Genomic DNA, 57188 nt, shown 5'->3' with positions numbered 1-57188 from the left:
TTATTGCACCAAATTCGTACTTTTTAGCACCCATCGAGTGCAGCGAGATCTCATCTTGCGCATCGGCTTTATCCTTTCAGGAAACCGATACTCAGTTTTATCCTGAATAGCGTGATGCTTTCAGGCATTATCACCAAGCTGGCAAGCTAATTGCAGCATATCCAGGAGGGAAACGACTCCCCAACCCAGGAGATGAGCCATGCTTAGCTTACGTGCTGTTAATCAGTTTTACGGTGACCACCACATACTGTGGAACCTCGACCTCGAGCTGACCCCGGGAGAATGCACCTGCGTGCTTGGCGCGCCAGGGCAGGGCAAAACCACGCTCGTAAACTGCATTACCGGCTATTTGCCAGTACAAAGCGGCAGTATGCTGTGGCAACAGGCGGGACAGCCGCCTGAAGACCTGGTGAATAAACCCGTGGAGCGCAGAACTGCGCTTGGAATTGGCTACGTTCCCCAGGACAGGCGCATCTTCTCCCAGCTTAGCGTTGAGGAAAATCTTCAGATAGCGATGATGGCGGGACATCATCGACCCCGGGTCATTCCTGTGCTGATTGATGACCTTTTTCCCGAGCTCTATAGCCTTCGGCAGGTAAAAAGCGGCGAACTTAGCGGGGATATGCAGCAACAGTTAGCGCTTGCCCGGGCACTGGTTTTAGAGCCCAGACTGCTGATACTGGATGAACCCGCTCTCGGCGGAGGGCACCGCTTTATCACAGAAATGGGCAACCTCATCCGGCGCTTAAACCGCGACTTCGGCCTGACCATTTTACTGGTCGAACAGCGGCTGCCTTTTATACGCCGGGTTGCAGACAAGTTTTGCCTGTTGCATAAAGGCCGAAATGTCGCGCAAGGGAATGTCTCCCAGCTGGACGACAAGCTCGTGGCGGGCTGGTTAGATCCCTGAACGCAGTCTCTACTACAAATTTTTCAATTTTTCCTGAAAAACCGGGTTGAGCTCCGTCATCGCCCGATGCAGGTTGCACTGCCGCGTCACTTTCGCGATATCCAGCAAAGGCGAAGGTATGGACTTCACGCCAGAGCTGTTCATCCAGCGTAAAACCGCGTCGAGATTCCATAGTGCAGTTTTCCCGTCATGTACCGGCGCTGGAAACGCCTCCCGGGAAACCATAACTTTGCGAATATACTGCCGGGACACCCCTAGCAGTTCCGCTACGTCACTCAACCCCACTAAATCAGGGGCAGCTTCAACCAATAACGCGCCTTGAATAATGCCTGAAACGTCCTTCAGCGCGCTCAGTAAGGCTTCTTCTGCTGTGTCGGCCTCGCGGATGAAATTCAGAGCAATACGCCCCGTCACACCGATGCCAACGAGGGCATCATCACACCCTCCTGCGCCCAGAGCAGCAACCCACTTCTCCGGATCTTTTTTCCCTTCTGGTAGAGTAAAAACAAGCGTGAACGTGTATTCCGCCATGGAGCCTTCTCCTTGTTAATGCAGGACGCTACGTGATGCCCTATTGGCGCATCCATCCACAAGCCTGCGAATTTGTCTGGCATGGTTCTCTGCGTTGCGAGGCGTGCTCCAGACACAGCTGATACAAAACTCGCCGCACCGGCATGTTTTATCGTTCCAGGGGCAATACATTTTTCCCCAGCAATGCGAACCGCCCTCTTTGACCCGCCAACCCTGGCATTCTGCGTAGCTTAATGCCGCCTCTATCTCTTTTTGCGGGTGCCGTTTTCTGGCCATATCTCCTCCGGCTAAAAAAGCATCTCATAAAAGGTTGTCATATGACAACTAAAAGTATGAAATACTCTATAGACGTTGCTGCCTGGAATGAATCTTTGTCTGTGGGGAAAAGGTTAAAGCGGGAGCCAGCCCGAGGCTTTGCTGCGGGCCTGGCTTTTGTTGCAGTCGCCTTGCGGCTTAGATCGTAATAACGGAGAGATCGAGGTAGTGACCAAGCTCGGTTTGATCGCTGATACCCTTAAGCCAGGGAATTTCCCCCAGCAGCGGGGCCGGCAGCCGCTGTTTGAGCGTGGCAAGATATTCCGCATGCCTTTTTCCTGCGGGTTGAACACCGTTTGCTACCCAGCCCGCCAGCGGTAAACCGGCGGCCAGCACCGCCTGTACCGTGAGCATTGCATGATTAATACAGCCAAGTTTCACGCCCACCACTAAAATAACCGGCAGTTGCTCGCTGATGGCCCATTCGGCAAATGTCGTGGTGTCAGACAGCGGGGTAAACCAGCCTCCAGCCCCCTCAACCTGAACCCAGTCGGCTTTTCCGGTAAGATTCTTTAGACCTTCAGACATAGCAGAAAAAGTAATGGGGCGCTGCTCTTCAGCACTAATGATGTGCGGGGAGGTCGGCTCAAGAAAAGCCAACGGATTGATCTCCTCATACGGCAATTTAACCGAACTATTGCGCTGCAGCGCTAACGCATCACTGTTGCGAATGCCTTCAGGGGTCATTTCACTGCCAGAGGCCACAGGCTTATAGCCCACAGAGCGATACCCCGCAGTATTCGCCGCCTGAAGCAGCGCGCAGCTGGCGATGGTCTTCCCAACTTCAGTGTCGGTGCCGGTCACAAACCATTTTTTAATCACGTTCAATTACTCCAAAAATTATCTGCCAGCTAAGAGAGAACTGCCCGTCTTGCCGGGGCCACGCTTCGCTGAGCCGCTGCAGTTGCCCACGCGTCAGTAGAGTGTTTTTGCGGCCATCGTGCAGGTGTGTTGCCCCAACGCCTTTTAGCGAACGCATGGCGCTCATGACGTCAGGAAAACGCTGGCTGACGGTGCGGCTGGTTAATACGTAACGCCATGGGCGACACGCCTGGTCAATTTCGGCCAGGGATAAAAACTGGTTGGCATGCGCCCGTTCGTCTACCCCGCGCCAGGCCTCGCGCAGTTCAGGCAGTGAACCTGCCGCAAGCGTGCTGAACGCAATGCACCCACCCGGTTTCGTCACGCGATAAAGCTCGGATAAGCCTTGCTGCAGATCGCTGCACCACTGAACGGCAAGATTACTCCAGGCCAGATCCACCTGGTCATCCGCCAGCGGAATAGACTCGATATCCCCCTCAAGAAAGCGATGCGCCGACTGGGTTTGCTGGCACCGCTCAAGCATCGCTTTCGAGATGTCCAGCGCCAGCACTTCGCTTCCTTTGTCCCGCCAAATTCGGCTGTACCAGCCGGTACCGCAGCCTGCATCCAGCACGCTTACGGCACGGCGGTTTTCCAGCTCGGCCAGCAGGTTATCACCGCAGATACGCTGCAGCTCGGCGAAACGCTCGTAGCTGCCTGCCGCCCGGCTAAACGCTGCGGCGACGGCGGCTTTATCAACAAGCTGCGTCATAAAGCGCCTCCAGCAATGCGTCTATGTCGCCAGAAGTATGCGCGGCCGTAAGGGTGATGCGCAGGCGGGCGCTGCCGGGGGGAACGGTAGGCGGGCGAATGGCTGTTAACCAGAAGCCCCGCTCTTTCAGGCGGGAGGCGAGATCCAGCGTGCGCTGATTCTCCCCCACAATCAGAGGTTGTATCGCGCTACCTGAATCCGCCAGATTCAGCGAGAGTCGGGCAGCACCCTGCCGAAAACGCAGAATATTTTCAGCAAGCCTTGCTCTGTACTCATCGCCATGCTGAACCACCTTTAACGCGGCCTGAAGCGACACGGCCTGCGCCGGCGGCATCGCGGTGCTGTATATCAAGTGGCGGGCAAACTGCAGCAGGTAAGTTGCAACGTCTTCGTCGCACAATACCGCCGCACCGCTGCCGCCAAACGCTTTGCCAAAGGTGACGACAAGAATATCCGGTTTGATTTTTTGCCGATCGCAACTGCCACGCCCCTCTTTGCCGAGGACACCAATACCGTGCGCGTCGTCGACCATTAACCAACCGTCTGCTTGTCTTGTTGCCTGTGCTATTTCAGCCAGCGGCGCGCTGTCCCCGTCCATGCTGAATATGCCTTCGGTCAGGACAAGCCGTTCACCTTCATGCGGTTTACCGAGCTGCGTGGCAAGGGCCTGAACGTCGTTGTGATGAAATCTGCGTAGCTGAGCCGGACTTTGCATCGCCGCTTCCATCATTGAGGCATGGCAAAGTTTATCGGCGATAAGCGTGTCCGTTTTTTGCGCCAGCGCGGAGATCACCGCCTGGTTTGCGCTGTAGCCGGAGATAAACAACAGCGCTCGCTCAAAGCCGAGCCAATCCGCCAGCTGTTCCTCAAACACCTGATGTGCACGGCTATACCCCGTGACGTGACCAGACCCGCCGCTACCAACGCCGAACTGCGTCGCGCCTTTTTGCCAGGCCTCCGTAATCTGCGGGTGATGACTCAGTCCCAGATAATCGTTGCTGGAAAAATTCAAATATTCCCGACCGTTGGTCGAAAAAATACGCCCGTTACCGAGCGTATTGGCCTGTCGGGTGCGAAGGCTGGCGCTGGTCCGCCGTTCGCTTAAAGCCCCGGAGATTCGCTGTGGCCAGCTCATACCGCCGCCGCGTTGTAGTAATTGTCGGTATCGGCGTTCAGGATCTGCCCGGCGAGCTGCTCCTGCTGTTCGTTGTCACCCATTTCGGTGGTGGTTTGCTGCGGATTAAGCCCCAGCTTGCGGAACAGCTGCAGATCTTTGTCCTCTTCTGGGTTCGGCGTCGTCAGCAGTTTGCAGCCGTAGAAAATAGAGTTTGCACCGGCCATAAAACACATTGCCTGCGTCTGCTCGCTCATCTGCTCGCGGCCTGCGGAAAGGCGCACGTAGGAGGTTGGCATCATGATGCGGGCCACCGCGATGGTACGAATAAAATCAAAGGCATCCACGTCTTCGTTATCCGCCAGAGGCGTGCCTTTCACTTTCACCAGCATGTTGATAGGGACGCTTTCTGGTGGCGTTGGCAAATTCGCTAATTGCAGCAGCAGTCCGGCGCGGTCGGTGACGGTTTCGCCCAGGCCGACAATCCCACCGGAGCAAACTTTGATCCCTGCATCACGAACTTTATCCAGCGTGTCCAGACGTTCCTGATAGGTTCGGGTCGTGATGATGTTGCCGTAAAATTCCGGGGAGGTGTCCAGATTGTGGTTGTAATAGTCCAGCCCAGCGGAGGCCAGGCGCTGCGCCTGTTCATTGGTTAGCGTACCGAGCGTCATACAGGTTTCCAGCCCCATAGCGCGAACGCCCTGCACCATCTGCTCAAGGTAAGGCATATCGCGCTCATGCGGGTTCTTCCAGGCGGCCCCCATACAAAAACGTGTCGAACCTGCGTTTTTAGCTTTGCGGGCGGAGTCCAGCACCTGCTCAACTTCCATCAGGCGTTCAGACTCCAGGCCTGTTTTATATCTGGCGCTTTGTGGGCAATATTTACAGTCTTCCGGGCAAGCACCGGTTTTTATAGACAGCAAGGTGCTGACCTGTACCTGTCGGGGATCGAAATGCTGGCGATGCGTCTGCTGCGCTTCAAACAACAGATCCAACAAAGGTTTTTGAAATAAAGCAGTGACCTGCGACATTGTCCAGCGTGCGTGGTGAGCCATGGGGCCTCTCCAAAAGGGGTGTTATGGGAAATCGATTGACGTTATACTCGTAAACCTAAATGTTTTTCAAATGGTTTACAAGTCACCCTATGACCCCTGATGATTTAGCGTTCGACCAGCGACATATCTGGCACCCGTACACCTCGATGAGCCAGCCGCTCCCGGTTTATCCCGTTGTGGCCGCGGCGGGCTGTGAGCTGCAGTTGGCTGACGGACGCATGCTCGTCGACGGCATGTCCTCCTGGTGGGCGGCTATTCATGGCTACAACCACCCGCGACTGAATCAGGCCATGAAGCGACAGATCGATAGCATGTCACACGTGATGTTCGGCGGTATTACGCACCCACCTGCCGTTGAGCTGTGCCGCAAGCTGGTCGCGATGACACCTGACCCGCTGGAATGTGTGTTTCTGGCGGACTCCGGTTCCGTCGCCGTTGAGGTCGCCATGAAAATGGCGCTGCAGTACTGGCACGCCAGGGGACAGCCTCGCCAGCGTTTTCTGACCTTCCGCAATGGCTATCACGGCGATACGTTTGGTGCGATGTCAGTCTGCGATCCTGATAACTCGATGCACAGCCTGTGGCAGGGCTATTTGCCTGAGCATCTTTTTGCCCCTGCTCCGCAGTGCGGCTTTGGTGATGAATGGAACGAAATGGATATCGTGCCGTTTGCCCGCCTGATGGCTGCACATCGCGAAGAGATTGCCGCCGTTATTCTGGAGCCTGTCGTCCAGGGCGCGGGGGGCATGCGTTTTTACCACCCTGAATGGCTGCGCCGCCTCCGCCGCATGTGCGACCGGGAGGGGATTCTGCTGATCGCCGACGAGATCGCGACAGGTTTTGGCCGCACCGGGAAACTGTTTGCCTGCGACCACGCGGATATTTCACCGGATATTATGTGTCTCGGCAAAGCGCTAACCGGCGGCACAATGACGCTCTCCGCAACACTTGCCACCCGCCATGTCGCAGAAACCATCAGCGACGGTGAAGCCGGCTGCTTTATGCACGGCCCAACTTTTATGGGGAACCCGCTCGCCTGCGCGGTTGCCAGTGAAAGCCTGGCGCTCCTGGCGGAAGGAGACTGGCAGCAGCAGGTTCTGGCGATTGAGCAGCAGCTTCGGGAAGGTTTGCTGCCGCTGACGGCGAACGAAAACGTAGCCGACGTGCGCGTACTGGGCGCTATTGGCGTGGTGGAAACACGCCGGCCTGTAGATATGGCCGCTTTGCAGCGTTTCTTTGTCGAACAGGGCGTGTGGATCCGGCCGTTTGGCCGCCTGATCTACCTGATGCCGCCTTATATCATCGGCCCTGAACAGCTGGATAAATTAATTGTGGCCGTCGCGCAGGCGGTAAAAAATCCTGAGTTTTTCCACTAGTTTCTGTTTCAACCGGGTCGGTATCGCTTGCCGGCCTGGTCTGCCCTTCCGCTAATCGATTTCTGGAATGAATTTACTCAAATAAATCCAGTTAAGTTATTAATCCCTTCCCGTCTCGCTGCCGATTAACCTTTCACCAGATTCACATCACAGAGAGACAGAAATGAAGAGAACCGTTGTACTCAGCTTCTGCCTGATGGCAGGCAGCGCCCTGGCCGATACCGGCTCGCCCCAGCTAAAGGCGGAGACACAGTCAGTGATTCGCCAGGCGGGTTATCAGTGCGATACCGTGAACAGCGTGTACCCCGCCGCATTCGGAGGTTCACTTACCGTCTCTTGCGATGATGACCACAAATATATTATTCGCAAAAAAAACGGTCAGTACGAAGTAGAAAAAGAATAACAAATCGCTTTTTCATCGCCGAAAAATACCCTCTCCCCCCTTTCTGAAGCCGATTTGCACAAATCGGCTTCCCGTTTCGCTCAACTTAGTATAAAAAGCAGGTTTTGAAATAACCCTCTATTCCACCGTACAGCAAGGAGCAACCTTGAACACATTATCGGTTTCTCGTCGCGCCGCAGCCCTGGCTTTCGCCGTGGCGCTGAGTGCATGTAGCTCAACCCCACCCCAGGACAAACCGTCTACTCAGGTGGCGCCGGGAACCCAGTCCCGCCCGATCCTGGCGGCTGACGAAGCACAGAATTTTGTGGCAGCGCGCTACTTCACCGCGATGAACCCAAATGAAGCCCCGTGGACGCCGTCCTCGATTCGCACGCCTCAGCAGCCTGATTTCGTGGTTGGCCCTGCCGGTACGCCTGGCGTCACCCACACATCAGTCCAGGCCGCGGTGGACGCTGCTATTATCAAGCACAGCAGCTCTCGCCTGTATATCGCCATCATGCCGGGTCAATATGAAGGTACGGTGTATATTCCTGCGGCTTCCGGTAGCGTGACGCTGTACGGTACTTCCGGCAACGCAGATGATGTCAAAATCGGCCTGACGCTGGACTCTGAAATCGACCCGACAACCTGGCGTCGCACCGTTAACCCGGGCGGGAAATACATGCCAGGGAAACCCGCCTGGTACATGTTCGATAACTGCCAGAGCCGCCGCGGCGCGACCGTGGGCGTGATGTGTTCCGCTGCCGTTTGGTCACAGAATAATGGCTTGCAGCTCCAGAACCTGACCATCCAGAACACCCTGGGTGACAGCGTGGACGCCGGCAATCACCAGGCCGTGGCGCTGCGCAGCGATGGCGATAAAGTACAGCTGAATAACGTTCACCTGCTGGGCCGCCAGAACACCTTCTTCGTCACCAACAGCGATGTTCAGAACCGCATGTTGACCAATCGTCAGCCGCGTACGCTGGTAACCAACAGCTACATTGAAGGTGATGTGGATGTGGTCGCAGGCCGCGGTGCCGTGGTGTTTGATAACACTGATTTCCGCCTGGTGAACAGCCGCACCAAAGAAGGTTCCGTGTTCGCACCAGCCACGCTGCCAAACATCTACTACGGCTTCCTGGCAATCAACAGCCGCTTTACCGCAGCCGGTGACGCTCAGTTGGGTCGCTCATGGGATTTAGGCCAGGCCGCAAATGGCCAGGTTGTGATCCGCGACAGCGTGATCAACGAAGGTTTCAACACGGCTAAACCGTGGGGCGATGCGCTGGAGTCCAAGCGTCCGTTCGCGGGCAACATTGGCACCAAAGACGATAAAGGCGCGATCAAACGCGATCTGAATGACCCGAGCTTCAACCGCATGTGGGAGTTCAATAACCGTGGTGTAGGCAGCCCGGTCGTCGAAGAGAAGTAATTTTTAGTTCAGTAAGAAAAAACCTCGCCGCGGCGAGGTTTTTTTATGGCTGACAATCAGTGCGCGTTAATCACAACCCACATTGGGCCCTGCCCGACGGCGTAGCGGCCTTTTTCTTCCAGCAGCCCCTGCTCGCCGTTAATTTTGTACACGGCGGCATGATGGGATTTCTGCCCAACGGCAACCAGGTACTTACCGCTGTGGTCAACGTTGAAGCCGCGAGGCTGCTCTTCCGTAGGCTGGTAGCCTTCGATATTCAGCACGCTGCCATCTTCGGAAACGCTGAAGACGGTAATGATGCTGGCGGTGCGGTCACAGGCATAAAGATGGCGACCGTCCGGGGTGATGTGGATATCGGCAGCCCAGCGGGTACCGGTGAAACCTGGCGGCATAAAGTCCAGCGTCTGCACGCATTCAATTTTGCCGTGAGGGTCGCGCAGTTCCCAGACATCAACGGTGCTGTTCAGCTCGTTCACGCAATACACATACTGCTGGTTCGGGTGAAATGCCATGTGGCGCGGGCCTGCGCCCTCAACCGTCGTGACCTCAGCAGGCGTTTGCGCCACCAGCTTGCCGTCATCGGACAGCGTGAACAGGCAGATACGATCCTGCTTCAGCGCAGGCGTCCAGAGCGTGCGGTTATCCGGGGAAATATTCGCTGAGTGGCAGCCGTCCAGCCCTTCAACCACATCGACGGTTTCGCCCGGCAGGCCATCGTTTTCAAGGCTAATCACCGCCACGTTTGCCGCGTTGTATGACGCGCTGAACAGAAAGCGGCCTTTGCGATCGGTAGAAATGTGGGTTGGGCTGCCCGGCAGAGGTGCCACGCCAGCCTCTGTCAGAGAGCCATCATCCGGCGTAATGCGGTAAGCCACTACGCGAAACTCGGGGCGCACGCCAACGTAAAGGAAGCGTTTATCCGGGCTGATAACCATCGGCTGAACTTGCCCTGGGGCATCAACCACCTGCACAAGGGTCATTTCACCGCTGGCATGCAGCGTCCAGACGTGGATCTGCTGGCTTTCCGGGCTGGCGGTATAAACTGTCTGTTTCATGACTTTACTTTCCTCCTGACGTCGTAAGTAAGCATCATAAGGCCGGCTCACGGCGCGAGCTATTTTGCGCTATAGCGTGAGCGGTGTACCATCGGAACGAACCTTATGAATAATGACTGGAACCCTAAATGAGTTATCGCGTAATTGCTCTCGATCTCGATGGCACCCTACTGACCCCGCAAAAAACCATTCTCCCGGAGTCCATTACGGCCCTTCAGCAAGCTCGCGAAGCGGGCGTGAAAGTGGTTATCGTAACGGGTCGCCATCATGTCGCCATACATCCTTTTTATCAGGCACTGGCTTTGGATACACCTGCAATTTGCTGTAATGGCACTTATTTGTATGATTATCATGCAAAAAAGGTTCTGGCGTCCGATCCTCTTCGCCCGGAGCAGGCCGCACAAATGGTGGATTTACTGGCAGCTCACCGGGTACATGGCCTGATGTACGTCGACGATGCGATGCTTTATCTCGAAAGCTCAGAACACGTCAAGGCCCACGTCGCCCGCACCCAAACCTGGGCGCAATCATTACCTGAACAGCAGCGGCCGGTTTTCCGTAGCGTGCCTTCACTCAAAGAGGCGGCTCAGGATGTGGAGGCTATCTGGAAATTCGCCCTGACGGATTCAGATATTCCTAAGCTCAAGCAGTTTACCGTTGAGGTAGAGCGCGAACTGGATCTCTCCTGCGAGTGGTCGTGGCACGATCAGGTTGACGTCGCCCAGCGAGGCAACAGTAAAGGCGCCCGTCTGGCTCAGTGGGTAGCGTCTCAGGGTCTGGCCATGGATCAGGTGATTGCGTTCGGTGACAACTACAACGATCTGAGCATGCTGGAAAGCGCCGGGATGGGCGTGGCCATGGGCAATGCTGACGACGCAATTAAATCCCGCGCCGATATAACTATCGGCACGAATCTGGAAACCGGAATCGCCGAAACGCTTTATAAGTACGTGCTGTAATCAGGTTGCGATCGACACGCTTTTCACTTGCGCATACAGCCACTGGCCGGGTTTTACCGCCAGTTCGTCCCGGGCCCAGGGGCTGATGCGCGCCCACAGCGTGCGGGAGCCCACTTCGAGCTGAACCTCCACCTGCCCTTCGTCGTCAAAGCACTGGGCAACCCTTGCCCGCAGCACGTTACGAATACTACTGTTAACCGGCGGCTGAAGCACCAGCGAGACGTCAGAAGCCTGGATGCGAATGCGCAGTGGGGCCTGCACCGGTTTGTCGATTTTGTTCACCCACAGGTGCTGATCGCCAAGCGCCAGCGCCGTCATAGCGTAATGAGGATGATGCTCGAGCACGGTCACTTTCAGCACGCTGCTTTGCTGCTCTTTAGGCAGCCACGGATGCATCACGCTGCTGCCCCAAACCTCTTCAAGGTTACCAAACGCTTTAACATTTCCCGCATCCAGCACCAGCACTTTATCCGCCAGATGTAAGATTTCCTCCAGCGAGTGGCTCACGTACAGCATGGGAATATTGATCTCGCGGGCGAGCCGCTGGAGATAAGGTAACAATTCACGTTTACGGGGAATATCCAGAGAGGCTAGCGGCTCGTCCAGCAGCAGCAGTTCCGGCGCGGTCAGAAGTGCCCGTCCAATGGCAACACGCTGCTTTTCACCGCCGGAAAGGCTCCAGGGAAAACGCTCCAGCAACTCTTCGATGCCGAGCAATGCCACCAGCTTATCAAACTGGCCGGCCATGCTTTTCGCCATGCCGTATTTTAAATTGCCGCGAACTCGGTAGTGCGGGAACAGGCGCGCATCCTGGAAGACATAACCCACCCGGCGTTTTTCCGGCGGCAGATAAAGCTGTTTTTCGGCATCGCTCAGAACGCGATCGTTCAGCACGATACGCCCCTTCTCCGGCTTAGTCAGGCCGCTAATCACATTGATTAATGAGGTTTTCCCTGCCCCAGAAACGCCAAAAACAGCCGTGATGCCCTGGCCCGGCAGGGTTTCGTTGATTTCCAGCCGGTGCGTACCCAGCGTCTGAACGAAGTTAAGTTCCAGCATCAGTTTGCCCCCATACGCTTGCGGCTGACTCTCGCCAGCCATTCGGCCACCAGCAGAGAGGCCATCGCCAGCGCGATAGCGATCAGGCACAAACGTGCGGCGGCGCTTTCTCCGCCGGGGGTTTGAATCAGGGTATACATGGCCGAAGGCAGCGTTCGGGTTTCACCGGGAATGTTGGACACAAAAGTAATTGTCGCGCCAAACTCGCCCAGCGAGCGGGCAAAGGCCAGCACGGTACCCGCAATAATACCCGGCAACGTTAACGGCAAAGTAATGGTGCAAAAGACACGCCAGCGCCCTGCGCCCAGCGTTCTGGCGGCCTGCTCAAGACGGAGATCAACCCCTTCCAGCGCAAGGCGGATTGCCCTGACCATCAGCGGGAAAGACATAACCGCCGCCGCCAGCACCGCCCCTCGCCAGCTAAAGGCGAAGGTAATGCCAAACCAGTCATACAGCCAGGCACCAATAAAACCGCGGCGGCCAAAAGCCACCAAGAGCAAATAGCCCACCACCACCGGCGGCAGGACTAAGGGAAGATGAATCAGGCTATCGAGCAAGGCTTTGCCCGGGAAGCGGCAACGAACCAACACCCAGGCAAAGAAGATCCCGACAGGAAGGCTGAAGAGTACCGCAATAGATGAGACTTTTAGGCTTAGCAGTACCGCCTGCCACTCGGGATCGCTCAATATCATTGTTTCGTCGTAAATCCGTATTTTTGGAAGACTTTCGCCGCTTCCGGTCCTTTCAGATAGCTATAGAACGCGGTCACTGACGGGTTATCGTGGCCTTTCACAATCGCAATCGGGTATTCCACTTTCTTGTGGGAATCTTCCGGGAAGGTGCCCACGACTTTTACGCCTTTTCCAGCGACGGCGTCAGAACCGTAAACGATGCCCAGCGGCGCTTCGTCGCGCTCAACCAGCGCCAGCGCACCACGGACATCTTCCGCCGGAGCAAGTTTACTGGATAAACTGTCCCATGCGCCCAGCTTTTGCAGCGCCTCTTTGGCGTAAATCCCCGCAGGAACATGATCGGGATCGCCCACGGCCAGACGGCCACCTTTCAGCAGCGATGCCCAGTCGGTTTTCGCATCAATGGTGATGTCGCCCTGCTTGCTGGCGGTTGGCGCGACGACAACCAGGCTGTTACCCAGTAGCGTTTCGCGAGTGTCCGTTTTGATGGTGTCTTTCTCAACAGCATAATCCATCCATTTCTGATCGGCAGAAATAAAAAGATCGGCCGGCGCCCCCGCTTCAATCTGGCGAGCGAGCGTGGAAGAAGAGGCAAAAGAAGCAGCAATCTCAACTTTCTTCTCTTTCTGATATTGCGTGGCAATATCCTGCATCGCATTGGTTAACGACGCCGCCGCAAAGACGGTAATTTTACTACTTTCAGCCAGTGCCTGGCCTGCCAGAGAAACAGATAATGCCGCACCCAGGGCGAGGCGAACCCAACGTTGATTCATGTTTTCACTCCGTTTGTTTCGTTATGTAACGTGAAATATAACGATTGCAATGCGGAAGATACAGAATTTATCGGCAGAAAGAAGAAGGGCTTTAAAGTTCTTGACGGAGATCAACGGAAAGAGCGTATGTAGAGGGCGCTAAGGCGGCAGAAAGAGAAAACCCGGCAAATGCCGGGCCTTCAGGGAATCAGTGATGCTGTTTCGGCTGTTGGTCGCGATGACCGACTTTTGAAAAGACGTTAAACACTTCACCCAATCCGTAGATGAGACCGAGGATCACAGCCATCACAACCGGCACCATGACCACGGCAAACACCAGGCTTTTCAATAACTCGAACATAGTTGCCTCCGGCAAAAGCGAGAGTGATTATTCTAGCGTCAGTTGAGAAAAACGCACTCTCCTTTTGTGCCATTTGCCCGCCCGCTTCGGCTTATCCGGCTGACCAGGTATAAGGTGCCGCAATACCAAGCGGCATTTCAAGCCCCCACCATACCAGCAGGAAGAGGCTCCAGCTCACCAGGAAGGCGATAGAATAAGGCATCATCATCGACACCAGCGTGCCCACGCCAGCGCCTTTCACATAGCGCTGGCAGTAAATCACGATCAGCGGGAAGAACACCATCATCGGCGTGATAATGTTTGTGGAAGAATCACCGATGCGGAATGCCGCCTGCGTAAGCTCTGGCGATATCCCAACGGCCATAAGCATCGGTACCATAATAGGCGACAGCAGCGCCCATTTTGCCGAAGCCGAACCAATCAGCAGATTAACCAGCGCCGTCAGCAGCACCATACCGATGATTGTCGCCTCTCCCGGCAGCGCCATGGCTTTCAGGCCGTCCGCCCCCGCCAGCGCCACCAGCGTACCAATATTCGAATCGCTGAAGGCTTTGATAAACAGCGCACAGAAAAACGCCATCACCATATAAGAACCCATTTTGCTCATTGAGTCGTTCATCGCCCCAATGACGTCTTTCCCCGATTTAAAGGTACCTGCCGCAAAACCATAGACAATGCCCGGCAGGATAAAAATAAGGAAGATAAGCGGCACGATTGACTTCATGATAGGCGCGCCGAAGTCGGTTAACGCGCCTTCAGGGCTGCGCAGCGTTGAGCTTTCAGGCCAGGCGACAGCGGCAAGCCCCAGCAAACTAAGGAGCATCACCAGCCCCGCACGACGGAATGCCCGGCTCTCTTCTGGCGTGACGCTGGACATATCTTCATCATGCTTAAAGTCGCCATCAACCGCCATTTTACTGACCCGGGGCTCGACGATTCTCTCCGTCACCCACCAGCCAACGAGAGTAATCAATATTGTTGAGCCGATCCCGAAGAACAGATTACACAGCGTGTTCACGGTATACGTTGAGTCGAGCAGCTGAGCGGCGGCCTGGGTGAAACCTTGCAGCAGCGCGTCGTTCCCCGTTGGCACCATATTGGCCGCAAAGCCACCGGATACGCCGGAAAATGCCGCCGCGATCCCCACCAAAGGATGGCGCCCGGCAGACATAAAAATAATGGCACCGAGAGGGATCACCAGCACATATCCCGCATCCGCCGCGACGTGGCTAAACATAGCGACAAAAATCAGCATCGGCGTCAGCAGTTTTTTTGGCGTAACGCGCAGCATTTTTTCAGCGCAACGTTAATAAAGCCGGAGCTTTCGGCAACGCCGACGCCCAGCATCGCCACCAGAACAATGCCTAAAGGAGCAAAGCTGGTAAAAGTGGTCACCATCGTAGAAAGCGTAAGCGTTAACGCCTCGGCGGAAAGCAGGTTATTGACCTGCACGGCCTGCTGCGTTACCGGATTAACGATGTCAAACTCCAGCTGTGACAGCACGGCGGATAGCCCCATCACAACCAGTAAAAAATAGAAGAAAATCAGCGCGGGTTCCGGCAGTCGGTTACCAGCTTTTTCGATGGCGTTAAGAAAACCGTTCAGTAAGCGGTTATCTTTTGCCTCATTTCCTTTTGTTGTCGACGTACTCATAGTTGCCCCCAATCCCGACAAATGTCTGTGCTGTCATCCAATGTACGGCAGGGATAATAAAGGTAATGACACGATGAAACTATTCTTTTAATGAAATTAATCTCTGAATAATACCGGGTTAATAAAAATTAAAATCTAATAAACAGACAGAAACTGGTTATTAATTCGATATAATCGAACAGTAACCATGAAATTGCTGTGCTCAATCAGGAACGATTTGTCCCCTGGCGGCGAGCTGATATAATTTTCCCCATGATTACAAAGGGAAACGCTGAGCCGGTTTGCGGCGCGGAGAAACTATGCAGGCTGAAATTTTATTAACGCTGAAACTCCAGCAACGGCTGTTCGCCGACCCGCGACGCATTGCGCTGCTTAAACAAATTCGCCACACGGGCTCCATTAGCCAGGGTGCAAAACTGGCGGGTATCAGTTACAAAAGCGCCTGGGATGCCATTAACGAAATGAACCAGTTGGCAGAATCAAGCCTGGTTGATCGCGCCACCGGCGGCAAAGGCGGCGGCGGTGCCGTCCTGACACGGTACGGCGAGCGCCTTATTCAGCTTTACGATCTGCTCGCGCAAATTCAACAAAAGGCCTTTGATGTTCTGCAGGATGATGCCCTGCCTTTAGACAGTCTGCTCGCCGCCATTTCCCGCTTTTCGCTGCAAACAAGCGCCCGCAATCAGCTGTTTGGTACGGTACTTAAACGCGATGACGAACAGGTTCAGCAGCACGTCGATATTCTGCTGGCTGACGGTGAAACTCGTCTGAAAGCGGCGATTACCCGCCAAAGCGCAGAGCGGCTTGGGCTGGACGAAGGCAAAGAAGTATTGGTGCTTATCAAAGCGCCGTGGATAGACGTCACCACTGATGCTAATGCGGCGGGCAATGCCGATAACCAGTTGCCGGGCAAAATCAGCAGCATTGAGCAGGGCAAAGAACAAAGTGAAGTGCTGGTTCAGTTGGCGGATGGCCAGACGCTGTGCGCCACCCTGCCGAATATCCACGTAGAACAACAGGCGCTGGCAGAAGGTGCTAAGGTCACAGCATATTTCAATGCAGACAGGGTGATTGTCGCCACACTCTGCTAAAAGTCCGCTTCTCATTGACATCAGCGCAGACACGCCGTATTTCTGTAGCCTCATCGCTGCAAAAAATGGGATAAAACATGTCTGCGTTGCAAATTTCGCAAGGTACGTTTCACCTTAGCGACATAAAAACCCTTACCCTGAACGACCTTACCCTTCGCGCCGGAGAAAGCTGGGCCTTTGTTGGGGCGAACGGCAGCGGCAAATCCGCTCTTGCCCGTGCGCTGGCCGGTAGCCTGCCCATCATGAAGGGCGAACGCCACTGCGGCTTCACCCGCATTGCTCATCTCTCTTTTGAACAGTTGCAAAAGCTGGTCAGCGACGAATGGCAGCGTAATAACACCGATATGCTAAGCGCCGACGAAGACGACACCGGCCGCACCACCGCAGAAATTATACAGGAAGAGGTGGTCGATGAGGCTCGTTGCGGCGAACTGGCCGCGCTGTTTGGCATTGAACATTTGCTCACTCGCCGCTTTAAATACCTGTCGACGGGGGAAACGCGCAAAACGCTGCTTTGCCAGGCGTTGATGTCAGAGCCAGAACTGCTGATCCTGGATGAGCCGTTCGACGGGCTGGACGTGAAATCCCGCCAGCAGTTGGCAAGCCTTCTCGAGCAGCTTAGCGCCCAAGGCTACACCCTGGTTCTGGTCCTGAACCGATTCGATGAAATCCCGGATTTTGTGCAATTTGCCGGCGTGCTGGCGGACTGCACGCTGACAGAAAGTGGTAAAAAGCAGGCGCTACTTGAGCAGGCGCTCATCGCTCAGTTGGCCCACAGCGAGAAGCTGGCGGGCGTGGCGCTCCCGGAAGCTGACGATCCGTCCGCTCGCTATACGCTGCCGGAAAACCAGCCTCGTATTGTGCTTAACGATGGCGTGGTGGAATACAACGATCGCCCTATCCTGCACAAACTTAGCTGGTCAGTGAATCCCGGCGAGCACTGGCAAATTGTCGGCCCTAACGGCGCAGGAAAATCAACGCTACTCAGCCTGATCACTGGCGATCATCCGCAGGGCTACAGCAACGATCTGACGCTGTTTGGCCGCCGCCGGGGCAGCGGCGAGACAATCTGGGATATCAAAAAGCACATTGGGTACGTCAGCAGCAGCCTGCATCTGGATTACCGCGTGAGCACCACCGTGCGAAACGTTATTCTGTCGGGCTATTTTGACTCCATTGGGATCTACCAGGCCGTTTCGGATCGTCAACAGAAGCTGACCCGCGAATGGCTGCATATGTTAGGGATGGATAACGCCACCGCCGATGCGCCATTCCATAGTTTGTCCTGGGGGCAGCAGCGCCTGGCGTTAATCGCCCGCGCGCTGGTCAAGCACCCCACATTGCTGATCCTCGATGAGCCTCTGCAAGGGCTGGATCCGCTCAACCGGCAGCTGATACGCCGCTTTGTCGATATTTTGATTGGCGAGGGAGAAACGCAGCTGCTGTTTGTGTCCCACCACGCCGAAGATGCGCCGCAGTGCATTACCCATCGGCTGACGTTCATACCCGACGGCGACAAATACGGCTACCAGCTGGAAAAAATTCTTCCCGCATAATCTCGCAACACGCGGCGGCTATTCCTGACCTGACTTTCGGAATAGCCGTACGCTTTTATTCTACCAGTCTGTTTTACAATGCCTTGTATACTGCTTTAGCCATATTATTGATGCAGTGTAAACGATACCACTAATCTGGTGCATATCACATTTTTCAGCCATCTGTTATGCTATGGTTATCTTAACCCATAGGCTATATGGAGCGAAAAATGAGAGTTTTGGTCACAGGTGGTAGCGGTTACATTGGAAGTCATACCTGCGTACAATTGCTGCAAAACGGTCATGACGTGGTGATCCTCGATAACCTCTGCAACAGCAAACGCAGCGTACTGCCAGAAATTGAACGTCTGGGCGGCAAGCATCCGCTGTTTATCAACGGTGATATCCGCGACGAAGCCCTGCTGGCAGAAATTTTCCACGATCATCGTATTGACGCCGTAATCCATTTTGCCGGTCTGAAAGCCGTCGGCGAATCGGTGAATAAGCCGCTGGAGTATTACGACAACAACGTGACCGGCACCCTGAAGCTTATCGCCGCCATGCGCGCGGCAAATGTCACTAACTTTATCTTCAGCTCTTCCGCTACCGTTTACGGCGACCAGCCTCAAATCCCTTATGTAGAAAGTTTCCCTACTGGTAAACCCGCCAGCCCTTACGGCCAAAGCAAGCTGATGGTTGAGCAAATTCTTACCGACCTGCAAAAAGCCCAGCCAAACTGGAGCGTTGCGCTGCTGCGCTACTTCAACCCGGTTGGCGCCCATCCGTCGGGCGATATGGGCGAAGATCCTCAGGGCATCCCAAATAACCTGATGCCGTACATCGCGCAGGTTGCCGTAGGCCGCCGTGACTCGCTGGCTATCTTTGGTAACGATTACCCAACCGAAGATGGCACCGGCGTGCGTGATTACATCCACGTGATGGATCTCGCAGACGGCCACGTCGCCGCTATGCAGGCACTGAACGGTAAACCAGGCGTCCATATTTACAACCTGGGCGCAGGCGTCGGCAGCAGCGTGCTCGACGTGGTGAACGCCTTCAGCAAAGCCTGCGGTAAACCGGTGAACTATCACTTTGCCCCTCGTCGTGATGGCGATCTGCCGGCCTACTGGGCCGACGCCACCAAAGCCGACAAAGAACTCAACTGGCGTGTCAGCCGTTCGCTGCAGGAAATGGCAGACGATACCTGGCGCTGGCAGTCACGCCATCCCCAAGGTTATGAAGATTAAGGATATGTGATGGAGCAGTTTAACCCGGTCGATCACCCGCATCGCCGCTATAACCCGCTAACGGGTCAATGGATTTTAGTTTCGCCACATCGGGCGAAACGCCCCTGGCAGGGCGCGCAGGAAACCCCTGCGCAAGAAAAACTTCCGGCACACGATCCGGACTGTTTTCTTTGCCCAGGGAATACGCGCGTTACCGGGGATAAAAATCCCGAGTACACCGGCACTTTCGTTTTTACCAACGATTTTGCGGCGCTGATGACGAACACGCCCGATGCCCCAGCGAACCACGATCCCTTGATGCGTTGCGAAAGCGCGCGCGGTACCAGCCGGGTTATCTGCTTCTCTCCCGACCACAGTAAAACATTGCCAGAGCTTACGCTTCCCGCACTGGAAGAAGTCGTACAAACCTGGCAACAGCAGACCGCTGAGCTGGGGCAGACATACCCGTGGGTTCAGGTATTTGAAAACAAAGGCGCGGCCATGGGCTGCTCCAACCCACATCCTCACGGACAGGTTTGGGCAAACAGCTTTTTGCCTAATGAGGTCGCCCGTGAAGATGCCCTACAACGTGAATATTTCGCCCACCAGGGCACCCCAATGCTGCTGGACTACGTGCAGCGTGAACTGTCGGACGGTAGCCGCACCGTGGTTGAAACCGAACACTGGCTGGCCGTCGTCCCTTACTGGGCAGCCTGGCCGTTCGAAACGCTGCTGCTGCCCAAAACCCACGCCCTGCGTATCACCGACCTCAGTGCAGAACAAGGTGCTGACCTGGCGTTAGCGCTGAAAAAACTCACCAGCCGCTATGACAATCTCTTCCAGTGCTCCTTCCCCTACTCAATGGGCTGGCACGGCGCGCCGTTCAACGGTGAAAGCAATCAGCACTGGCAGCTTCACGCGCATTTCTACCCGCCGCTGCTGCGCAGCGCCACGGTACGTAAATTTATGGTCGGCTATGAAATGCTGGCCGAAACCCAACGCGATTTAACCGCAGAGCAAGCCGCAGAACGCTTGCGTGCCGTCAGTGATATCCATTTCCGCCAGTCAGGAGCGTCATTATGAGTCTGAAAGAGAAAACCCAGCGTCTGTTCGCTGAACAATTTGGCTACCCGGCCACCCACGCTATTCAGGCCCCTGGCCGTGTAAACCTGATTGGTGAACACACCGATTACAACGATGGTTTCGTGCTGCCCTGCGCCATTGATTACCAGACGGTTATCAGCTGTGCCAAACGAGACGACCGTATCGTGCGAGTTGTTGCCGCCGATTATGACAATCAACAGGACAGCTTCTCCCTTGATGCCCCTATCGTCTCGCATAACACGCAACAGTGGGCTAACTATGTTCGCGGCGTAGTGAAGCATCTGCAAATGCGAGATAAAAACTTTTCCGGCGTGGATATGGTGATCGGCGGGAATGTGCCGCAGGGCGCAGGGTTAAGCTCGTCAGCCTCGCTGGAAGTCGCGGTCGGCAAAGTCTTCCAGCATCTGTACCGCCTGCCTCTGGATGGCGCTCAGCTGGCCCTCAATGGCCAGGAAGCAGAGAACCAGTTTGTCGGCTGCAACTGCGGCATTATGGATCAGCTGATTTCCGCCCTTGGCAAGAAAGACCACGCCCTGCTGATTGATTGCCGCTCCCTCGGAACGAAAGCGGTATCCATGCCAAAAGGCGCTGCAGTAGTCATCATCAACAGTAACTTCAAGCGCACGCTGGTGGGTAGCGAATACAACACCCGCCGCGAACAGTGTGAAACCGGTGCCCGTTTCTTTAGCCAGAAAGCCCTGCGCGACGTTGAGCTGGCAAAATTCAATGCCGTAGCGCACGAGCTGGATCCAATTGTTGCCAAACGTGTTCGTCATGTGCTGACCGAAAATATCCGTACCGTGGAAGCCGCAGATGCACTTGCCAAAGGTGACCTGGTTCGCATGGGCCAGCTGATGGCCGAATCTCACGCCTCCATGCGCGATGATTTCGAAATCACCGTGCCACAAATCGATACTCTGGTAGAGATCGTCAAAGCGACGATTGGCGAGAAAGGTGGCGTACGTATGACCGGCGGTGGTTTTGGGGGCTGTATTGTCGCCCTGGTGCCCGATGATCTCGTTCCGGCCGTGAAACAGGCTGTGGAAGAACAGTACGAGAGCAAAACCGGGATTAAAGAAACCTTCTACGTTTGCAAAGCCTCCGAAGGAGCAGGTCAATGCTAAAAGAGACGCCGCAGCTGGCGCCGGACGGCCAGCCGTTTCGGCTTACCACCCTGCGCAATAGCGCGGGGATGGTTGTCACCCTGATGGACTGGGGCGCGACCTTGCTTTCCTGTCGGGTGCCGCTCAAAGACGGTAGCGTGCGGGAAACGCTGCTGGGCTGCGCTTCGCCTGAGCAGTATTTACAGCAAAGTGCCTTTATGGGGGCGACCGTCGGGCGCTACGCTAACCGTATTGCCGGAGGGAAGCTTACCGTTGGCAGTGAAATGCTCCAGCTTGAGATTAACCAGGGCGAAAATCAGCTTCACGGCGGGCCGGAAGGCTTCGACAAACGCCGCTGGCGCATTGCCGTGCAAAATGAGCAGGCTGTGACGTACGCGCTGGATTCCTGCGACGGCGATCAGGGTTTCCCCGGTAAATTACACACCACGGCGCGCTATGCCTTAACGGAAGATAACCGCATCAGCATCGAGCTTCGTGCCACCGTCGATAAGCCGTGCCCGGTCGGTCTCACCAATCACGCCTACTTCAATCTTGACCGCGTTCAAAGCGATGTGCGGCAGCATAAACTTCAATTGCTGGCCGACAGCTATTTACCGGTCAACGCCAGCGGCTTGCCTGCTGGAGACCTGAAAGAAGTAGTCGACACCAGCTTTGACTTTCGTGAACCTAAGACGCTTGCACAAGATTTTCTGGCCGACGCCGATCAGCAAATCACCAAAGGCTACGACCATGCTTTCCTGCTGCAGGCCAAAGGCGATCTCAGCCAACCCGTGGCACGACTCTGGTCCACCGACGGTGCGCTGGAAATGAACGTGTTTACGACGGCGCCCGCGCTACAGGTCTATAGCGGAAACTATCTAGCGGGCACCCCTGCACGCGATCAAGAAAGCTACAGCGACTGGAACGGTCTGGCGCTGGAGAGCGGCTTCCTGCCGGACAGCCCAAATAACCCGGAATGGCCGCAGCCGGACTGCTGGTTAAAACCGGATGAGACGTATCTCAGCATTACGGAATACCAGTTTCAGCCCCATTAAAACCCATTGCCCTTTTCATTAAGGGCAATTTCTCACCAAATCGCTGACTTTCCCGCCAGATCGAGCCAAAAATATAACAACCTTTTACAACCACCTTACACTCCACGCGCTTTTTCGCTATGTTAAACGTTTATCATTGCCGTGGCTTATGGCGCGGCAATATAATGATAATTGTTATCATTAATCCCAGGCTCATTAAGGAGTAAATCATGGCTGTTACTAAGCTGGTACTGGTTCGTCACGGCGAAAGCCAGTGGAACAACGAAAACCGCTTCACTGGTTGGTATGATGTTGATCTGTCTGATAAAGGTCGTACCGAAGCTAAGGCTGCCGGTAAGCTTCTGAAGGATGAAGGCTTCACTTTCGACTTCGCTTACACCTCTGTGCTGAAACGTGCCATCCACACTCTGTGGAACATCCTCGATGAACTGGACCAGGCCTGGCTGCCGGTCGAGAAATCCTGGAAACTGAACGAGCGTCACTACGGCGCCCTGCAGGGTCTGAACAAAGCGGAAACCGCTGAAAAATACGGTGACGAGCAGGTTAAACAGTGGCGTCGCGGCTTCGCGATCACCCCACCAGAGCTGTCTAAAGACGACGAGCGCTTCCCTGGCCACGATCCACGTTACGCTAAACTGACCGACAGCGAACTGCCAACTACCGAAAGCCTGGCGCTGACCATCGACCGCGTAACGCCTTTCTGGAATGAGTCTATTCTGCCACGCATGAAATCCGGCGAGCGCGTTATCGTTGCGGCTCACGGTAACTCCCTGCGCGCACTGGTTAAATACCTGGATAACCTGAGCGAAGATGAGATCCTCGAGCTGAACATCCCTACCGGCGTGCCGCTGGTTTATGAGTTCGATGAGAACTTCAAACCGCTGAAACGTTACTACCTGGGCAACGCTGACGAAATCGCAGCGAAAGCAGCCGCAGTAGCCAACCAGGGCAAAGCGAAGTAATTCTCCGCCCATGAAAAAAGGCGTGGTAAGCACCACGCCTTTTTTATTGCTCAAATCAGGCCATTAGCCGCGACGAGCTTTTACCGCAGCAGCAAGCTGACGCAGCGCCACTTCTGTATCATCCCAGCCAATGCAGGCGTCGGTAACGCTTTTGCCGTAGACCAGCGGCTCGCCGCTCTCCAGGCTTTGGTTGCCTTCTACCAGATGGCTTTCAATCATCACGCCGATGATAGCCTTTTCGCCGCCGGCAATTTGGCCGCAAACGTCGGCAGAAACATCCATCTGCTTTTTAAACTGTTTGCTGCTGTTGGCGTGGCTGAAATCGATCATCACCTGTGGCTCAAGCCCCGCTTTAACCAGACCAGCTTTGACCTCTTCCACATGCTTCGCGCTGTAGTTAGGCTCTTTGCCGCCACGCAGAATAATGTGGCAGTCACCGTTCCCGCTAGTGTTGACGATAGCGGAATGGCCCCACTTTGTTACGGACAGGAAGCAGTGCGGTGCTCCAGCGGCGTTGATGGCATCAATCGCAACTTTGATCGTGCCGTCGGTGCCGTTTTTAAAGCCAACCGGGCAAGAGAGGCCGGAAGCCAGTTCGCGGTGTACCTGTGATTCAGTGGTACGCGCGCCGATAGCGCCCCAGCTCATCAGATCCGCCAGATACTGAGGCGTGATCATATCGAGGAATTCCCCCGCCGCTGGCAGGCCGGAATCGTTGATATCCAGCAGCAGTTTACGCGCAATACGCAGACCGTCGTTAATCTGGTAGCTGCTGTCCATGTGCGGATCGTTAATCAGACCTTTCCAGCCCACGGTGGTGCGCGGCTTTTCGAAATATACGCGCATCACCACTTCCAGTTCGCCCTGAAGCTCTTCACGCAATGCCAGCAGGCGCGCGCCGTACTCTTTGGCGGCTTTGGTGTCGTGGATGGAGCAAGGCCCGATCACCACCAGCAGGCGATCGTCGCTGCCTTTAAGGATTTTATGGATCGCTTTACGCGCCTGAGAGACAGTGTGGGCGGCTTTTTCAGTGGCGGGGAATTTTTCCAACAGCGCTACAGGGGGGAGAAGCTCGTTGATCTCTTTAATTCTTAAGTCGTCGTTCTGATAATTCATGATATTTCCGGGGTCATCCTGATATTTTTCTTCGTTGCAATCCTTTCAATCTAACTCGCATAACCACAAGTGTAAACGGGCTTTTACACTTCTAATAAATTAATCCTGAAAACTCGAAAAAAACAGTGAAAACAGAATGAGAATCGATGGATTAACGCCATTTTTCAATGTTTACCACTGAAGGATGTTAAATTTTCAATATTGAATGCTATTTTGAAAATTAAGGTCCCATTCCCATTTTTGACTCGCAGGATTTTTCAGCCTCTTTCAACCAGTTGAAACCATGGAGCGGTTATAATTAGCCCACCGGGATTAATTTTTTGCGAGAGATCATGGCGCATTCACACCAAAATACCTCTGCTGATAGCAACGTAAAACGCCTGCTGTTTGCCTTTCTCATCACGGCAATTTTTATGGTTGCCGAAGTTATCGGCGGCCTGCTTTCCGGCTCGCTGGCTCTGCTGGCCGATGCCGGCCATATGCTCACCGACGCAGCAGCGCTGCTGTTTGCTTTGTTGGCCGTGCATTTTGCTCGTCGGCCGCCCAACGCCCGGCATACCTTTGGCTGGCTGCGCCTGACGACGCTTGCCGCTTTTGTAAACGCTATCGCTTTGGTGGTTATCACCATACTTATCGTCTGGGAAGCGATTCAGCGCTTCTCAAATCCTCAACCTATTGCAGGCTGGGCAATGCTGACTATTGCGATCGCCGGGCTGCTGGCGAACCTGGTCTCTTTCTGGATCCTGCACAGCGGCAGCGGAGAGAAAAACCTCAACGTCCGTGCGGCAGCGCTGCATGTTCTGGGTGATTTGCTGGGTTCAGTGGGGGCAATTGTGGCCGCGGTGGTGATCCTCTGGACCGGCTGGACGCCGATTGACCCAATCCTGTCGGTGCTGGTGTCCTGCCTGGTGCTACGCAGCGCCTGGAGTTTGTTGAAAGAGAGCGTCAATGAGCTATTAGAAGGTGCGCCGGGCGCCATCGACATTGCAGCCCTGAAGCGCAATCTTTCCCGCTCGATACCAGAAGTGCGTAACGTGCATCACGTCCATATCTGGCTGGTAGGTGAAAAACCGCTGATGACGCTGCATGTTCAGGTTGTACCGCCCCACGATCATGATGCTTTGCTGGCGCGCATACATCACTTCCTCGAGCACGAGTATCAGATAGAGCATGCCACGGTACAGATGGAGTATCAGGTTTGTCACGGCCCGGACTGCGACCTGAATGAGCATGACCACAGCGCTGGTCATGCCCATCATCACCATTGATCAGGAGAAGGCGCGCGAGCCGGACTGCCGCGCGCTGTTAATCCACATCCGGCTGCCATTCAGCGCAATGAACGTCAGAATGAGGTATTCCAGCGACATCGCGTAAACGCCCTGCAGGGCAAAGATAACCACGCTGATGACGTTAATGACCGTCCACAGCAGCCAGTTTTCCACGTATTTCCGGGTCATAAGAATCATCGCCACAATCGACAGCACCATCATGCACGAGTCCCAGAACGGATAGGCGTCTGGCTGTAGTTCCGGCAAGGTGACGTTCAGCCCCAGACTCTGCATCACAGACACCGCAACCCGGGTCAGGAAGGCAAAGACCGGATCGATAAACAGCGTCATCAACCCAATCGCTGCGACGATAATCACCAGCCATGCAATTGCCTTAGGCAAAGGTAGCCAGCGAATTTGCAGCAGGGATTGATGGTTACTGCTTTGCCGCGACCAGGCGTACCAGCCGTAAATGTTCGCCACAAAAAAGAACAGCTGCAAAAGAAGGCTGGCGTAGAGCTGAATCTGAAAGAAAATGATGGCAAACAGCGTGACGTTAATTAACCCGAAGGCATAGTTGCCTATCTTCTCCAGGCTGGCAAGCCAGATACATAGCAATCCCGCCAGCGTTCCCACGGCTTCAATCCATGATAAGTCATACCCGCCCCCCCCAATGGGGATGTGGACGAGAATGTTCTGCGTGCTAAAAAAATCCATGAACTCCCCAGAGCGTAATACTGTTACGCGTTGCCTTTAATCTTTCGACGCAATTCTGCCGCAAAGTCTAGCATGCGATTAAGTGGAACCAGCGCGCCTTCACGCAGCGCCGCATCCACTTCAATCGTGTGTGCGGCCCCGCCCTGCTCCAGCCCCTCAGCAATCGCTTTAAGCCCGTTCATTGCCATCCACGGGCAATGTGCACAGCTGCGGCAGGTTGCCCCTTCTCCTGCGGTTGGCGCCTCCAGTAGCTCTTTGTCCGGACACGCCTGCTGCATTTTATAAAATATCCCGCGATCTGTAGCCACAATAAGCTGCTGGTGAGGCAGAGTTTTAGCCGCATTGATCAGTTGGCTGGTCGAGCCTACAGCATCGGCCATATCCACCACGGCCTGCGGTGATTCAGGATGAACCAGCACCGCTGCATTCGGGTACAGCGCCTTCATCCGCGCCAGCGCCTGAGTTTTAAATTCATCGTGAACGATGCAGGCACCCTGCCAGCACAGCACATCGGCACCGGTCTGCTTTTGCACGTAGCTGCCAAGGTGGCGATCCGGTGCCCAAATGATTTTCTCACCCAGGCTGTCGAGATGTTCAATCAGTTCTACCGCAATACTGGACGTCACGACCCAGTCCGCCCGGGCTTTTACCGCCGCAGAGGTATTAGCATAGACGACCACCGTGCGATCCGGGTGCTGGTCGCAGAAAGCGTTGAACGCCTCGATCGGGCAGCCGAGATCCAGTGAGCACTCGGCATTGAGGGTAGGCATTAAAATGGTTTTTTCGGGGCTAAGGATTTTCGCCGTTTCGCCCATGAAACGAACCCCTGCGACCAGTAACGTGGACGCCGGGTGGGTAGCGCCGAAGCGAGCCATCTCGAGCGAGTCAGAAATACACCCGCCGGTCTCTTCCGCAAGAGACTGGATTTCCGGGTCGGTGTAGTAGTGTGCCACCATCACCGCATCCCGCTCTTTAAGCAGGCGCTTGATTTTTTCACGATAAAATTGTTTTTCATCCCTGCTCAAAGACGTGGGTTTCGGTGGGAAGGGATAAATCGCAGTTTCCGGGTCAAACATTACGCTCATCATGCAATCTCGTTTTACTGACTTAACATTACAGGCCAAATCAAGCGTAATTTACGCCATCTTTGGCAATCATTGTTTTATATGCTAAACAAGATAGCGAAATTTAGTAGAAATGTCGTGGGTTATTGCTCGATGCGCAGAGAGAAACAGAGCAGTGGGGAATGAGTGTCGGGAATAACAGGGTTTTCAAATCGCAGATAGCAGAAAGGCGCCTTTAGGGCGCCTTTCTACACTGGTGGGTCGTGCAGGATGATTTCACCCTGCGGGTCGTCGCAAGCGACGGGCAAAATCAAAAAGCGATTTTGTCGAACCTGCTGCAGGCTCGAACCCTGCCCGAATTCAGAATAGCAAAAAGGCGCCTTTAGGGCGCCTTTCTACACTGGTGGGTCGTGCAGGATTCGAACCTGCGACCAATTGATTAAAAGTCAACTGCTCTACCAACTGAGCTAACGACCCGCTGTATGCGGTTACTACTAACTTCTTTACTGTTTACTACTTTAAAGTGGTGGGTCGTGCAGGATTCGAACCTGCGACCAATTGATTAAAAGTCAACTGCTCTACCAACTGAGCTAACGACCCGCTGTGCGGCTTGCTGCAAACTTCTTTACTGCTTACTACTTTAAAGTGGTGGGTCGTGCAGGATGACTATCACCCTTCGGGCCGTTGTTATCACAACGTTGTTTCGCTTTCGCTCAACTCAAACCTGCTGCAGGTTCGAACCCTTCACGCCTTGCTACTGCTTACTACTTTAAAGTGGTGGGTCGTGCAGGATTCGAACCTGCGACCAATTGATTAAAAGTCAACTGCTCTACCAACTGAGCTAACGACCCACTTTTGCGTCACTTTGGGTTTGTTTAGTATCCCTTGGCAACGGCGGCATATATTACTGATTTAAGATTTTGACGCAACAATAATTTTGACGCAGATCGCTCAACTGCTTATGTTTCGCACGGCAAGACCAGAAAAGCGACGATATCTGGTCAGGCCGCACGCATTATTGCGCATTCAGACGTTTTTGAGCCTGCTTTGCACCGTCAGTATTGGGATACTGTTTAACGACCTGCTGGTAGACGGCTTTCGCTTTTGCAGCGTCGCCTTTGTCCTGCATGATCACGCCAACCTTAAACATGGCGTCCGGCGCTTTAGGGGATTTCGGGTAGTTTTTCACCACGGAGGCAAAATAAAACGCCGCATCGTCCTTTTTGCCTTTGTTGTAATTCAACTGACCCAGCCAGTAATTGGCGTTAGGCAGATAAGTTGAATCCGGATACTTCTTCACAAAGGACTGAAACGCATTGATAGCATCGTCCTGGCGCGATTTATCCTGCACCAGCGCGATAGCAGCGTTGTAATCGCTATTAGCATCACCGCCTTGCACTGGGGCAGCAGGCGCCGCGTTAGAGGCCCCTGCGTCCGGCGTGGCAGTCTGGGATGCACCGGCAGCAGGCTGTTGCCCTGCTCCCGCCGCAGCGCCGCTAAGGCTATCCATCTGCAGCAAAATTTGCTTTTGACGTTCCACAACCTGATTCAGCTGATACTGACTTTCCTGGATCTGACCACGCAGGGAATCAATATCATTCTGGTTATCGGAGAGTTGCTGCTGGAGTTGGGTCAAAAGCTGACTGTGAGCGTTAGAAATACGCTCGAGTTGAGTGACACGGTCTTCGACCGAGCCTGAGCCGACACTACTGATTGGCGCCTGAGCAGTAGCGGCCCAGGGGGCCGCTATGCCAACCAGTAACGACAGACTCAACAAGTGATGTCTGAAGTTACTGCTCATGCGATTCTCTTAGTAAACCAGTACGGCACGACGGTTTTTAGCGTAAGCCGCTTCGTCATGACCCAGTACTGCAGGTTTTTCTTTACCGTAAGAAACGATGGAGATCTGGTCTGCAGAAACGCCTTTACCTTGCAGGTACATTTTAACAGCGTTAGCACGACGTTCGCCCAGTGCGATGTTGTACTCTGGGGTACCGCGCTCATCCGCATGACCTTCTACGGTCACTTTGTAAGACGGGTTGCTACGCAGGAAGTTAGCGTGTGCATCCAGCATTGCAGCGAATTCAGAGCTAACATCGTATTTGTCCAGACCGAAGTAAACGATGTTGTTCTGCTGCAGCTGTTGCATCTGCAGACGAGCCTGCTCTTCAGAAGACATGTTGCCGTGGCCGTTAGCGTCCATACCAGTGCCGGCACCCAGCATACCTTCACCGCTCTGACCATTGTTGGCGCTCTTGTTAGAAGAACACGCCGCGATAGCCATAACCGGCAGAGCAATCATCAGCCCTTTCAGCACTTTGTTCAGTTGCATTTCTTTGATCCTTTAATAATCAATATTGTTATCACAGATACGGCGACCAGGCAGGGAATTTGACCTGTCCATCAGTTGCCGGAAGACGCGCTTTGAAACGCCCATCTGTTGAAACCAAATTCAGCACGGATCCCATCCCCTGAGAAGAGCTGTAGATTACCATAGTGCCGTTAGGTGCCAGACTTGGCGTTTCATCCAGGAACGTTGACGATAAAGTTGTTACGCCACCCGCTACCAGATCCTGTTTGGCAATGTGCTGCTGACCGCTTGCGGAGCTGACCATCACCATAATTTTACCGTCGGCACTGACATCGGCATCCTGGTTCTGAGAACCTTCCCAGGACAGACGCTGCGGAGCACCGCCACTAATACTGACTTTATAAATCTGTGGACGACCCGCCTGGTCAGAGGTATAGGCCAGGGTTTGGTTGTCCGGGAACCAGGTCGGTTCGGTGTTGTTGCTGCGACCTTCAGTTACCTGACGAATCTGGCCAGAGCCCAGGTCCATCACGTACAGCTGCAGGCTGCCGGTTTTAGACAGCGCGAACGCCAGCTTAGAACCGTCCGGAGAGAACGCCGGTGCACCGTTGTGCTGCGGGAACGAAGCAATCTGACGTACTGCACCGTTAGCCAGCGTCTGCACAACCAGCGCAGAACGGCCGCTTTCGAAGGTCACATAAGCCAGTTTACTGCCGTCCGGAGACCAGGCTGGAGACATCAGCGGCTGCGGAGAACGGTGTACCACAAACTGGTTGTAGCCATCGTAATCAGACACGCGAAGCTCATACGGGAACTGGCCGCCATTGGTCTGTACAACGTAAGCAATACGGGTACGGAATGCGCCTTTAATGCCGGTCAGCTTCTCAAACACTTCATCGCTGGCGGTATGGCCGGCATAGCGCAGCCACTGTTTGTTCACTTTATAGGAGTTCTGCGCCAGCACCGTGCCCGGTGCACCAGAGGTGTCAACCAGCTGGTAAGCCACGGTGTAACTGCCGTCGCCGTTTGGCGTAACCTGACCTACCACGACGGCGTCAATACCGAGCGCGGTCCAGGCAGCAGGCTGAACTTCCTGAGCAGAACCCGGCTGCTGTGGCAGGCGAGATCTGTCGAGCGGGTTGAATTTACCGCTGTTACGCAGGTCAGCGGCAACAATACCGCCGATATCTTCAGGCGCGGCGCCAGGGCCTGCCCAGGTGAACGGAACCACACCGATTGGACGAGCAGAATCCACGCCCTGGGTGATCTCGATACGAACTTCTGCGTGCAGCACTGCTGCCCACAGCATTAAGAAACTTAACGCTACACGAAATGCCTGCTTCATCATATCTCCCTTATCCGGGCGAAAAGCCCACGATAATTTAGCAGAATGTTAACAAACCCAAATACACAAAACTACCAAAACCCTGTAACTCAGCTTAGTGTGCTTTCCCCGTCGTGACGGGGAAAACCGCGTTAAGGCTTAAAGTCGATCGGTGCGTTCTTGAAGACTTCATAAACAGCTTCACTTGGCGGCTTCGGAATCTTCGCCAGACGCGCTGCCGCAACGGCAGCCTGACAAAGTGCTGGATCACCGCCTTCTGGCTTGATATCAAGCAGAAGGCCGTCTGGTGCCAACTTGATCCGCAGCGAACAGGTCTTACCAGCAAACGAAGGATCGTTATAGAACTTACTCTCGATCGCTGCCTTTATCTGACCAGCATAGCCGTTGATCTCCGCGCCACTAGCGCCGTTGTTCTTATTATTCCCTTTTCCAGCGGCAGCTGCGGCATTACCTTTCGCCCCACCGCCCGTTTTCGGTGCATTCTTACCTGAGCTTAAATCACCGAATAAATCGTCGACGCCCTGCGCTGCGGCCTTGTCAGAAGCAGCTTTCTCAGCAGCAGCCTTTTTCTTCGCGTCGGCGGCCGCTTTCTTATCTGCGGCGGCTTTCGCTGCGGCAGCCTTGTCAGCAGCGGCCTTCTCGGCAGCTTTTTCTGCCGCTGCCTTTTCTGCAGCAGCCTGTTTCGCAGCTTCAGCTTTTTCAGCAGCAGCCTGCTTAGCTGCTTCAGCGGCGGCTTTCTTCTCCGCATCCTGCGCAGCCTTCTTAGCGGCAGCATCTGCAGCTTTCTTCTCAGCATCCTGCTGAGCTTTTTTCGCTGCAGCAGCAGCGTCAGCGGCGGCTTTTTTCTCAGCGTCAGCTGCTTTCTTAGCAGCTTCTTCAGTGGCTTTCTTCTGAGCATCCGCAGCCGCTTTCTTCGCGGCTTCTTCCGCAGCTTTGGCCTGGGCATCAGCCTGAGCTTTTGCCTGCGCGTCAGCCTGCGCTTTCGCCTGAGCATCCGCTTTTGCCTTCGCCGCTGCGGCCGCAGCTTCGGCCTGTTTTTGCTGCTCTTGAGCCTGCTTCGCTGCCGCTTCAGCCTGTTTCTGCTGTTCGGCCTGCGCTTTTGCCTGCTCCTGGGCGGCTAAACGCTCCTTCTCCAGCTCTTTCAGGCGCTCTTGTTCCGCCGCCTGTTTTTGCTGAAGCTCTTCTGCCTGCTGCTGCGCCTGTTTTTCACGCTGTTCAGCGGCGCGCTTGCTGCTTGCCTGCTGCTGCTGTTGGCGATTGTAGTTTTCCACTACCGCACCCGGGTCAACCATCACCGCGTCAATAGAAGAACCACCGCCACCGCCAGCGGATGCATCAATGTGCTCATCAAACGAGCTCCAGATCAGGATGGCAATCAAAATGATATGCAGCACCACTGAAACGATGATCGCCCGTTTTAATTTAGCGTTCTCTTCGGTTGCCTTTGACACTCTCGGTTCCCAAACGGTTTAAGCGAAATGGATCAGATTGGCTGTGTCATCAAACCAACGGACTTCACGCCCGCCTGATGCAACAGATTCAGCGCCTTGATGATCTCGTCATACGGAACATCTTTTGCGCCGCCGATCAAAAAGACCGTTTTTGGATTCGCCTGCAGACGGCGCTGCGCTTCGGCAACAACCTGCTCTGACGGCAACTGATCCATGCGATCTTTTTCAACCACTACGCTGTACTGCCCTACCCCGGACACTTCAATAATGACCGGCGGTTCATCGTTACTGCTGACGGTCTGAGAATCTGTCGCATCCGGCAGATCCACCTCGACGCTCTGGGTGATGATCGGCGCTGTTGCCATAAAGATCAGCAGCAGCACCAGCAGCACGTCCAGCAATGGAACGATGTTAATTTCTGACTTCAGCTCACGACGACCACGTCCGCGTCTGGCCATGACTTACCCCTTGTTACTGCTTTTCGCTGCTGGTAAAAGCCTGACGGTGCAGGATAGCCGTGAACTCTTCCATGAAGTTGTCGTAATTCAATTCCAGTTTGTTCACGCGTTGGTTAAGGCGGTTGTACGCCATAACGGCCGGAATAGCAGCAAACAGACCAATCGCAGTCGCGATCAGCGCTTCGGCAATCCCTGGCGCAACCATCTGCAGCGTCGCCTGCTTCACCGCGCCCAGGGCGATAAACGCATGCATGATCCCCCACACCGTACCAAACAGGCCGATATACGGGCTGATGGAACCAACGGTGCCGAGGAAAGGAATATGGGTTTCCAGCGTTTCCAGCTCGCGGCTCATCGAGATACGCATCGCACGAGATGCCCCCTCAACCACAGCTTCTGGCGCATGGGTATTGGCGCGATGCAGTCGCGCGAACTCTTTAAAACCGGAATAGAAGATCTGCTCAGAACCGCTCAAGCTGTCGCGGCGGCCCTGGCTCTCCTGATACAGGCGAGACAGTTCGATACCGGACCAGAACTTGTCTTCAAACGCCTCAGCTTCACGGCTGGCGGCATTAAGGATACGCGTTCGCTGAATGATGATTGCCCATGATGCGATGGAAAAACCAATCAAAATCAACATGATAAATTTGACCAGAAGGCTTGCCTTCAGGAACAAATCAAGGATATTCATGTCAGTCACTGCTTGAACTCCGCGACAATAGACTTGGGAAGCGCACGAGGCTTCATTAGGTGTGGATCAACGCAAACAATCAGCACTTCAGCTTGGTTAAGCAACTGATTTTCAGCGTTGACTATTCGCTGCGTAAACACCATAGAAGTGCCGCGCATCGATGTAATTTCACTTTGGATTTCGAGTAAATCGTCGAGTCGGGCAGGCGCAAGATAATCAACCGTCATCCTGCGTACGACAAAGGCGACACGCTCCGCCAACAAGGAATGTTGATTAAAGTTGTGCTGGCGCAGCATCTCTGTGCGTGCTCTTTCATAAAAAGCAACATAACTGGCATGGTAAACCATACCACCGGCGTCTGTGTCTTCGTAGTAAACACGGACCGGCCATCGAAACAGCGTTGTACTCACTTTACATCCCGGTAATGCAATTAAACGCTGCTTACTATACGCAAGAGAATGAGGGTTTGGAATGGATTGTTTTAAACGTTAAGTAAATTTTTATGGGCTTGTTAAAGCCCATAATTTCTGCTTCAGGCGGGGGAATGTACGCAGACATTCAGAAGAAGAAAAACAGCAGGCCAGCGATGAGCACTAAATCGGCAACCAGCGGGCAGAAAATGCCCTGCCAGAGCACTTTGGTTGGGCGGAAACCAACGCCGTGAATGATCCCAGCACAAACGCCCCACATCAGCAGGAAGCCATGCCAAATCTCCAGCTCACTCGTTTTGGCGGCAAAACGAGACGGGTCCCAAAAAATACACCCAGCCAGCACCAGCGCCATCACTAAGGAAAGAGCCCGCAAGGGGCTCTTGTCCATTACCGCGTACAGTTTCGCGATAACGTATTCCATCAGTGCTCTTCTTTTCCGGCTTTGCTCGCCTCAACGTGCTCGAGGGCCAGCGCGGTAATAATCCCGAATGCACACGCCAGAAGCGTGCCCAGAATCCATGCAAAGTACCACATAATCAGCTCCTTATTAGTACAGAGAGGTGGAGTTGCTTTCGATGTGCTCTTTCGTGATACGACCGAACATTTTCCAGTAACACCAGGTGGTGTAGAGAAGAATGATTGGCACGAACACGATGGCAACATAGGTCATCACATTCAGCGTCAGCTGGCTGGATGTCGCATCCCACATGGTCAGGCTAGCGTTCATCATGGTGCTGGAAGGCATCACGAACGGGAACATCGCGATACCGGCCGTCAGGATCACACAGGCCAACGTCAGCGAAGAGAAGATAAACGCCAGAGCGCCTTTCTCCAGACGAGACATGAGGATGGTCAGCAGCGGCAGCACAACACCCAGAGCAGGAATCAACCACAGCGCTGGCGTATTGTTGAAGTTCACCAGCCAGGCACCCGCCTGACGCGCGACTTCTTTGGTCAGCGGGTTAGATGCAGCATGATGATCCAGAGCAGAAGTCACCACATAGCCATCAATGCCGTAGATCACCCAGACACCGGCCAGCGCGAAGCAAACCATCATCACCAGCGCAGCAATCTGAGCCGCCGCTTTAGCACGCAGATGTAACTCACCTACGGTACGCATCTGCAGGTAGGTTGCGCCCTGGGCCACGATCATCGACACGCTAACAACGCCTGCCAACAGGCCAAACGGATTTAGCAGTTGGAAGAAGTTACCGGTGTAGTAAAGGCGCAGGTAGTCATCAACGTGGAACGGAACGCCCTGCAGCAGGTTGCCGAAAGCGACACCTATCACCAGCGGTGGCACGAAGCTACCAATGAAAATGCCCCAGTCCCACATGTTGCGCCAGCGGGTATCTTCGATCTTCGAGCGGTAGTCGAACCCTACCGGACGGAAGAACAAAGAAGCCAGCACCAGAATCATCGCGACATAGAAGCCGGAGAAGGCAGCGGCATAAACCATTGGCCAGGCAGCAAACAAAGCCCCGCCCGCGGTGATCAGCCAAACCTGGTTCCCGTCCCAGTGCGGCGCGATGGAGTTAACCATGATGCGGCGTTCAACGTCAGTACGGCCAATCACGCGCGACAGCATGCCCACGCCCATATCGAAGCCGTCGGTGACGGCAAAGCCAATCAGCAGAACGCCGACCAGCAGCCACCAGATAAAACGCAATACTTCATAATCGATCATTTGACGACTCCTGTCTTAGCGTGCCGGCTGAGAAGCCACGTTGGACTGCTCAAAGTGATAGCGCCCTGTTTTCAGACTGCTCGGCCCAAGGCGAGCAAATTTGAACATCAGGAACAGTTCCGCCACCATAAACAGCGTGTAAAGGCCGCAAATCAGTATCATGGAGAACAGCAGGTCGCCCACGCTCAATGACGAGTTTGCCACTGCCGTCGGCAGAACCTCACCCACCGCCCAAGGCTGACGCCCGTATTCCGCGACAAACCAGCCGGATTCGATAGCGATCCAAGGCAGTGGAATACCGTACAGCGCGGCACGCAGCAGCCATTTTTTCGAACCAATGGCGTTACGGGTCACGGTCCAGAAGGACACAGCGATAATGAACAGCATCAGGAAGCCACAGGCCACCATAATGCGGAACGCGAAGTACAGCGGTGCTACGCGAGGAATAGAGTCTTTGGTTGCTTTCTGAATCTGCTCTTCGGTCGCGTCAGTGACGTTTTCCGTGTAGCGCTTCAGCAACAGACCATAGCCCAGGTCTTTTTTCACGTAGTTGAAGCTATCACGCACGCTTTGATCGGTTGAACCACTGCGCAGTTGCTCCAGCAGGCTGTAAGCCTTCATCCCGTTACGGATACGCTCTTCGTGCTGCACCATCAGCTCTTTCAGGCCCGTGACCGGCTTATCTACCGAGCGGGTAGCAATGATGCCCAACGCGTAAGGAATTTGAATGGCGAAACGGTTTTCTTGTTTATCCTGGTCAGGAATACCAAACAGGGTAAACGCCGCCGGCGCTGGCTGAGTTTCCCATTCGGCTTCAATCGCGGCCAGTTTGGTTTTCTGCACGTCACCCATTTCGTAGCCAGACTCATCGCCCAGTACGATAACGGAGAGAATAGCGGCCATACCGAAGCTCGCGGCAATCGCGAAGGAACGCTTCGCAAAAGCGACATCGCGGCCTTTCAGCAGGTAGTAGGAGCTGATACCGAGCACGAACATCGCGCCACAAACATAGCCGGACGCTACGGTGTGTACGAATTTAACCTGCGCAACCGGGTTCAGGACCAGCTCGGCAAAGCTGACCATTTCCATACGCATGGTTTCGAAGTTGAAATCGGAAGCGATAGGGTTTTGCATCCAGCCGTTAGCGACCAGAATCCACAGCGCGGAGAGGTTGGAGCCCAATGCCACCAGCCAGGTGACGGCCATATGTTGAACTTTGCCGAGGCGATCCCAGCCAAAGAAGAACAGACCAACAAAGGTAGATTCGAGGAAGAATGCCATCAGGCCTTCGATCGCCAGCGGCGCACCGAAGATATCCCCTACATAGTGAGAATAGTAAGACCAGTTAGTCCCGAACTGGAACTCCATGGTCAAACCGGTTGCCACCCCCAGCGCAAAGTTGATTGCAAACAACTTGCCCCAGAATTTGGTCATATCTTTATAAATCTGCTTACCTGACAGCACATAGACCGTTTCCATGATGGCCAGCAAGAACGCCATACCTAGCGTCAGCGGCACAAACAGGAAGTGGTACATCGCGGTCAAGGCAAACTGTAAGCGCGACAGTTCGACAATATCAAACATCTTGACTCCTTGCTCTTCGCATGAAGACTTCGACTGTGGTTCACCGGGAGGTTCACCACAAGCATGCCCTAATACAAATACATTCGCTTCCAGCCCCCTTTTTCTCGCCCACTTTATTCAAATGTGAAATCAAAAGGTGAAAGGTTACAAACACGTTAATTAAATCAAAAATAACCCGTAATTATATTACCCTGCAATTCCCTTACAATAAACAGGTCTTTGCTTAATGTTTTTTACGTTTTACGACGGCGATCAATTTATAGCTAAAACACCGTTATTCAGCCAGTTTGATCTGCAGCAATTTTGCCCCTTTATACCCCGCAACGCCAGCTTTAAACATTGATCCAAAACAATTTACATTGGCAATGTTAATTATTTTTCAATAGAGAATTAATCGTGAATTTGTTGTTAATGATATGTTCCAACGCTTCGTTTGAGGTTAATTTCATGACGCTTATTCTCAACATAAAGCCGATATTTAAAGCTGAAGCTTAAATTTCTCCCATGCACGCCAGGTCATCTTTACACTATTTATCGGGCATCTTTTTCCGTAGTTTTGGCTCCCTCCTTTTAATATTCACAAATAATTCACTTTTGATATAAATTAAATTAACAAATCATTATTTTTTATAAGGTTACATCGAGAAAATATTGCAGAGAGAAATTATTCAGGAAAAGAATAAGTGCGTGGGCATGCGCGATACAACGTAAGAAGAGGCAGGGTTATCAAAGCCGAAACATAAAAAAAGGCCACCCAGGGTGGCCAACCATGTCGAACACTTATTATTACTGTTTCCCCCGCTTGCGCAGGGGCATCTGCTTACTGCGGCAGAATAGCTTTCAGCGCATCGCCAATGTCGGCGAGGCTGCGAACGGTTTTCACGCCAGCGGCTTCCAGAGCAGCGAATTTCTCATCCGCCGTCCCTTTCCCGCCCGCGATGATGGCGCCCGCGTGGCCCATACGCTTGCCTTTTGGCGCGGTAACGCCGGCAATGTAGCCCACAACAGGTTTGGTCACGTGCTCTTTGATATAGGCCGCAGCTTCTTCTTCTGCGCTCCCGCCGATTTCACCGATCATCACAATGGCTTCGGTTTTCGGGTCTGCCTGGAACATCTTCAGGATATCAATGAAGTTGGAGCCAGGAATCGGGTCACCGCCGATACCAACGCAGGTTGACTGGCCGAGGCCGATGTCAGTTGTCTGCTTAACGGCTTCATAGGTCAGCGTCCCGGAACGGGAAACGATGCCTACTTTGCCCGGCAGGTGAATGTGGCCCGGCATGATGCCGATTTTGCATTCACCAGGGGTGATAACGCCCGGGCAGTTTGGCCCGATCATGCGCACGCCAGCTTCATCCAGCGCCACTTTCACGGTCAGCATATCCAGCGTAGGGATGCCTTCAGTGATGGTGATAATCAGCTTAATGCCCGCATCAATCGCTTCCAGGATGGAGTCTTTGCAGAACGGGGCTGGAACGTAAATCACGGAAGCAGTCGCGCCGGTAGCTTCAACGGCTTCACGCACGGTATTGAATACCGGCAGACCCAGATGTTCAGTACCGCCTTTGCCTGGCGTCACGCCGCCAACCATTTGCGTACCGTAGGCAATCGCCTGTTCGGAGTGGAAAGTCCCCTGGCTGCCGGTAAAGCCCTGGCAAATTACCTTGGTGTTTTTATCGATCAAAATGGACATTATTTCCCCTCCACGGCAGCAACAACCTGCTGTGCTGCGTCCGTCAGACTTTTCGCTGCAATGATGTTCAGGCCGCTATCTGCCAGTTTTTTCGCGCCCAGTTCGGCGTTGTTACCTTCCAGACGCACCACCACCGGCACGTTAACGCCCACTTCAGCTACCGCACCAATGATACCGTCGGCAATCAGGTCGCAGCGGACAATACCGCCGAAGATGTTCACCAGAACGGCTTTGACTTTGTCGTCGGACAGGATGATTTTGAACGCTTCGGTAACGCGCTCTTTGGTCGCACCGCCGCCCACGTCGAGGAAGTTAGCCGGCTCGCCGCCGTGCAGCTTAACGATGTCCATGGTGCCCATTGCCAGGCCCGCACCGTTAACCATACAGCCGATATTGCCGTCCAGCGCCACGTAGTTCAGTTCCCACTGTGCAGCCTGAGCTTCACGCGGGTCTTCCTGAGACTGGTCGCGCATTTCACGCAGATCCGGCTGGCGGAAAAGCGCGTTACCGTCAGCGCCCAGTTTGCCGTCGAGGCAGATCAGGTCGCCCTGCTTAGTGATCACCAGCGGGTTGATTTCGATCAGCGCCAGGTCGCGCTCGAGGAAGATAGTCGCCAGCCCCATAAAGATCTTGGTGAACTGCTGAACCTGTTTACCTTCCAGACCCAGTTTGAACGCCAGCTCACGACCCTGGTAAGGCATTGGGCCCGCCAGCGGATCCAGCGCAACTTTGTGGATCAGGTGCGGCGTTTCTTCCGCTACTTTTTCGATTTCCACGCCGCCTTCGGTGGAGGCCATGAAGACCACGCGGCGAGAGCTACGGTCAACTACCGCGCCCAGATACAGCTCTTTGTCGATGTCGGTTGCAGCTTCAACCAGAATCTGGTGTACAGGCTGGCCAGTAGCGTCCGTTTGGTAAGTCACCAGACGTTTGCCCAGCCAGTGCTCGGCAAAAGCACGAATGTCTTCTTTGCTGTTAACCACTTTCACACCGCCCGCTTTACCGCGGCCACCGGCATGAACCTGACATTTCACCACCCAAGGACCCGCGCCAATTTTAGAGGCGGCTTCTTCCGCTTCACGCGGTGTGGTGCAGGCGTAACCGACGGGTGCCGGCAAACCATACCGAGCAAACAACTGTTTCGCCTGATATTCGTGTAAGTTCATGAGTTCTATCCATCCAGATAAAGAGCATTAATGCTCGGGGTAAGGTTAGATTTGGTTGTAGGGGCGGGTGTCATAGCACCCGCCAGAGTCTTGTTCGACTACACGTCCAGCAGCAGACGAGTTGGATCTTCCAGCAGCTCTTTAATGGCTACCAGATAACCCACGGACTCGCGGCCATCGATCAGACGGTGATCGTAAGAGAGCGCCAGGTACATCATCGGCAGGATCTCAACTTTACCGTCCACCGCCATTGGGCGGTCTTTGATGGCGTGCATACCCAGGATCGCGCTCTGCGGTGGGTTGATGATTGGCGTAGACATCAGGGAGCCGAAGACGCCACCGTTGGTGATGGTGAAGTTACCGCCGGTCAGCTCTTCCACGGTCAGTTTGCCGTCACGGCCTTTCACCGCCAGCTCTTTGATGCGTTTTTCAATGTCGGCCATGCCCAGGGTATCAACGTCTTTCAGCACTGGGGTCACCAGGCCACGCGGGGTAGAAACCGCGATGCTGACATCGAAGTAGTTGTGGTAAACCACGTCTTCGCCGTCGATGGAAGCATTCACTTCCGGATAGCGTTTCAGCGCTTCAACAACCGCTTTAATGTAGAAGGACATGAAGCCCAGACGCACGCCGTGGCGTTTTTCAAACGCTTCACCGTACTGCTTACGCAGTTCCATGATTGGCTTCATGTTCACTTCGTTGAACGTAGTGAGCATGGCGGTAGAGTTTTTCGCTTCCAGCAGACGTTCGGCCACGCGCTTGCGCAGACGGGTCATCGGCACGCGTTTTTCGCTGCGGCCAGCCAGTGGCGCAACCGGCGCCTGAGTGGCTTCGGCGGCTTTCGCCTGCGCAGGTTGTTTCGCTTTCGCTTCGCTCAGGTGTTTTTCAACATCTTCACGAGTGAGACGGCCACCTACGCCGCTGCCTTTAATAGCGCTGGCGTCGAGGTCGTTCTCTGCGATCAGGCGGCGGATAGCCGGGCTGAGGGCATCATTGCTCTGCTCTTCCAGAGAAGCCTGCTGGCGCTGAGCCGGAGTAGACTCTTTGCTGTCAGCTTTTGCGGAGGTTTCTTTCCCGCCGCTGTTGCCTTCACGCAGACGGCCCAGAATCTGACGAGAGGTCACGGTCGTGCCTTCGTCTTCCAGTACCGCATCCAGAACGCCGTCCGCAGACGCGGGGACTTCCAGTACCACTTTGTCAGTTTCGATTTCAACCAGTACTTCGTCACGTTTGACGCTGTCGCCCGGTTTTTTATGCCAGGTTGCCACTGTCGCGTCGGCTACGGACTCAGGCAGGTCAGGAACTAGAATATCTACGCTACTCATTATTTATCCTTTAATTTATTCGACGTTCAGCGCGTCATTAACCAGATCTTGCTGTTGCTTCTGGTGAACGGACATATACCCTACCGCCGGAGAGGCGGAGGCCGGGCGACCTGCATAACGCAGAGCGGACCCAAACGGAATCACTTCGCGGAAGTGGTGCTGGCTGCAGTACCAGGCGCCCTGGTTCAGCGGCTCTTCCTGGCACCAGACGAAGTCGTGTACGTGTGCGAACGGCTTCAGCGCTTCCTGTACCGCCTGGTGCGGGAACGGATAGAGCTGCTCAACACGCACAATCGCCACATCCTTCTGCTCATTCTTACGGCGCTGCTCAAGCAGGTCGTAGTACACCTTACCGGAACACAGAACAACGCGCTTCACGCCTTTCGGATCCAGTTCGTCAATCTCACCAATTGCCGGCTGGAACGTGCCGTTGGCCAGTTCGTCGAGGCTGGATACCGCCAGCGGATGGCGCAGCAGAGACTTCGGTGACATGACGACCAGTGGACGGCGCATCCCGCGCAGCGCCTGACGACGCAGCATGTGATAAACCTGTGCCGGAGTCGACGGCACGCAAACCTGCATGTTCTGCTCGGCGCACAGCTGGAGGTAACGCTCCAGACGCGCGGAGGAGTGCTCTGGGCCCTGGCCTTCATAGCCGTGTGGCAGCAGCATGACCAGGCCACACATACGGCCCCATTTCTGCTCGCCGGAGCTGATGAACTGGTCAATCACAACCTGTGCCCCGTTGGCGAAGTCGCCGAACTGCGCTTCCCAAATGGTCAGGGTGCGAGGTTCTGCCGTGGCATAGCCGTACTCAAAGGCCAGAACCGCTTCTTCAGACAACACGGAATCCCAGACTTTGAAGATGCCCTGGCTGTTGTGGACGTGCGCCAGCGGCGTATAGGTAGAGCCGTTGGTTTGGTTGTGGATCACGGCGTGGCGGTGGAAGAAGGTCCCACGGCCAGCATCTTCACCGGACAGACGAACGGACACGCCTTCATCTACCAGCGTTGCATAAGCCAGGTTTTCCGCTGCACCCCAGTCGAACAGTTTGTTGCCGTTCGCCATGTCCTGACGGTCGCTGTAGATTTTCGCCACGCGGGACTGCATTTCTACGGCTTCCGGCACGGTGCTGATGCGCTTAGCCAGTTCCTGAACGCGCTTCATCTCAACCTTGTTCGGGTAGCTTTCGTCCCACTCGTGGTTGAGGTACGGCGACCAGGTAAAGGAGTGCATGTTCATCGGACGCCACTCTTGCACGACACATTCGCCGGCATCCAGCGCATCGCGGTACAGATTCACCATTTCGGTGGCATCTTCCAGCGTGGCCAGTTTGTCCTGCTCCAGCTTGTCAGCATAGATCTTACGCGGGGTCGGATGTTTTTTGATCTTCTGGTACATCACCGGCTGCGTTGCGCTTGGCTCGTCAGCTTCGTTATGGCCGTGGCGACGGTAGCAAACCAGGTCGATAAACACATCACGCTTGAAGGTATTACGGAAGTCCAGCGCCAGACGGGTAACGAAAGCTACGGCTTCCGGGTCATCCGCATTAACGTGGAAAATCGGCGCCATGACCATCTTACCGATGTCGGTACAGTATGGCGTGGAGCGCGCATCCAGCGGGTTAGAGGTGGTGAAACCAATCTGGTTGTTGATCACGATACGCACGGTACCGCCCACTTCGTAACCACGCGCTTTGGACATGTTCAGGGTTTCCTGAACCACGCCCTGCCCGGCTACCGCGGCATCACCATGAATGGTGATCGGCAGTACCTGGTTGCTGCCTGGCTTATCCAGACGATCCAGACGCGCACGCACGGAACCGATAACCACCGGGCTAACGATTTCCAGGTGAGACGGGTTAAACGCCAGCGCCAGGTGAACCAGGCCGCCTTCGGTTTCAACATCGGAAGAGAAGCCCATGTGGTACTTCACGTCGCCGGTGCCGAGATGTTCTTTATGTTTGCCCGCAAATTCGTCAAACAGATCCTGCGGTTTTTTACCCAGCACGTTGATCAGCACGTTAAGACGACCGCGGTGTGCCATACCCAGCACCACTTCGCGCGTGCCGCTCTTACCGGCGTGGCGAATCATCTCTTTGAGCATCGGTACCAGCGCGTCGCCGCCTTCCAGCGAGAAGCGTTTCGCCCCAGGGAATTTAGCCCCCAGGTAGCGCTCCAGCCCTTCCGCCGCAGTCAGCTCGCTCAGGAAACGTTTTTTCTCTTCCTGAGTAAAGCTTGAACGCCCGGCTACCGATTCGATGCGCTGCTGGATCCAGCGTTTTTCTTCGGTATTGGTGATGTGCATGTATTCCGCACCGATCGACCCACCGTAGGTTTGCTTCAGCGCAGCGATCAGGTCGGCAAGCTTCATGGTCTCTTTGCCGATGGCAAACGATCCCACGTTGAAACTCTGCTGCAAATCTTCTTCGGTCAGGTTATGGAACGCCGGATCCAGATCGGCAACCGTTTCCTGCTGCCAAAGCCCGAGCGGATCGAGATTAGCAGCCTGATGGCCGCGGAAACGCCAGGCGTTGATCAGCTGCAACACTTTTACCTGTTTGGCATCGGTGTCAGGATCGGTGACTGCGGTGGAGTAACGTGAGGCATCCTTCGCCAGACGACGGAAATAATCACGCGTTTTTGAATGGAATTGATCCGGTCTGGCTCCGGTGCCAGGTAACTGCTGGAACATCGTGCGCCAGTGCGCATCAACAGAGTCAGGATCGGTTAAGAAGTCTTCATAGAGCTGCTCTATGTAGGACTGGTTTGCGCCCGCCAGCCAGGAAGAGTCCAGCCAGGGCTTCATCGCGCCGTTCTGCATCGTGATCCCTTAAGCATTTTATGCTTATTTCGCCGTGGATAACTATAACGCACACCGTAGGGTATACAGGTATACGTTCCAGGGTTCACTTTCTTCGAGCCTGTTGCCGTGGAGGGCGGCCCGCGAAGGAACCTTTAGAAACTGTCTTAAGGGTTTCCCCTCACCCCTTCCCCTTATATAGAGAGGGAAGATCGTCGGCAGTTTTTAAAGATTTCCTGCAATTTGCACCCTCTCCCCTGCAAGGAGAGGGTACTTTTCTGACTTAAGCGCTTTTTTGCAACAGCATCGACTTAATATGGCCGATAGCTTTCGTCGGGTTCAGCCCCTTAGGACAAACGCTGACGCAGTTCATAATGCTGTGGCAGCGGAATACGCTGAAAGCATCGCTCAGGCCGTCCAGACGCGCGTCCGTTTCGGTGTCGCGGCTGTCGATCAGGAAGCGATACGCAGCCAGCAAACCGGCCGGGCCGATAAACTTGTCCGGGTTCCACCAGAACGACGGACAAGAAGTCGAGCAGCAAGCGCAAAGAATGCACTCGTACAGACCATCCAGCTTTTCACGCTGTTCAGGCGACTGCAAATGCTCACGAGCAGGTGGATTTTGCCCATTATTCAACAAGTAAGGCTTAATCTTCTCATATTGAGCATAGAATTGCCCCATGTCTACCACCAGATCGCGGATCACCGGCAGGCCAGGCAGAGGACGGATGATTATCTTCTGCTTACCGTTGCCGAGCGCCGAGATTGGCGTGATACAGGCCAGCCCGTTTTTGCCGTTCATGTTCAGGCCGTCGGAGCCACAAACGCCTTCACGGCAAGAGCGACGGAATGACAGACTAGGATCTTTTTCTTTCAGCTGCATTAAAGCGTCAAGCAGCATCATGTCGCGACCCTCTTCCGCTTCCAGGGTGTAATCCTGCATGCGCGGAGCGTCGTCTACATCCGGGTTATAACGATAAACTGAGAATTCGAGTTTCATTGTCCTGTCTCCGCATTAATAAGTACGAATCTTCGGCGGGAACGCCGGACGCAGTTTCGGTTCCATGTTCACGCTACGACGCGTCATGGATTCCGTCTCTGGCAGATACAGGGAATGGCACAGCCAGTTTTCGTCATCACGCTCCGGGAAGTCGAAGCGGCTATGCGCGCCTCGGCTCTCGGTACGGAAGTTTGCCGACACCGCAGTGGCGTAAGCGGTTTCCATCAGGTTATCCAGCTCCAGGCACTCAACGCGCTGGGTGTTGAACTCACTGGAAGTGTCGTCCAGACGGGCATTTTTCAGGCGCTCGCGGATTGCTTTCAGCTGCTCAAGCCCTTTGGCCATCGCGTCACCTTCGCGGAATACTGAGAAGTTGTGCTGCATACATTCCTGCAGCGCTTTGCGGATTTCCACCGGATCTTCACCGTTACGGTTGCCGTTCCAGCGGTTAAGGCGCTCAAGGGAGGCGTCGATTTCAGCGTCGGTTGCGTCAAGCAGATCGCCCTGCTCGGCAATGGATTCCTGCAGGTGCAGGCCAACAGCACGCCCGAACACCACCAGGTCAAGCAGGGAGTTGCCGCCCAGACGGTTCGCACCGTGTACGGAAACACAGGCAATTTCGCCCACGGCGAACAAACCAGGGATAACCACATCTTCGCCCTGCTCGTTCACGGTCAGCGCCTGGCCGGTCACTTTGGTCGGAATACCGCCCATCATATAGTGGCAGGTTGGGATAACCGGGATCGGCTCTTTCACCGGATCGACGTGGGCGAAGGTACGGGACAGTTCCAGAATGCCCGGCAGGCGGGATTCCAGCACTTCTTTACCCAGGTGGTCGAGTTTCAGTTTGGCGTGTGGCCCCCACGGACCATCACAGCCGCGGCCTTCACGGATTTCGATCATGATGGAGCGCGCCACCACGTCACGACCCGCCAGGTCTTTCGCGTTCGGGGCATAACGCTCCATGAAGCGTTCGCCGTGTTTGTTCAGCAGGTAACCACCTTCACCACGGCAGCCTTCTGTGACCAGAACCCCTGCCCCGGCAATGCCGGTTGGGTGGAACTGCCACATTTCCATATCCTGCACCGGCACGCCAGCGCGGATAGCCATACCAACGCCGTCACCGGTATTGATGTGGGCGTTGGTGGTGGATTGATAAATACGGCCTGCGCCGCCGGTTGCCAGCACAGTTGCGCGGGCTTTGAAGTAAACGACTTCACCGGTTTCGATGCACAGTGCGGTACAGCCAACCACTGCGCCATCGGCGTTTTTCACCAGATCCAGCGCATACCACTCGGAGAAGATGGTGGTGTGGTTTTTCAGGTTCTGCTGATACAGCGTGTGCAGTAAAGCGTGGCCGGTACGGTCAGCTGCTGCTGCAGTACGCGCCGCCTGCTCGCCGCCGAAGTCTTTCGACTGGCCGCCGAACGGACGTTGATAAATGGTGCCGTTTTCCAGACGGGAGAAAGGCAGGCCCATGTGGTCCAGTTCCAGAATCGCTTCCGGGCCGGTTTTACACATGTATTCGATGGCGTCCTGGTCACCGATATAATCGGAACCTTTTACCGTGTCATACATGTGCCATTCCCAGTTATCTTCATGGGTATTACCCAGCGCCACGGTGATACCACCCTGCGCAGATACGGTATGGGAACGAGTTGGGAACACTTTAGAAAGCAGCGCACAGGTCTGGCCGCTCTGGGAAATCTGCAGCGCCGCGCGCATACCTGCGCCGCCGGCACCAATCACTACAGCATCAAATTCTCTGACTGGCAGTTTCATTACACACCCCACACCACAACGAATCCATAAATGACGTAAACCAACAGCGCGACAACAATCAGCAGCTGTAAAGGAAGGCGAATCGCCAGTGGTTTAACGTAGTCGGTCAACACCTGCCACATGCCAATCCAGGCATGGATCAAAATAGAGAACAGTGCCAGCAGGGTGAAAACTTTGGTGAAGGCAGAGGCAAAGAAGCCGTGCCAGACGTCGTAGGTCAGCTCGCCGGTGACAGCGAAGAAGCCAATCATGTAGATGATGTACAGGGTGAGTACGATGGCGGTAGCGCGAACCAGCACATAATCGTGCACGCCATTGCGACCCAATGCGGAGGCATTGCTTACCATACGAGGACTCCTGCAAGAATTGAAAGCACGACAGTAATAACAAAGGCGATATGTGCGGATCGTTTGCCCGCTACAAAGGTCTCTTCCAGATAGCCAAAGTCCATCAGCAGATGGCGAATACCCACCACCACGTGATAGGCCAGAGCCGTCAGAATGCCCCACATTATAAATTTAACGATAAAGCTGCTCATCACGGCGGACGCGGTCAGAAAACCTTCCGGGGAGGAGAGTGACAGTCCCAGCAACCAAAGCAGAATGCCGACCGCCACAAATGTGATCACGCCGGAAACGCGGTGGAGGATGGAAGCGATTGCAGTGACGGGGAACCGGATCGTTTTCAGATCCAGATTGACAGGTCGTTGTTTTTTCACGTTTCTTATCATGAATAGCGCCCACATGCTCTTCTTATTGTTTCCTTCCTCCGGATCTGCATTCGGGGTCAGACAGCGCTAACTTTCTATAACTGTGCGTCATGCAAAAAACAGCTACATCCAGAGGCCAGGGATCTGGCTACAACGCTGGGTGGCTCCCGGTAGCAGGGTGTTCCGGAGACCTGGCGGCAGTATAGGCTCTTCACAAAATCATTACAATTAACCCACATAATGTTTGAAGGGTTTTGCTCGGAACAGTGAGCAGGATCACGATAACAACATTATTTTAAATTTTAATCATCTGATTTGACAAAAGTTAAACATTCTTGTTACAAACAGGGCCAGAAAAGCCGTATAATTCGTAAAAGTTATAGGGTCAGCCTTTCACCTGAGTAATAGTTATGTAACAGTGGATGGGTATTGACCCGAGAGATCAGGACAGTTATTAGTGATATACAGGTTTGAATGATACTGATTGCTAAGACGCTGATTTGCTGTAGTTTCGCCCCCAAAGCGAGTGTTACCTGCAAGCGCCCATCGCTCTGTACCCTGGTTGTACTCCTCTAAACAGAGCCGCGAGCCAATTAAAAAACTGGTAACCAACCATTGTGGGTTCGAATGCAAATCGGACGCCCGGCAGTCTTATGAAATAAGGCGCTAAGGAGACCGTAAATGGCTGATACTAAAGCAAACCTCACCCTTAATGGTGACGATGCTCTCGAACTTGATGTGCTAAAGGGCACGCTAGGTCAGGATGTAATTGATATCCGTAGTCTTGGTTCTAAAGGTGTATTTACTTTTGACCCAGGTTTCACCTCTACCGCATCCTGCGAATCCAAAATCACTTATATCGACGGTGACGAAGGCATTCTGTTGCACCGCGGTTTCCCGATTGACCAACTGGCCACCGAATCCAGCTACCTGGAAGTGTGCTACATCCTGCTGAACGGCGAAAAACCGACGCAGGAGCAGTTCGACGAATTCAAAACTACCGTTACCCGCCACACCATGATTCACGAGCAGATCACCCGTCTGTTCCACGGCTTCCGTCGCGACTCACATCCGATGGCCGTGCTGTGCGGCGTAACCGGCGCGCTGGCGGCCTTCTACCACGACTCCCTTGACGTGAATAACCCACGTCACCGTGAAATCGCGGCATTCCGTCTGCTCTCCAAAATGCCAACCGTAGCGGCAATGTGTTACAAGTATTCGATTGGCCAGCCGTTTGTTTACCCACGCAACGACCTCTCCTACTCGGCTAACTTCCTGAACATGATGTTCTCCACGCCGTGCGAAGAGTACAAAGTTAACCCAATTCTGGAGCGAGCAATGGATCGTATTCTGATCCTGCACGCTGACCACGAGCAGAACGCATCGACGTCGACCGTGCGTACCGCAGGTTCTTCCGGCGCTAACCCATTTGCGTGTATCGCGGCGGGGATCGCTTCCCTGTGGGGACCGGCTCACGGCGGCGCGAACGAAGCTGCGCTGAAGATGCTGGAAGAAATCAGCACCGTGGAGCACATTCCAGAATTTATCCGTCGTGCCAAAGACAAGAACGACTCGTTCCGCCTGATGGGCTTCGGCCACCGCGTGTACAAAAACTACGACCCGCGCGCCACCGTGATGCGTGAAACCTGTCACGAAGTGCTGAAAGAGCTGAACCTGAAGGATAACAACCTGCTGGAAGTGGCGATGGAGCTGGAACACATCGCGCTGAACGACCCGTACTTCATCGAGAAGAAACTCTACCCGAACGTAGACTTCTACTCCGGCATCATCCTGAAGGCGATGGGCATTCCTTCCTCCATGTTTACCGTTATCTTCGCGATGGCGCGTACCGTGGGCTGGATTGCACACTGGAACGAAATGCACGACGACGGCATTAAAATTGCCCGTCCACGTCAGCTGTACACCGGCTACGACAAACGTGATTTCAAATCCGATCTCAAAAAGTAATATTTCTTACTTGATGAGTAAAAAACGCGCCCTGTGGCGCGTTTTTTTATTTCTGGCAGCGAGGGCACCAGTAAAACGGTCTTGAAGAGAAGTTGGTTCTTTCAATAATCCCTCCACATCGTTCGCACGGTTCACCCGCCCGGTGAAACACCCTAAAGCTGAAAACAGCCCCGTGATGTTTGTTCTCATCTCCCTGGCCTCGCGTCTGATAAGAAAGCCGTGGAATCGCCAGCAAAGCAGTCGCTAACCGCTCAATCTGCTCTTCGCTTAAATCCTCCGCGCGGTGCTGCGGCGCAAGTTCCGCTTCCCAAAGGATTTCCACTCGCAGGTAATTCCCCAAACCGGCAAGAAAAGCCTGGTCGAGCAGTAACCCGCTGAACTGCCGACGGCGAAACTTTGGCGACAGCAAACGTGCTTTGACCAGATCCACCGTCAGCGTTTCATCCAGCACATCCGGCCCCACGCGCTGCAAGAAAGGCTGTTGTTCAAGCTGCCCCTGGTCGAGGATTTCGATGTCCGAGGCGCTGTAAAGAAGAATGGCTTTTTTAGCCGTTTGCAGCCTGACACGCAGCACACGGTTCGTTTCTGCTACTTTACCTACGTCAGCCACTCGCCATACGCCGTAAAGCTGATTATGACTGTACAAGGTTAAGCCGTTGGAAAAATGCGTCAGCATTGCTTTTCCCCGGGTTTCGATACGACCGATGGTTTTCCCCACCAGCATCGCTTCAAACGGCTTAAGCTCTTCAAAAGCAAACCAGGCTTCGGTTAACGGCTCCCCGCCCACGGCGGCTTCCAGCTTGTCCGCCGCGCGGCGAATCTCCGGTCCTTCCGGCATACTAAACTCCCTGAAACGTTATGCTTCCTGTGCCAGTTGCCAGGCAATCTGCTCGAGATAAATAGCCTGTTCGCGGCGCGCTTTGAGCGCCTCCGCCAGCGTACACGGCACAAAATGAATGGGTTCCCCCAGCCTGACCTGAGCCAGATGATAAAGATCGGCCTCAATCACGCAGGCAATGCGAGGATAGCCCCCGGTTGTCTGGGCATCGTTCATTAACACAATCGGCTGGCCGTTATGCGGTACCTGAATCACGCCCGGCAGCAGGCCATGGGACAGCATTTCTCGCTGGGTCGTCCGCTCCAGCTCTGGCCCCTGAAGCCTGTAGCCCATCCGGTTACTCTGCGGGCTAATTTGCCAGGCCAATCGCCAGAAACTCTCCTGAGATGCCAGGCTGAATTCCTGATACTCCGGCCCGGTCACGGCGCGAATGCGATTTCCCCAAAGCAGTTGTTTTACGCCGCGGGGATGCTGAAATTTACGTTGAGGTTTACGCAAAGCTAAACGGTCACCATCCCGCAGCAAACGGCCATGATGACCGCCGATCCCGGCTTTAAGATCGGTGCTGTAAGACCCCATCACTTCCGGCACATCCAGGCCACCGTCGACGGCAAGGTAGCTGCGCATACCGTGCGTAGGTTTTTTCAGCGTCAGCCTTTGGCCTTTTTTGACAGGCAGTCGCCAGCCCGTCCACACGGCGTTGCCATCCAGCTCCGCATGGCAGCCTGCCCCGGTAAGCGCAAACCAGCCGCTACGCCCGAATTCAATCACGCACTGTCCAAGGGTGATTTCCAGCGCGGGGGCATCTGGCGCATTCCCAACCAGTAAATTGGCGACGGAGATGGCGGGGGTATCGAGCGCGCCGCAGCGGCTCACGCCCAAATGACGCTGCCCTTCCCGGCCCGTATCCTGCACGCTGGTTTGTATCCCGGCGCGAATAATATTCAGCATATGCCCCCCTGCTGCGGGACGAAACGCACGGTATCACCCGGCAACAATAAAGTGGGTGATGAGCCGTTGGGGTTAAACAAATCGAGTGAGGTGCGGCCGATGATTTGCCAGCCTCCCGGCGTCACCAGCGGATAAATGCCGGTTTGACTGCCACCAATGCCTACAGAGCCAGCGGCAACCTGCAGCCGGGGTTCTGCCCGGCGGGGCGTAGCGAGGACTTCAGGCAGTCCCCCCAGATAAGCAAAGCCCGGCTGGAAGCCAAGGAAGTAGACGATGTATTCCGCTCCAGAATGCAGGGCGACTACCTGTTCGGGCGTTAAGTTATTGTGGCGAGCCACGACATCAAGATCGGGCCCCACCTCGCCGCCGTATACGACCGGAATATCAATCTTACGAGGCGGAGGGATCACAGCCTCACTTTCTTCCCACCAGCGCTGGAGCCATTCAATGCCATCCAGCGCCAGCCGCTGAGGATCTTTCAGCACCACGGTGATGTTATTCATGCCCGGAATGGCCTCGCTCACCTCGTCAGAGGCATTCAGGCGCTGCAGCAGTCCCCAAATGCGCTGCTGGCTTGCAAGCCTGACAGGAGGATCCAGCTCCAGAACCACCGCTTTTTCACCCAATAAATAACAGCGAGCTCGTTGCACAGCTCCTCCGGTATCAGGCAGGATTAGGGATATCGATAAAGATAACGTCGAGATCGGTTTCGCTGTTTAGCCAGTCGCTAAGCGCCTGGATCCCACCCCGCTCGGTGGCATGGTGACCCGCGGCGTAGAAATGCAGCCCCTGTTCGCGGGCGGAATGAATCGTCTGCTCGGAAACTTCGCCGGTAATAAACGCATCCACCCCAAAGCGCGCCGCGCTATCGATAAAGCCCTGCCCACCGCCCGTGCACCACGCCACGCGGCGGATCTGATCCGGGCCGGTGTCTCCACACCACAGCGGCGTGCGGCCTAAGCGCATTTCAATCCAGGAAGCCAGCTCCACGCCGGAAAGCGGCGTCGGGAGCTCGCCCCACGGGACCAGCGGCTCAACTTCCCCTTTCGTTTCAATCCCCAGCAGCGCGCCAAGTTGGGCGTTATTCCCCAACTGCGGATGGGCATCAAGCGGCAAATGCCAGCCGTAAAGGTTGATGTCGTTCGCCAGCAGCGTTTTCAGGCGGTTGCGCTTCATGCCGCGGATCACCGGCGATTCATTTTTCCAGAAATAACCGTGGTGGACGATCACCGCATCGGCCTGCTGGCGCACAGCTTCGTCCAGCAGCGCCTGGCTGGCAGTAACCCCAGTGACAATCTTGCGGATCGCTTCCCGGCCTTCAACCTGCAGGCCATTCGGGGCGTAATCACTGATTGCCGAGCTGTTCAGCTTGTAATTAATCAGGCGTTCCAGTTCACTGTTTTTCATCATTATTCTCTTTGGTTATTTTCTTGCCGCTTCATAAGCCGCAAGCGTATTCAGTCGGGCCTGCCTATGGTCAACAATCGGGCGCGGGTAGTCCAGCGTTTGCTTTTGTTTATCAGCCCAGTCCCACGGCGAATGAATCTGTTTCCCTGGCACAGTTTTCAGTTCAGGTAGCCAGTGGCGAATAAAATTCCCTTCAGCATCAAAGCGTTCACCCTGAGTTGTCGGGTTAAAAATGCGAAAATAAGGCGCGGCGTCGGTGCCCGTAGAAGCCGCCCACTGCCAGCCGCCGTTGTTCGCCGCCAGATCTCCGTCAATCAGCTGCGACATAAAATAGCGCTCGCCCTGCCGCCAGTCGATCAGCAAATCCTTCACCAGAAAACTCGCCACGACCATACGTAAACGGTTATGCATCCAGCCCGTTTGGTTCAGCTGCCGCATCGCCGCATCGACAATGGGGTAACCCGTTTTACCCTGCTGCCAGGCTTCAAGCCATGCATTATTTCCGCTCCAGCGAACTTTATCCGTCCAGGCAATAAACGGCTGGTGACGGCAAAGTTTTGGGTACGCGACCATCAGATGGCGGTAAAACTCGCGCCAGATGAGTTCGTTGAGCCAGGTAGCTCCGGCTTCGCCCTCCAGCGCTTTAGGGTGCTCTTTTAGCAGACGATGCAGGCACTGGCGCGGAGACAAAACGCCGGTGGCCAGATAAGGCGACAGCCGGCTGGTGCCTTCTATCGCCGGGAAATCACGTTGTTCCGGGTAGTCGGTAGCGGGCTGCAGGCAAAATTTACGCAGCATGCCAATGGCCTCCGGCTCACCCACCGGGAAGAGTTCGCGGTCAAACGCCTCACGGGGCATATCAAACGCAAAGCGTTCATTGAAGTCGCACTCTCCACGGGTTTTGGGCGCAGGCACGCATTCCGGCAGCCCTTCCTGCAAACGCCGAATAAACGCCTTGCTGAACGGGGTAAAGACTTTGTACATCTCGTGGTTGCCGGTAGTGACGCTGCCCGGTGCAAGCAGCAGGCTGTCATCAAATCCCTGCACGGTAACGTCCACATTCAGAGCTTTTTCCAGCGCGGCGTCACGGGCACGCTCGTTAACTTCATACTGGTAGTTGTAAAAAAGCGCATCGACTTTTTGTTCAACGCAGAACGCTTTTATACAGTCTATCGACGCGGCAAAATCCGCAGCCTGTTGGATATGAAGTTCAATCCCACGCCCGGCCAGGGCATGACCCAATGCCCGTAAATGCTCAAAGATAAATTCGACCTGTTTGGGTGCCATGACGTGCTGCCGCCATTGTTCGGGCGTCACGACAAAAAATCCGATGACTTTTGCATCGGGATTAAGGCAGGCGGCGTGTAAGGCGTAGTTATCGTGAATACGTAGATCGTTGCGGAACCAGACCAGATGGGTAGGCATAACTCTCCCTGGATTCATTACCTGACCGCCGCCATTGCGCGTTGGCGACGGTTCAATATTGGAAGTTATTCCGGGCAGCAGAAGTATACCAATGCCAGACTAAGCGACATCGCTGGCTGCCCGCATCTCAGTTGTTAACTCAGTGTAGCAAGACGCAGGCAACAAAAAAGCTACCCGGAGGTAGCTTTCGTCAAATCGATTCAGCTTTTAGTAATAATCGAAGGCGGCGGCTTCAGATTGCGCCATCCACACCGGCTTGTCGCTGGTTTTGGACCAGACGCGGTGCAGGTAGCTGTAAAAACGCGCGCGATCTTTCCAGAACAGCATTACAGGCAGCGCCAGCACACCGGCAGCGACTGCGAAAGTGCGACGCAGGATGACCTGATGCGCAGGGTATTCTTTGTATAAAGACATAGGCTTCTCCTCATAATGTGTGACCGACACCGCATGTCGGAAAATCGAAACTTGTTATCTGGTCAAAATACTATCTCATTGTTTGAAAGTTTACTACTCCTCCGACCAGATAAATGCACTTTTTTGTGCGCTATTTATCTTTTTACCTGTAATTAAGTTACAAAATGGTTAAATAAATACTAACCATTAGTTAACTAATGGCTTTTGCCATTTTTATACTTTTTTTACACCCCGCCCCCGGACTTTTACGACATCTTTTCACCCGAAATCCTATTCTGCCGCGAAATGCTTAACGCACCGTTGGAGGTGGATTGTGAGTGCAGGCGTCATAACCGGCATCGTGCTGGTCTTCTTGCTGTTGGGTTACCTGGTTTATGCCCTGATTAAAGCGGAGGCGTTTTAATGGCTGCGTCCGGATTTTTACTGATCGCCAGCTTCCTGCTGGTGCTCTTTGCCCTTGCGAAACCGCTGGGCGCCGTGCTGGCACGACTGATCGACGGCGAACCGCTGCCGATCGTGGGCCGCATTGAGCCCATTTTGTGGTCCCTGATGGGCAGCAAAGGTGAAGAAATGGGCTGGAAACGCTATCTGATGGCGATTCTGGCATTTAACGTTTTTGGGCTGATCCTGCTGTTCGCGATGCTGCTGTTCCAGGACAGTTTGCCGCTTAACCCGCAGCATCTGCCGGGCCTCTCCTGGCATCTGGCGCTGAACACTGCCGTCAGTTTTGTCTCCAACACTAACTGGCAGTCTTACGGCGGCGAAACCACGCTGAGCTACTTCAGCCAGATGGTGGGCCTGACGGTACAAAACTTCGTTTCTGCCGCCACCGGCATTGCCGTAGTGTTTGCGCTGATCCGTGGTTTCTCTCGCCATTCCACCAGCACGCTGGGCAACGCCTGGGTCGATTTAACCCGCGTTACGCTGTACATCCTGCTGCCAATCTCGCTAGTGATGGCGCTGTTCTTTATCAGCCAGGGTTCGCTGCAGAACTTCTCTGCTTACCAGCCTTACACCACCATTGAAGGCGTTCAGCACCTGCTGCCGATGGGGCCGGTGGCTTCTCAGGAAGCGATTAAAATGCTGGGAACCAACGGCGGGGGCTTCTTCAACGCTAACTCCTCTCACCCGTTTGAGAACCCTACGGCGCTGACCAACTTCGTGCAGATGGTTTCCATCTTCCTGATCCCGGCCGCGCTCTGCTTCGCCTTTGGTGAAGCCGTGGGTGACCGCCGTCAGGGCCGCGCGCTGCTTTGGGCGATGACCATTATCTTCGTGGTCTGCGTGGTGGTAGTGATGTGGGCCGAGCTGCAGGGCAACCCGCACTTTATCCAGTTGGGTGCCAACAGCAGCATTAACATGGAAGGCAAAGAGAGCCGCTTCGGCATTCTGAATAGCAGCCTGTTCGCGGTGATTACTACCGCCGCATCCTGCGGGGCGGTCAACGCCATGCATGACTCCTTTACGGCGCTGGGCGGCATGGTGCCAATGTGGCTGATGCAGATTGGTGAAGTGGTCTTCGGCGGCGTAGGCGCTGGCCTGTACGGCATGCTGCTGTTCGTCCTGCTGGCCGTGTTTATCGCCGGGCTGATGATTGGGCGTACCCCGGAATACCTGGGTAAGAAAATTGACGTGCCGGAAATGAAGATGACTTCGCTGGCCATTCTTATCACCCCTGCCCTGGTGCTGCTCGGCACCGCGCTGGCGATGATGACGGATGCAGGCCGTAGCGGCATGGCAAACCCAGGGATCCACGGCTTCAGCGAGGTGCTGTATGCGGTTTCTTCCGCCGCAAACAATAACGGTAGCGCCTTCGCCGGCCTGAGCACCAACACGCCGTTCTGGAACGTTCTGCTGGCCGTATGCATGTGGTTTGGCCGCTTTGGGGTGATTATCCCGGTGATGGCAATTGCCGGTTCCCTGGCCGCGAAAAAATCCCAGGCCGTCAGCATCGGTACGCTGCCAACGCACGGCCCGCTGTTTATCGGTTTACTGATTGGGACAGTGCTGCTGGTTGGCGCCCTGACCTTTATCCCCGCCCTCGCTTTAGGCCCGGTTGCGGAACACCTTTCTCTGGTTAATTTCTGATTACGAGGCTTCCATGAGTCGCAAGCAACAGGCGCTGTTTGAACCTGGTCTGATCCGTCAGGCGCTAATTGATTCTTTTAAAAAGCTCGCCCCGCAGGTGCAGTGGCGCAACCCGGTGATGTTTATCGTCTGGGTGGGGAGCATCATCACTACCCTGCTCGGGATAGCGATGTTCACCGGCCTGCAGCAGGGGGAT

Annotated in this window: 56 protein-coding genes, 3 tRNA genes, 1 other RNA gene and 1 pseudogene (1 of these 61 only partly in view); 17 read left to right on the top strand and 44 right to left on the bottom strand. The window is 54.6% G+C overall.

Annotated elements, in window-relative coordinates; translation table 11 throughout:
* Positions 1-199: 199 nt before the first annotated feature.
* Positions 200-910 carry an ABC transporter ATP-binding protein gene (locus A936_RS07495; protein WP_008456255.1) on the top strand — a complete coding sequence of 237 codons (711 nt, stop codon included), beginning with the start codon at positions 200-202 and terminating at the stop codon, positions 908-910.
* A gap of 12 nt (positions 911-922) precedes the next feature.
* Here the strand turns inward: A936_RS07495 and A936_RS07490 are convergent, their stop codons facing one another.
* The 6 genes from A936_RS07490 to bioB form a co-directional block, all read right to left on the bottom strand.
* Positions 923-1441, bottom strand: coding sequence for a helix-turn-helix transcriptional regulator (locus tag A936_RS07490; protein ID WP_008456254.1), 519 nt, complete (start codon positions 1439-1441; stop codon positions 923-925).
* Between the two features lie 15 nt (positions 1442-1456).
* On the bottom strand, positions 1457-1717 hold the full coding sequence (locus tag A936_RS23710) for a hypothetical protein (RefSeq protein WP_071530474.1): 261 nt from the start codon (positions 1715-1717) through the stop codon (positions 1457-1459).
* Positions 1718-1894: 177 nt separating this feature from the next.
* Positions 1895-2578, bottom strand: coding sequence for a dethiobiotin synthase (gene bioD, locus A936_RS07485; protein ID WP_008456251.1), 684 nt, complete (start codon positions 2576-2578; stop codon positions 1895-1897).
* A complete protein-coding gene (gene bioC, locus A936_RS07480) occupies positions 2571-3329 on the bottom strand; it encodes a malonyl-ACP O-methyltransferase BioC (protein ID WP_008456249.1) in 759 nt (252 codons plus the stop codon). The genes bioD and bioC overlap by 8 nt, the downstream gene beginning before the upstream one ends.
* Positions 3313-4464 carry an 8-amino-7-oxononanoate synthase gene (gene bioF / locus A936_RS07475; protein ID WP_008456237.1) on the bottom strand — a complete coding sequence of 384 codons (1152 nt, stop codon included), beginning with the start codon at positions 4462-4464 and terminating at the stop codon, positions 3313-3315. Before bioF ends, bioC begins: the two co-directional genes overlap by 17 nt.
* Positions 4461-5501: a biotin synthase BioB gene (bioB, locus tag A936_RS07470; RefSeq protein WP_008456235.1), complete on the bottom strand. Its 1041-nt coding sequence runs from the start codon at positions 5499-5501 to the stop codon at positions 4461-4463. Before bioB ends, bioF begins: the two co-directional genes overlap by 4 nt.
* An 89-nt stretch (positions 5502-5590) precedes the next feature.
* Between bioB and bioA the strand changes: the two genes are divergently transcribed.
* The 3 genes from bioA (at position 5591) to A936_RS07455 (ending at position 8694) form a co-directional block, all read left to right on the top strand.
* On the top strand, positions 5591-6877 hold the full coding sequence (bioA, locus tag A936_RS07465; RefSeq protein WP_008456232.1) for an adenosylmethionine--8-amino-7-oxononanoate transaminase: 1287 nt from the start codon (positions 5591-5593) through the stop codon (positions 6875-6877).
* 163 nt (positions 6878-7040) lie between these two features.
* Positions 7041-7280, top strand: coding sequence for a hypothetical protein (locus tag A936_RS07460; RefSeq protein WP_008456230.1), 240 nt, complete (start codon positions 7041-7043; stop codon positions 7278-7280).
* A 145-nt stretch (positions 7281-7425) separates the two neighbouring features.
* A complete protein-coding gene (locus tag A936_RS07455) occupies positions 7426-8694 on the top strand; it encodes a putative acyl-CoA thioester hydrolase (RefSeq protein WP_008456229.1) in 1269 nt (422 codons plus the stop codon).
* Positions 8695-8750: 56 nt separating this feature from the next.
* Here A936_RS07455 and pgl read toward each other — a convergent pair whose 3' ends face one another.
* Positions 8751-9749, bottom strand: a complete 999-nt coding sequence (pgl, locus tag A936_RS07450) for a 6-phosphogluconolactonase (RefSeq protein WP_008456226.1) — start codon at positions 9747-9749, stop codon at positions 8751-8753.
* A gap of 128 nt (positions 9750-9877) precedes the next feature.
* On the opposite strand from pgl, the gene A936_RS07445 reads away from it, so the two are divergent.
* On the top strand, positions 9878-10708 hold the full coding sequence (locus A936_RS07445; protein WP_008456224.1) for a pyridoxal phosphatase: 831 nt from the start codon (positions 9878-9880) through the stop codon (positions 10706-10708).
* On the opposite strand, the gene modC is transcribed toward A936_RS07445, so the two are convergent.
* The 5 genes and pseudogenes from modC to A936_RS07420 form a co-directional block, all read right to left on the bottom strand.
* Complete coding sequence (gene modC / locus A936_RS07440; RefSeq protein WP_008456221.1) at positions 10709-11767, bottom strand: molybdenum ABC transporter ATP-binding protein ModC; 1059 nt, start codon at positions 11765-11767, stop codon at positions 10709-10711.
* Entirely contained in the window at positions 11767-12459 is a 693-nt protein-coding gene (modB, locus tag A936_RS07435) for a molybdate ABC transporter permease subunit (protein WP_008456216.1), read from the bottom strand. Before modB ends, modC begins: the two co-directional genes overlap by 1 nt.
* Positions 12456-13232 (bottom strand): molybdate ABC transporter substrate-binding protein, encoded by a 777-nt coding sequence (gene modA / locus A936_RS07430; RefSeq protein ID WP_008456214.1) that lies wholly within the window; start codon positions 13230-13232, stop codon positions 12456-12458. The genes modB and modA overlap by 4 nt, the downstream gene beginning before the upstream one ends.
* A gap of 187 nt (positions 13233-13419) precedes the next feature.
* Positions 13420-13572: an AcrZ family multidrug efflux pump-associated protein gene (locus A936_RS22660; protein WP_008456213.1), complete on the bottom strand. Its 153-nt coding sequence runs from the start codon at positions 13570-13572 to the stop codon at positions 13420-13422.
* A 91-nt stretch (positions 13573-13663) separates the two neighbouring features.
* Positions 13664-15225: pseudogene (locus A936_RS07420) on the bottom strand (AbgT family transporter).
* 299 nt (positions 15226-15524) lie between these two features.
* On the opposite strand from A936_RS07420, the gene modE reads away from it, so the two are divergent.
* The 7 genes from modE (at position 15525) to gpmA (ending at position 23301) form a co-directional block, all read left to right on the top strand.
* A complete protein-coding gene (gene modE, locus A936_RS07415; RefSeq protein WP_008456206.1) occupies positions 15525-16316 on the top strand; it encodes a molybdenum-dependent transcriptional regulator in 792 nt (263 codons plus the stop codon).
* Between the two features lie 77 nt (positions 16317-16393).
* Positions 16394-17872: a molybdate ABC transporter ATP-binding protein ModF gene (gene modF, locus A936_RS07410; protein WP_008456204.1), complete on the top strand. Its 1479-nt coding sequence runs from the start codon at positions 16394-16396 to the stop codon at positions 17870-17872.
* A 209-nt stretch (positions 17873-18081) separates the two neighbouring features.
* Complete coding sequence (galE, locus tag A936_RS07405; RefSeq protein WP_008456192.1) at positions 18082-19098, top strand: UDP-glucose 4-epimerase GalE; 1017 nt, start codon at positions 18082-18084, stop codon at positions 19096-19098.
* A gap of 9 nt (positions 19099-19107) precedes the next feature.
* The gene (galT, locus tag A936_RS07400; protein WP_008456190.1) at positions 19108-20160 is read left to right on the top strand and encodes a galactose-1-phosphate uridylyltransferase; all 1053 of its coding nucleotides are present in this window, start codon (positions 19108-19110) and stop codon (positions 20158-20160) included.
* A complete protein-coding gene (galK, locus tag A936_RS07395) occupies positions 20157-21305 on the top strand; it encodes a galactokinase (RefSeq protein WP_008456188.1) in 1149 nt (382 codons plus the stop codon). Before galT ends, galK begins: the two co-directional genes overlap by 4 nt.
* Positions 21299-22339 (top strand): galactose-1-epimerase, encoded by a 1041-nt coding sequence (gene galM / locus A936_RS07390; protein ID WP_008456187.1) that lies wholly within the window; start codon positions 21299-21301, stop codon positions 22337-22339. Before galK ends, galM begins: the two co-directional genes overlap by 7 nt.
* Before the next feature lie 209 nt (positions 22340-22548).
* Positions 22549-23301 carry a 2,3-diphosphoglycerate-dependent phosphoglycerate mutase gene (gene gpmA / locus A936_RS07385; RefSeq protein WP_008456186.1) on the top strand — a complete coding sequence of 251 codons (753 nt, stop codon included), beginning with the start codon at positions 22549-22551 and terminating at the stop codon, positions 23299-23301.
* A 63-nt stretch (positions 23302-23364) separates the two neighbouring features.
* Here the strand turns inward: gpmA and aroG are convergent, their stop codons facing one another.
* On the bottom strand, positions 23365-24417 hold the full coding sequence (gene aroG / locus A936_RS07380; protein WP_008456184.1) for a 3-deoxy-7-phosphoheptulonate synthase AroG: 1053 nt from the start codon (positions 24415-24417) through the stop codon (positions 23365-23367).
* 332 nt (positions 24418-24749) lie between these two features.
* On the opposite strand from aroG, the gene zitB reads away from it, so the two are divergent.
* Positions 24750-25685, top strand: a complete 936-nt coding sequence (zitB, locus tag A936_RS07375; protein WP_008456181.1) for a CDF family zinc transporter ZitB — start codon at positions 24750-24752, stop codon at positions 25683-25685.
* Here the strand turns inward: zitB and pnuC are convergent, their stop codons facing one another.
* The 25 genes from pnuC to sdhC all read right to left on the bottom strand — a co-directional run bounded on the left by pnuC (position 25686) and on the right by sdhC (position 47937).
* Positions 25686-26402: a nicotinamide riboside transporter PnuC gene (pnuC, locus tag A936_RS07370; protein WP_008456179.1), complete on the bottom strand. Its 717-nt coding sequence runs from the start codon at positions 26400-26402 to the stop codon at positions 25686-25688.
* Between the two features lie 23 nt (positions 26403-26425).
* Complete coding sequence (gene nadA, locus A936_RS07365) at positions 26426-27487, bottom strand: quinolinate synthase NadA (RefSeq protein WP_008456177.1); 1062 nt, start codon at positions 27485-27487, stop codon at positions 26426-26428.
* Between the two features lie 380 nt (positions 27488-27867).
* Positions 27868-27943 (bottom strand) — tRNA-Lys (locus tag A936_RS07360).
* A gap of 47 nt (positions 27944-27990) precedes the next feature.
* Positions 27991-28066, bottom strand: a tRNA-Lys gene (locus A936_RS07355).
* A 46-nt stretch (positions 28067-28112) separates the two neighbouring features.
* A non-coding RNA gene (locus tag A936_RS22655) (RtT sRNA) lies at positions 28113-28228 on the bottom strand.
* 13 nt (positions 28229-28241) lie between these two features.
* Positions 28242-28317, bottom strand: a tRNA-Lys gene (locus A936_RS07350).
* Between the two features lie 164 nt (positions 28318-28481).
* Positions 28482-29267 (bottom strand): cell division protein CpoB, encoded by a 786-nt coding sequence (cpoB, locus tag A936_RS07345; protein ID WP_008456174.1) that lies wholly within the window; start codon positions 29265-29267, stop codon positions 28482-28484.
* Positions 29268-29276: 9 nt separating this feature from the next.
* Positions 29277-29798, bottom strand: coding sequence for a peptidoglycan-associated lipoprotein Pal (pal, locus tag A936_RS07340; protein WP_008456172.1), 522 nt, complete (start codon positions 29796-29798; stop codon positions 29277-29279).
* A 31-nt stretch (positions 29799-29829) separates the two neighbouring features.
* Entirely contained in the window at positions 29830-31122 is a 1293-nt protein-coding gene (gene tolB / locus A936_RS07335; RefSeq protein WP_008456170.1) for a Tol-Pal system beta propeller repeat protein TolB, read from the bottom strand.
* 131 nt (positions 31123-31253) lie between these two features.
* Positions 31254-32573, bottom strand: a complete 1320-nt coding sequence (gene tolA / locus A936_RS07330; RefSeq protein WP_008456169.1) for a cell envelope integrity protein TolA — start codon at positions 32571-32573, stop codon at positions 31254-31256.
* A 32-nt stretch (positions 32574-32605) separates the two neighbouring features.
* Positions 32606-33031 carry a colicin uptake protein TolR gene (tolR, locus tag A936_RS07325; protein WP_008456166.1) on the bottom strand — a complete coding sequence of 142 codons (426 nt, stop codon included), beginning with the start codon at positions 33029-33031 and terminating at the stop codon, positions 32606-32608.
* 13 nt (positions 33032-33044) lie between these two features.
* A complete protein-coding gene (gene tolQ / locus A936_RS07320) occupies positions 33045-33731 on the bottom strand; it encodes a Tol-Pal system protein TolQ (protein WP_008456164.1) in 687 nt (228 codons plus the stop codon).
* The gene (gene ybgC, locus A936_RS07315) at positions 33728-34132 is read right to left on the bottom strand and encodes a tol-pal system-associated acyl-CoA thioesterase (protein ID WP_008456156.1); all 405 of its coding nucleotides are present in this window, start codon (positions 34130-34132) and stop codon (positions 33728-33730) included. Before ybgC ends, tolQ begins: the two co-directional genes overlap by 4 nt.
* Positions 34133-34280: 148 nt before the next feature.
* The gene (gene ybgE, locus A936_RS07310) at positions 34281-34574 is read right to left on the bottom strand and encodes a cyd operon protein YbgE (RefSeq protein WP_008456154.1); all 294 of its coding nucleotides are present in this window, start codon (positions 34572-34574) and stop codon (positions 34281-34283) included.
* Positions 34574-34687: a cytochrome bd-I oxidase subunit CydX gene (cydX, locus tag A936_RS22650; RefSeq protein ID WP_008456153.1), complete on the bottom strand. Its 114-nt coding sequence runs from the start codon at positions 34685-34687 to the stop codon at positions 34574-34576. Before cydX ends, ybgE begins: the two co-directional genes overlap by 1 nt.
* A 13-nt stretch (positions 34688-34700) precedes the next feature.
* Positions 34701-35840 (bottom strand): cytochrome d ubiquinol oxidase subunit II, encoded by a 1140-nt coding sequence (gene cydB, locus A936_RS07305; protein WP_008456151.1) that lies wholly within the window; start codon positions 35838-35840, stop codon positions 34701-34703.
* 15 nt (positions 35841-35855) lie between these two features.
* Positions 35856-37424 carry a cytochrome ubiquinol oxidase subunit I gene (cydA, locus tag A936_RS07300; protein WP_008456148.1) on the bottom strand — a complete coding sequence of 523 codons (1569 nt, stop codon included), beginning with the start codon at positions 37422-37424 and terminating at the stop codon, positions 35856-35858.
* An 820-nt stretch (positions 37425-38244) separates the two neighbouring features.
* On the bottom strand, positions 38245-39117 hold the full coding sequence (gene sucD, locus A936_RS07295) for a succinate--CoA ligase subunit alpha (protein ID WP_008456147.1): 873 nt from the start codon (positions 39115-39117) through the stop codon (positions 38245-38247).
* Positions 39117-40283 (bottom strand): ADP-forming succinate--CoA ligase subunit beta, encoded by a 1167-nt coding sequence (gene sucC / locus A936_RS07290; protein WP_008456146.1) that lies wholly within the window; start codon positions 40281-40283, stop codon positions 39117-39119. Before sucC ends, sucD begins: the two co-directional genes overlap by 1 nt.
* Positions 40284-40381: 98 nt before the next feature.
* The gene (gene odhB / locus A936_RS07285) at positions 40382-41608 is read right to left on the bottom strand and encodes a 2-oxoglutarate dehydrogenase complex dihydrolipoyllysine-residue succinyltransferase (RefSeq protein ID WP_008456145.1); all 1227 of its coding nucleotides are present in this window, start codon (positions 41606-41608) and stop codon (positions 40382-40384) included.
* Positions 41609-41623: 15 nt separating this feature from the next.
* Positions 41624-44431 (bottom strand): 2-oxoglutarate dehydrogenase E1 component, encoded by a 2808-nt coding sequence (sucA, locus tag A936_RS07280; protein WP_008456144.1) that lies wholly within the window; start codon positions 44429-44431, stop codon positions 41624-41626.
* Positions 44432-44693: 262 nt separating this feature from the next.
* A complete protein-coding gene (locus A936_RS07275; RefSeq protein ID WP_008456143.1) occupies positions 44694-45410 on the bottom strand; it encodes a succinate dehydrogenase iron-sulfur subunit in 717 nt (238 codons plus the stop codon).
* A 15-nt stretch (positions 45411-45425) separates the two neighbouring features.
* Positions 45426-47192, bottom strand: a complete 1767-nt coding sequence (gene sdhA, locus A936_RS07270; protein WP_008456142.1) for a succinate dehydrogenase flavoprotein subunit — start codon at positions 47190-47192, stop codon at positions 45426-45428.
* A complete protein-coding gene (gene sdhD / locus A936_RS07265; protein WP_008456141.1) occupies positions 47192-47539 on the bottom strand; it encodes a succinate dehydrogenase membrane anchor subunit in 348 nt (115 codons plus the stop codon). The genes sdhA and sdhD overlap by 1 nt, the downstream gene beginning before the upstream one ends.
* Positions 47533-47937, bottom strand: a complete 405-nt coding sequence (sdhC, locus tag A936_RS07260) for a succinate dehydrogenase cytochrome b556 subunit (RefSeq protein ID WP_034808195.1) — start codon at positions 47935-47937, stop codon at positions 47533-47535. The genes sdhD and sdhC overlap by 7 nt, the downstream gene beginning before the upstream one ends.
* 645 nt (positions 47938-48582) lie before the next feature.
* Between sdhC and A936_RS07255 the strand changes: the two genes are divergently transcribed.
* On the top strand, positions 48583-49869 hold the full coding sequence (locus tag A936_RS07255) for a citrate synthase (RefSeq protein WP_008456139.1): 1287 nt from the start codon (positions 48583-48585) through the stop codon (positions 49867-49869).
* A 46-nt stretch (positions 49870-49915) separates the two neighbouring features.
* Here A936_RS07255 and nei read toward each other — a convergent pair whose 3' ends face one another.
* The 6 genes from nei to A936_RS07225 form a co-directional block, all read right to left on the bottom strand.
* Positions 49916-50707 (bottom strand): endonuclease VIII, encoded by a 792-nt coding sequence (gene nei / locus A936_RS07250; protein ID WP_008456138.1) that lies wholly within the window; start codon positions 50705-50707, stop codon positions 49916-49918.
* A gap of 18 nt (positions 50708-50725) precedes the next feature.
* Complete coding sequence (gene pxpC / locus A936_RS07245; protein WP_008456137.1) at positions 50726-51658, bottom strand: 5-oxoprolinase subunit PxpC; 933 nt, start codon at positions 51656-51658, stop codon at positions 50726-50728.
* Entirely contained in the window at positions 51652-52308 is a 657-nt protein-coding gene (pxpB, locus tag A936_RS07240; protein ID WP_008456136.1) for a 5-oxoprolinase subunit PxpB, read from the bottom strand. Before pxpB ends, pxpC begins: the two co-directional genes overlap by 7 nt.
* A gap of 13 nt (positions 52309-52321) precedes the next feature.
* Positions 52322-53065: a type 2 GTP cyclohydrolase I gene (locus A936_RS07235; RefSeq protein ID WP_008456135.1), complete on the bottom strand. Its 744-nt coding sequence runs from the start codon at positions 53063-53065 to the stop codon at positions 52322-52324.
* A 15-nt stretch (positions 53066-53080) separates the two neighbouring features.
* Positions 53081-54490 carry a deoxyribodipyrimidine photo-lyase gene (gene phrB / locus A936_RS07230; RefSeq protein WP_008456134.1) on the bottom strand — a complete coding sequence of 470 codons (1410 nt, stop codon included), beginning with the start codon at positions 54488-54490 and terminating at the stop codon, positions 53081-53083.
* Between the two features lie 207 nt (positions 54491-54697).
* Complete coding sequence (locus A936_RS07225; protein ID WP_008456133.1) at positions 54698-54904, bottom strand: YbfA family protein; 207 nt, start codon at positions 54902-54904, stop codon at positions 54698-54700.
* 313 nt (positions 54905-55217) lie between these two features.
* Here A936_RS07225 and kdpF point away from each other — a divergent pair, with 313 nt between their 5' ends.
* The 3 genes in view from kdpF to kdpB are tightly spaced (at most 13 nt apart) and all read left to right on the top strand, a layout consistent with a single transcriptional unit that may run on beyond the window.
* Positions 55218-55307 (top strand): K(+)-transporting ATPase subunit F, encoded by a 90-nt coding sequence (kdpF, locus tag A936_RS22640; RefSeq protein WP_008456132.1) that lies wholly within the window; start codon positions 55218-55220, stop codon positions 55305-55307.
* Positions 55307-56992 carry a potassium-transporting ATPase subunit KdpA gene (gene kdpA, locus A936_RS07215; RefSeq protein ID WP_008456127.1) on the top strand — a complete coding sequence of 562 codons (1686 nt, stop codon included), beginning with the start codon at positions 55307-55309 and terminating at the stop codon, positions 56990-56992. The genes kdpF and kdpA overlap by 1 nt, the downstream gene beginning before the upstream one ends.
* 13 nt (positions 56993-57005) lie before the next feature.
* On the top strand, positions 57006-57188 hold the beginning of the coding sequence (gene kdpB / locus A936_RS07210) for a potassium-transporting ATPase subunit KdpB (protein WP_008456125.1). 1866 nt of this gene lie beyond the right edge of the window; 183 of the gene's 2049 nt are visible here — the first part of the coding sequence; the start codon lies at positions 57006-57008; the stop codon falls past the right edge of the window.

The sequence above is a fragment of the Enterobacter sp. Ag1 genome (genome assembly GCA_000277545.1).
In the GTDB taxonomy this organism is placed as follows: domain Bacteria; phylum Pseudomonadota; class Gammaproteobacteria; order Enterobacterales; family Enterobacteriaceae; genus Cedecea.
The sequence above is the reverse complement of the archived record's forward strand: the minus strand, read 5'-3'. Positions and strand labels throughout refer to the sequence as shown.

What these genes read in the sequence shown, in the direction of transcription:
- A936_RS07495 (WP_008456255.1), top strand. Translation starts at nt 200, where the DNA reads ATGCTTAGCTTACGTGCTGTTAATCAGTTTTACGGTGACCACCACATA.
- A936_RS07490 (WP_008456254.1), bottom strand. Translation starts at nt 1,441, where the DNA reads ATGGCGGAATACACGTTCACGCTTGTTTTTACTCTACCAGAAGGGAAA.
- A936_RS23710 (WP_071530474.1), bottom strand. Translation starts at nt 1,717, where the DNA reads ATGGCCAGAAAACGGCACCCGCAAAAAGAGATAGAGGCGGCATTAAGC.
- bioC (WP_008456249.1), bottom strand. Translation starts at nt 3,329, where the DNA reads ATGACGCAGCTTGTTGATAAAGCCGCCGTCGCCGCAGCGTTTAGCCGG.
- bioF (WP_008456237.1), bottom strand. Translation starts at nt 4,464, where the DNA reads ATGAGCTGGCCACAGCGAATCTCCGGGGCTTTAAGCGAACGGCGGACC.
- bioB (WP_008456235.1), bottom strand. Translation starts at nt 5,501, where the DNA reads ATGGCTCACCACGCACGCTGGACAATGTCGCAGGTCACTGCTTTATTT.
- bioA (WP_008456232.1), top strand. Translation starts at nt 5,591, where the DNA reads ATGACCCCTGATGATTTAGCGTTCGACCAGCGACATATCTGGCACCCG.
- A936_RS07460 (WP_008456230.1), top strand. Translation starts at nt 7,041, where the DNA reads ATGAAGAGAACCGTTGTACTCAGCTTCTGCCTGATGGCAGGCAGCGCC.
- pgl (WP_008456226.1), bottom strand. Translation starts at nt 9,749, where the DNA reads ATGAAACAGACAGTTTATACCGCCAGCCCGGAAAGCCAGCAGATCCAC.
- A936_RS07445 (WP_008456224.1), top strand. Translation starts at nt 9,878, where the DNA reads ATGAGTTATCGCGTAATTGCTCTCGATCTCGATGGCACCCTACTGACC.
- modC (WP_008456221.1), bottom strand. Translation starts at nt 11,767, where the DNA reads ATGCTGGAACTTAACTTCGTTCAGACGCTGGGTACGCACCGGCTGGAA.
- modB (WP_008456216.1), bottom strand. Translation starts at nt 12,459, where the DNA reads ATGATATTGAGCGATCCCGAGTGGCAGGCGGTACTGCTAAGCCTAAAA.
- modA (WP_008456214.1), bottom strand. Translation starts at nt 13,232, where the DNA reads ATGAATCAACGTTGGGTTCGCCTCGCCCTGGGTGCGGCATTATCTGTT.
- A936_RS22660 (WP_008456213.1), bottom strand. Translation starts at nt 13,572, where the DNA reads ATGTTCGAGTTATTGAAAAGCCTGGTGTTTGCCGTGGTCATGGTGCCG.
- modE (WP_008456206.1), top strand. Translation starts at nt 15,525, where the DNA reads ATGCAGGCTGAAATTTTATTAACGCTGAAACTCCAGCAACGGCTGTTC.
- modF (WP_008456204.1), top strand. Translation starts at nt 16,394, where the DNA reads ATGTCTGCGTTGCAAATTTCGCAAGGTACGTTTCACCTTAGCGACATA.
- galE (WP_008456192.1), top strand. Translation starts at nt 18,082, where the DNA reads ATGAGAGTTTTGGTCACAGGTGGTAGCGGTTACATTGGAAGTCATACC.
- galT (WP_008456190.1), top strand. Translation starts at nt 19,108, where the DNA reads ATGGAGCAGTTTAACCCGGTCGATCACCCGCATCGCCGCTATAACCCG.
- galK (WP_008456188.1), top strand. Translation starts at nt 20,157, where the DNA reads ATGAGTCTGAAAGAGAAAACCCAGCGTCTGTTCGCTGAACAATTTGGC.
- galM (WP_008456187.1), top strand. Translation starts at nt 21,299, where the DNA reads ATGCTAAAAGAGACGCCGCAGCTGGCGCCGGACGGCCAGCCGTTTCGG.
- gpmA (WP_008456186.1), top strand. Translation starts at nt 22,549, where the DNA reads ATGGCTGTTACTAAGCTGGTACTGGTTCGTCACGGCGAAAGCCAGTGG.
- aroG (WP_008456184.1), bottom strand. Translation starts at nt 24,417, where the DNA reads ATGAATTATCAGAACGACGACTTAAGAATTAAAGAGATCAACGAGCTT.
- zitB (WP_008456181.1), top strand. Translation starts at nt 24,750, where the DNA reads ATGGCGCATTCACACCAAAATACCTCTGCTGATAGCAACGTAAAACGC.
- pnuC (WP_008456179.1), bottom strand. Translation starts at nt 26,402, where the DNA reads ATGGATTTTTTTAGCACGCAGAACATTCTCGTCCACATCCCCATTGGG.
- nadA (WP_008456177.1), bottom strand. Translation starts at nt 27,487, where the DNA reads ATGAGCGTAATGTTTGACCCGGAAACTGCGATTTATCCCTTCCCACCG.
- cpoB (WP_008456174.1), bottom strand. Translation starts at nt 29,267, where the DNA reads ATGAGCAGTAACTTCAGACATCACTTGTTGAGTCTGTCGTTACTGGTT.
- pal (WP_008456172.1), bottom strand. Translation starts at nt 29,798, where the DNA reads ATGCAACTGAACAAAGTGCTGAAAGGGCTGATGATTGCTCTGCCGGTT.
- tolB (WP_008456170.1), bottom strand. Translation starts at nt 31,122, where the DNA reads ATGAAGCAGGCATTTCGTGTAGCGTTAAGTTTCTTAATGCTGTGGGCA.
- tolR (WP_008456166.1), bottom strand. Translation starts at nt 33,031, where the DNA reads ATGGCCAGACGCGGACGTGGTCGTCGTGAGCTGAAGTCAGAAATTAAC.
- ybgE (WP_008456154.1), bottom strand. Translation starts at nt 34,574, where the DNA reads ATGGAATACGTTATCGCGAAACTGTACGCGGTAATGGACAAGAGCCCC.
- cydX (WP_008456153.1), bottom strand. Translation starts at nt 34,687, where the DNA reads ATGTGGTACTTTGCATGGATTCTGGGCACGCTTCTGGCGTGTGCATTC.
- cydB (WP_008456151.1), bottom strand. Translation starts at nt 35,840, where the DNA reads ATGATCGATTATGAAGTATTGCGTTTTATCTGGTGGCTGCTGGTCGGC.
- cydA (WP_008456148.1), bottom strand. Translation starts at nt 37,424, where the DNA reads ATGTTTGATATTGTCGAACTGTCGCGCTTACAGTTTGCCTTGACCGCG.
- sucD (WP_008456147.1), bottom strand. Translation starts at nt 39,117, where the DNA reads ATGTCCATTTTGATCGATAAAAACACCAAGGTAATTTGCCAGGGCTTT.
- sucC (WP_008456146.1), bottom strand. Translation starts at nt 40,283, where the DNA reads ATGAACTTACACGAATATCAGGCGAAACAGTTGTTTGCTCGGTATGGT.
- odhB (WP_008456145.1), bottom strand. Translation starts at nt 41,608, where the DNA reads ATGAGTAGCGTAGATATTCTAGTTCCTGACCTGCCTGAGTCCGTAGCC.
- sucA (WP_008456144.1), bottom strand. Translation starts at nt 44,431, where the DNA reads ATGCAGAACGGCGCGATGAAGCCCTGGCTGGACTCTTCCTGGCTGGCG.
- A936_RS07275 (WP_008456143.1), bottom strand. Translation starts at nt 45,410, where the DNA reads ATGAAACTCGAATTCTCAGTTTATCGTTATAACCCGGATGTAGACGAC.
- sdhA (WP_008456142.1), bottom strand. Translation starts at nt 47,192, where the DNA reads ATGAAACTGCCAGTCAGAGAATTTGATGCTGTAGTGATTGGTGCCGGC.
- sdhD (WP_008456141.1), bottom strand. Translation starts at nt 47,539, where the DNA reads ATGGTAAGCAATGCCTCCGCATTGGGTCGCAATGGCGTGCACGATTAT.
- sdhC (WP_034808195.1), bottom strand. Translation starts at nt 47,937, where the DNA reads ATGTGGGCGCTATTCATGATAAGAAACGTGAAAAAACAACGACCTGTC.
- A936_RS07255 (WP_008456139.1), top strand. Translation starts at nt 48,583, where the DNA reads ATGGCTGATACTAAAGCAAACCTCACCCTTAATGGTGACGATGCTCTC.
- nei (WP_008456138.1), bottom strand. Translation starts at nt 50,707, where the DNA reads ATGCCGGAAGGACCGGAGATTCGCCGCGCGGCGGACAAGCTGGAAGCC.
- pxpC (WP_008456137.1), bottom strand. Translation starts at nt 51,658, where the DNA reads ATGCTGAATATTATTCGCGCCGGGATACAAACCAGCGTGCAGGATACG.
- A936_RS07235 (WP_008456135.1), bottom strand. Translation starts at nt 53,065, where the DNA reads ATGAAAAACAGTGAACTGGAACGCCTGATTAATTACAAGCTGAACAGC.
- phrB (WP_008456134.1), bottom strand. Translation starts at nt 54,490, where the DNA reads ATGCCTACCCATCTGGTCTGGTTCCGCAACGATCTACGTATTCACGAT.
- A936_RS07225 (WP_008456133.1), bottom strand. Translation starts at nt 54,904, where the DNA reads ATGTCTTTATACAAAGAATACCCTGCGCATCAGGTCATCCTGCGTCGC.
- kdpA (WP_008456127.1), top strand. Translation starts at nt 55,307, where the DNA reads ATGGCTGCGTCCGGATTTTTACTGATCGCCAGCTTCCTGCTGGTGCTC.